Annotated in this window: 53 protein-coding genes, 4 tRNA genes and 2 pseudogenes (1 of these 59 only partly in view); 15 read left to right on the top strand and 44 right to left on the bottom strand. The window is 65.0% G+C overall.

The window, feature by feature from the left end; translation table 11 throughout:
• From RhoFasB10_RS14530 to RhoFasB10_RS14405, 26 genes and pseudogenes are all read right to left on the bottom strand, one after another.
• Positions 1 to 1945 (bottom strand): annotated as a pseudogene (locus RhoFasB10_RS14530) (hypothetical protein); the annotation flags it as partial.
• A complete protein-coding gene (locus RhoFasB10_RS14525) occupies positions 1932 to 2207 on the bottom strand; it encodes a hypothetical protein (protein ID WP_167676961.1) in 276 nt (91 codons plus the stop codon). The pseudogene RhoFasB10_RS14530 and the gene RhoFasB10_RS14525, both read right to left, overlap by 14 nt.
• Positions 2207 to 2617, bottom strand: coding sequence for a hypothetical protein (locus RhoFasB10_RS14520; protein WP_167676959.1), 411 nt, complete (start codon positions 2615 to 2617; stop codon positions 2207 to 2209). The genes RhoFasB10_RS14525 and RhoFasB10_RS14520 overlap by 1 nt, the downstream gene beginning before the upstream one ends.
• A complete protein-coding gene (locus RhoFasB10_RS14515) occupies positions 2617 to 2991 on the bottom strand; it encodes a hypothetical protein (RefSeq protein ID WP_167676957.1) in 375 nt (124 codons plus the stop codon). Before RhoFasB10_RS14515 ends, RhoFasB10_RS14520 begins: the two co-directional genes overlap by 1 nt.
• A complete protein-coding gene (locus RhoFasB10_RS26650) occupies positions 2988 to 3119 on the bottom strand; it encodes a hypothetical protein (RefSeq protein ID WP_277345870.1) in 132 nt (43 codons plus the stop codon). Before RhoFasB10_RS26650 ends, RhoFasB10_RS14515 begins: the two co-directional genes overlap by 4 nt.
• Entirely contained in the window at positions 3116 to 3850 is a 735-nt protein-coding gene (locus tag RhoFasB10_RS26340) for a peptidoglycan-binding protein (RefSeq protein ID WP_240931102.1), read from the bottom strand. Before RhoFasB10_RS26340 ends, RhoFasB10_RS26650 begins: the two co-directional genes overlap by 4 nt.
• Before the next feature lie 136 nt (positions 3851 to 3986).
• The gene (locus RhoFasB10_RS14505) at positions 3987 to 4298 is read right to left on the bottom strand and encodes a hypothetical protein (RefSeq protein WP_167676955.1); all 312 of its coding nucleotides are present in this window, start codon (positions 4296 to 4298) and stop codon (positions 3987 to 3989) included.
• Entirely contained in the window at positions 4295 to 4696 is a 402-nt protein-coding gene (locus RhoFasB10_RS14500; RefSeq protein WP_167676953.1) for a hypothetical protein, read from the bottom strand. Before RhoFasB10_RS14500 ends, RhoFasB10_RS14505 begins: the two co-directional genes overlap by 4 nt.
• A 3-nt stretch (positions 4697 to 4699) precedes the next feature.
• Complete coding sequence (locus RhoFasB10_RS14495) at positions 4700 to 5110, bottom strand: hypothetical protein (protein WP_167676951.1); 411 nt, start codon at positions 5108 to 5110, stop codon at positions 4700 to 4702.
• Positions 5111 to 5112: 2 nt separating this feature from the next.
• Positions 5113 to 5499, bottom strand: a complete 387-nt coding sequence (locus RhoFasB10_RS14490; protein WP_167676950.1) for a hypothetical protein — start codon at positions 5497 to 5499, stop codon at positions 5113 to 5115.
• Positions 5496 to 5840 (bottom strand): hypothetical protein, encoded by a 345-nt coding sequence (locus tag RhoFasB10_RS14485; RefSeq protein WP_167676948.1) that lies wholly within the window; start codon positions 5838 to 5840, stop codon positions 5496 to 5498. Before RhoFasB10_RS14485 ends, RhoFasB10_RS14490 begins: the two co-directional genes overlap by 4 nt.
• A complete protein-coding gene (locus RhoFasB10_RS14480; RefSeq protein ID WP_167676946.1) occupies positions 5840 to 7696 on the bottom strand; it encodes an HK97 family phage prohead protease in 1857 nt (618 codons plus the stop codon). The genes RhoFasB10_RS14485 and RhoFasB10_RS14480 overlap by 1 nt, the downstream gene beginning before the upstream one ends.
• Complete coding sequence (locus RhoFasB10_RS14475) at positions 7693 to 8100, bottom strand: hypothetical protein (RefSeq protein WP_167676944.1); 408 nt, start codon at positions 8098 to 8100, stop codon at positions 7693 to 7695. The genes RhoFasB10_RS14480 and RhoFasB10_RS14475 overlap by 4 nt, the downstream gene beginning before the upstream one ends.
• Positions 8097 to 9308, bottom strand: a complete 1212-nt coding sequence (locus RhoFasB10_RS14470) for a phage portal protein (protein WP_167676942.1) — start codon at positions 9306 to 9308, stop codon at positions 8097 to 8099. Before RhoFasB10_RS14470 ends, RhoFasB10_RS14475 begins: the two co-directional genes overlap by 4 nt.
• A 47-nt stretch (positions 9309 to 9355) precedes the next feature.
• Positions 9356 to 10855: a terminase large subunit gene (locus tag RhoFasB10_RS14465; protein ID WP_167676941.1), complete on the bottom strand. Its 1500-nt coding sequence runs from the start codon at positions 10853 to 10855 to the stop codon at positions 9356 to 9358.
• A complete protein-coding gene (locus RhoFasB10_RS14460; RefSeq protein WP_167676939.1) occupies positions 10852 to 11136 on the bottom strand; it encodes a hypothetical protein in 285 nt (94 codons plus the stop codon). Before RhoFasB10_RS14460 ends, RhoFasB10_RS14465 begins: the two co-directional genes overlap by 4 nt.
• A gap of 291 nt (positions 11137 to 11427) precedes the next feature.
• Positions 11428 to 11685: an HNH endonuclease gene (locus RhoFasB10_RS14455; RefSeq protein ID WP_167676937.1), complete on the bottom strand. Its 258-nt coding sequence runs from the start codon at positions 11683 to 11685 to the stop codon at positions 11428 to 11430.
• Between the two features lie 413 nt (positions 11686 to 12098).
• Positions 12099 to 12332, bottom strand: coding sequence for a hypothetical protein (locus RhoFasB10_RS14445; RefSeq protein ID WP_167676933.1), 234 nt, complete (start codon positions 12330 to 12332; stop codon positions 12099 to 12101).
• Positions 12332 to 12811, bottom strand: a complete 480-nt coding sequence (locus RhoFasB10_RS14440; protein WP_167676931.1) for a hypothetical protein — start codon at positions 12809 to 12811, stop codon at positions 12332 to 12334. The genes RhoFasB10_RS14445 and RhoFasB10_RS14440 overlap by 1 nt, the downstream gene beginning before the upstream one ends.
• Positions 12811 to 12966 carry a hypothetical protein gene (locus RhoFasB10_RS14435; protein WP_167676929.1) on the bottom strand — a complete coding sequence of 52 codons (156 nt, stop codon included), beginning with the start codon at positions 12964 to 12966 and terminating at the stop codon, positions 12811 to 12813. Before RhoFasB10_RS14435 ends, RhoFasB10_RS14440 begins: the two co-directional genes overlap by 1 nt.
• Before the next feature lie 462 nt (positions 12967 to 13428).
• Positions 13429 to 13599, bottom strand: a complete 171-nt coding sequence (locus RhoFasB10_RS14430; protein WP_167676927.1) for a hypothetical protein — start codon at positions 13597 to 13599, stop codon at positions 13429 to 13431.
• Positions 13596 to 13790, bottom strand: a complete 195-nt coding sequence (locus tag RhoFasB10_RS14425; protein ID WP_167676925.1) for a hypothetical protein — start codon at positions 13788 to 13790, stop codon at positions 13596 to 13598. Before RhoFasB10_RS14425 ends, RhoFasB10_RS14430 begins: the two co-directional genes overlap by 4 nt.
• Positions 13790 to 13969 carry a hypothetical protein gene (locus RhoFasB10_RS14420; protein ID WP_167676923.1) on the bottom strand — a complete coding sequence of 60 codons (180 nt, stop codon included), beginning with the start codon at positions 13967 to 13969 and terminating at the stop codon, positions 13790 to 13792. Before RhoFasB10_RS14420 ends, RhoFasB10_RS14425 begins: the two co-directional genes overlap by 1 nt.
• A complete protein-coding gene (locus RhoFasB10_RS14415; protein WP_167676921.1) occupies positions 13966 to 14121 on the bottom strand; it encodes a hypothetical protein in 156 nt (51 codons plus the stop codon). Before RhoFasB10_RS14415 ends, RhoFasB10_RS14420 begins: the two co-directional genes overlap by 4 nt.
• A complete protein-coding gene (locus RhoFasB10_RS14410) occupies positions 14121 to 14399 on the bottom strand; it encodes a hypothetical protein (RefSeq protein WP_167676919.1) in 279 nt (92 codons plus the stop codon). The genes RhoFasB10_RS14415 and RhoFasB10_RS14410 overlap by 1 nt, the downstream gene beginning before the upstream one ends.
• On the bottom strand, positions 14396 to 14656 hold the full coding sequence (locus RhoFasB10_RS14405; protein WP_167676917.1) for a helix-turn-helix domain-containing protein: 261 nt from the start codon (positions 14654 to 14656) through the stop codon (positions 14396 to 14398). Before RhoFasB10_RS14405 ends, RhoFasB10_RS14410 begins: the two co-directional genes overlap by 4 nt.
• Here RhoFasB10_RS14405 and RhoFasB10_RS26800 point away from each other — a divergent pair.
• A pseudogene (locus tag RhoFasB10_RS26800) lies at positions 14582 to 14836 on the top strand (helix-turn-helix transcriptional regulator); the annotation flags it as partial. The gene RhoFasB10_RS14405 and the pseudogene RhoFasB10_RS26800 overlap by 75 nt on opposite strands.
• Before the next feature lie 86 nt (positions 14837 to 14922).
• Here RhoFasB10_RS26800 and RhoFasB10_RS14395 read toward each other — a convergent pair.
• Positions 14923 to 14998 (bottom strand) — tRNA-Lys (locus RhoFasB10_RS14395).
• Positions 14999 to 15056: 58 nt separating this feature from the next.
• A complete protein-coding gene (locus tag RhoFasB10_RS14390; protein WP_206030934.1) occupies positions 15057 to 16310 on the bottom strand; it encodes a lipase family protein in 1254 nt (417 codons plus the stop codon).
• 806 nt (positions 16311 to 17116) lie between these two features.
• Here RhoFasB10_RS14390 and RhoFasB10_RS14385 point away from each other — a divergent pair.
• The 6 genes from RhoFasB10_RS14385 (at position 17117) to RhoFasB10_RS26150 (ending at position 19343) form a co-directional block, all read left to right on the top strand.
• Complete coding sequence (locus tag RhoFasB10_RS14385) at positions 17117 to 17785, top strand: TetR/AcrR family transcriptional regulator (protein WP_068424835.1); 669 nt, start codon at positions 17117 to 17119, stop codon at positions 17783 to 17785.
• 79 nt (positions 17786 to 17864) lie between these two features.
• Positions 17865 to 17937: transfer RNA gene (locus RhoFasB10_RS14380), tRNA-Glu, on the top strand.
• 129 nt (positions 17938 to 18066) lie between these two features.
• Positions 18067 to 18140 (top strand) — tRNA-Asp (locus RhoFasB10_RS14375).
• Between the two features lie 90 nt (positions 18141 to 18230).
• A tRNA-Phe gene (locus RhoFasB10_RS14370) sits at positions 18231 to 18307 on the top strand.
• A gap of 90 nt (positions 18308 to 18397) precedes the next feature.
• Positions 18398 to 18952 (top strand): DUF6584 family protein, encoded by a 555-nt coding sequence (locus tag RhoFasB10_RS14365; RefSeq protein ID WP_068424832.1) that lies wholly within the window; start codon positions 18398 to 18400, stop codon positions 18950 to 18952.
• Positions 18953 to 19040: 88 nt separating this feature from the next.
• The gene (locus RhoFasB10_RS26150; RefSeq protein ID WP_206030933.1) at positions 19041 to 19343 is read left to right on the top strand and encodes a hypothetical protein; all 303 of its coding nucleotides are present in this window, start codon (positions 19041 to 19043) and stop codon (positions 19341 to 19343) included.
• Here RhoFasB10_RS26150 and RhoFasB10_RS14355 read toward each other — a convergent pair.
• The 3 genes from RhoFasB10_RS14355 to RhoFasB10_RS14345 form a co-directional block, all read right to left on the bottom strand.
• Positions 19314 to 19610, bottom strand: coding sequence for an ANTAR domain-containing protein (locus RhoFasB10_RS14355; RefSeq protein ID WP_167676915.1), 297 nt, complete (start codon positions 19608 to 19610; stop codon positions 19314 to 19316). The two genes, RhoFasB10_RS26150 and RhoFasB10_RS14355, sit on opposite strands and share 30 nt — an antisense overlap.
• 118 nt (positions 19611 to 19728) lie before the next feature.
• Entirely contained in the window at positions 19729 to 20316 is a 588-nt protein-coding gene (locus tag RhoFasB10_RS14350; protein ID WP_114330297.1) for an XRE family transcriptional regulator, read from the bottom strand.
• A 44-nt stretch (positions 20317 to 20360) separates the two neighbouring features.
• Entirely contained in the window at positions 20361 to 20768 is a 408-nt protein-coding gene (locus tag RhoFasB10_RS14345; protein WP_167676913.1) for a hypothetical protein, read from the bottom strand.
• A gap of 82 nt (positions 20769 to 20850) precedes the next feature.
• Here RhoFasB10_RS14345 and RhoFasB10_RS14340 point away from each other — a divergent pair, with 82 nt between their 5' ends.
• Positions 20851 to 21954 carry a hypothetical protein gene (locus RhoFasB10_RS14340; protein WP_167676911.1) on the top strand — a complete coding sequence of 368 codons (1104 nt, stop codon included), beginning with the start codon at positions 20851 to 20853 and terminating at the stop codon, positions 21952 to 21954.
• Here the strand turns inward: RhoFasB10_RS14340 and RhoFasB10_RS14335 are convergent.
• From RhoFasB10_RS14335 to RhoFasB10_RS14320, 4 genes are read right to left on the bottom strand one after another with little or no spacing between them, the layout of a single operon-like run.
• A complete protein-coding gene (locus tag RhoFasB10_RS14335; RefSeq protein WP_167676909.1) occupies positions 21941 to 22846 on the bottom strand; it encodes a pseudouridine synthase in 906 nt (301 codons plus the stop codon). The two genes, RhoFasB10_RS14340 and RhoFasB10_RS14335, sit on opposite strands and share 14 nt — an antisense overlap.
• Positions 22847 to 22865: 19 nt before the next feature.
• Positions 22866 to 24065 (bottom strand): lipase family protein, encoded by a 1200-nt coding sequence (locus RhoFasB10_RS14330; RefSeq protein WP_068424821.1) that lies wholly within the window; start codon positions 24063 to 24065, stop codon positions 22866 to 22868.
• A gap of 30 nt (positions 24066 to 24095) precedes the next feature.
• Positions 24096 to 25559, bottom strand: coding sequence for a DHA2 family efflux MFS transporter permease subunit (locus RhoFasB10_RS14325; protein WP_346764400.1), 1464 nt, complete (start codon positions 25557 to 25559; stop codon positions 24096 to 24098).
• A 5-nt stretch (positions 25560 to 25564) separates the two neighbouring features.
• Positions 25565 to 26992 (bottom strand): condensation domain-containing protein, encoded by a 1428-nt coding sequence (locus tag RhoFasB10_RS14320; protein ID WP_167676907.1) that lies wholly within the window; start codon positions 26990 to 26992, stop codon positions 25565 to 25567.
• Positions 26993 to 27228: 236 nt separating this feature from the next.
• On the opposite strand from RhoFasB10_RS14320, the gene RhoFasB10_RS14315 reads away from it, so the two are divergent.
• Genes RhoFasB10_RS14315 through RhoFasB10_RS14305 form a run of 3 tightly spaced genes read left to right on the top strand, consistent with a single transcriptional unit; the run spans position 27229 to position 30070 of the window.
• On the top strand, positions 27229 to 28239 hold the full coding sequence (locus tag RhoFasB10_RS14315; RefSeq protein ID WP_167676905.1) for an alpha/beta hydrolase family protein: 1011 nt from the start codon (positions 27229 to 27231) through the stop codon (positions 28237 to 28239).
• Positions 28236 to 29153: a glucosyl-3-phosphoglycerate synthase gene (locus RhoFasB10_RS14310; protein ID WP_346764399.1), complete on the top strand. Its 918-nt coding sequence runs from the start codon at positions 28236 to 28238 to the stop codon at positions 29151 to 29153. Before RhoFasB10_RS14315 ends, RhoFasB10_RS14310 begins: the two co-directional genes overlap by 4 nt.
• A 26-nt stretch (positions 29154 to 29179) precedes the next feature.
• Positions 29180 to 30070 (top strand): oxidoreductase, encoded by an 891-nt coding sequence (locus RhoFasB10_RS14305; protein WP_167676902.1) that lies wholly within the window; start codon positions 29180 to 29182, stop codon positions 30068 to 30070.
• Positions 30071 to 30092: 22 nt separating this feature from the next.
• On the opposite strand, the gene RhoFasB10_RS14300 is transcribed toward RhoFasB10_RS14305, so the two are convergent.
• The 4 genes from RhoFasB10_RS14300 to RhoFasB10_RS14285 all read right to left on the bottom strand — a co-directional run bounded on the left by RhoFasB10_RS14300 (position 30093) and on the right by RhoFasB10_RS14285 (position 33088).
• Positions 30093 to 31088: an NADP-dependent oxidoreductase gene (locus RhoFasB10_RS14300; RefSeq protein WP_068424809.1), complete on the bottom strand. Its 996-nt coding sequence runs from the start codon at positions 31086 to 31088 to the stop codon at positions 30093 to 30095.
• A gap of 11 nt (positions 31089 to 31099) precedes the next feature.
• Entirely contained in the window at positions 31100 to 31522 is a 423-nt protein-coding gene (locus tag RhoFasB10_RS14295) for an organic hydroperoxide resistance protein (protein ID WP_068424806.1), read from the bottom strand.
• Positions 31523 to 31531: 9 nt separating this feature from the next.
• Positions 31532 to 31969, bottom strand: a complete 438-nt coding sequence (locus tag RhoFasB10_RS14290) for a MarR family transcriptional regulator (protein ID WP_068424803.1) — start codon at positions 31967 to 31969, stop codon at positions 31532 to 31534.
• Positions 31970 to 32074: 105 nt separating this feature from the next.
• Positions 32075 to 33088: an iron-siderophore ABC transporter substrate-binding protein gene (locus RhoFasB10_RS14285; protein WP_068424798.1), complete on the bottom strand. Its 1014-nt coding sequence runs from the start codon at positions 33086 to 33088 to the stop codon at positions 32075 to 32077.
• A gap of 334 nt (positions 33089 to 33422) precedes the next feature.
• Between RhoFasB10_RS14285 and RhoFasB10_RS14280 the strand changes: the two genes are divergently transcribed.
• The gene (locus RhoFasB10_RS14280) at positions 33423 to 34505 is read left to right on the top strand and encodes a 3-deoxy-7-phosphoheptulonate synthase (RefSeq protein ID WP_068424795.1); all 1083 of its coding nucleotides are present in this window, start codon (positions 33423 to 33425) and stop codon (positions 34503 to 34505) included.
• A 1-nt stretch (position 34506) separates the two neighbouring features.
• On the opposite strand, the gene RhoFasB10_RS14275 is transcribed toward RhoFasB10_RS14280, so the two are convergent.
• Positions 34507 to 35130 (bottom strand): alpha-ketoglutarate-dependent dioxygenase AlkB, encoded by a 624-nt coding sequence (locus RhoFasB10_RS14275; protein ID WP_167676900.1) that lies wholly within the window; start codon positions 35128 to 35130, stop codon positions 34507 to 34509.
• An 82-nt stretch (positions 35131 to 35212) separates the two neighbouring features.
• Between RhoFasB10_RS14275 and RhoFasB10_RS14270 the strand changes: the two genes are divergently transcribed.
• Positions 35213 to 35638, top strand: a complete 426-nt coding sequence (locus RhoFasB10_RS14270; protein WP_068424792.1) for a VOC family protein — start codon at positions 35213 to 35215, stop codon at positions 35636 to 35638.
• Here RhoFasB10_RS14270 and RhoFasB10_RS14265 read toward each other — a convergent pair.
• On the bottom strand, positions 35635 to 36651 hold the full coding sequence (locus RhoFasB10_RS14265) for an AraC family transcriptional regulator (RefSeq protein ID WP_068424789.1): 1017 nt from the start codon (positions 36649 to 36651) through the stop codon (positions 35635 to 35637). The two genes, RhoFasB10_RS14270 and RhoFasB10_RS14265, sit on opposite strands and share 4 nt — an antisense overlap.
• A 4-nt stretch (positions 36652 to 36655) precedes the next feature.
• Entirely contained in the window at positions 36656 to 37828 is a 1173-nt protein-coding gene (locus tag RhoFasB10_RS14260; protein WP_068424786.1) for a pyridoxal phosphate-dependent aminotransferase, read from the bottom strand.
• Positions 37829 to 37945: 117 nt separating this feature from the next.
• Here RhoFasB10_RS14260 and RhoFasB10_RS14255 point away from each other — a divergent pair, with 117 nt between their 5' ends.
• The gene (locus tag RhoFasB10_RS14255) at positions 37946 to 38533 is read left to right on the top strand and encodes a carboxymuconolactone decarboxylase family protein (RefSeq protein ID WP_068424783.1); all 588 of its coding nucleotides are present in this window, start codon (positions 37946 to 37948) and stop codon (positions 38531 to 38533) included.
• Here the strand turns inward: RhoFasB10_RS14255 and RhoFasB10_RS14250 are convergent.
• The gene (locus RhoFasB10_RS14250; protein ID WP_068424780.1) at positions 38460 to 39407 is read right to left on the bottom strand and encodes a sigma-70 family RNA polymerase sigma factor; all 948 of its coding nucleotides are present in this window, start codon (positions 39405 to 39407) and stop codon (positions 38460 to 38462) included. The two genes, RhoFasB10_RS14255 and RhoFasB10_RS14250, sit on opposite strands and share 74 nt — an antisense overlap.
• A gap of 43 nt (positions 39408 to 39450) precedes the next feature.
• Here RhoFasB10_RS14250 and RhoFasB10_RS14245 point away from each other — a divergent pair, with 43 nt between their 5' ends.
• Positions 39451 to 40437 (top strand): LLM class F420-dependent oxidoreductase, encoded by a 987-nt coding sequence (locus RhoFasB10_RS14245; protein WP_167676898.1) that lies wholly within the window; start codon positions 39451 to 39453, stop codon positions 40435 to 40437.
• On the opposite strand, the gene RhoFasB10_RS14240 is transcribed toward RhoFasB10_RS14245, so the two are convergent.
• A protein-coding gene (locus RhoFasB10_RS14240; RefSeq protein WP_174551400.1) for a DUF3239 domain-containing protein crosses the window boundary here: on the bottom strand, positions 40438 to 40514 show its 3' portion. The gene runs 589 nt beyond the window's last position; only the last 77 of its 666 coding nucleotides appear in the window; its start codon lies off the right edge, out of view; the stop codon is at positions 40438 to 40440.

Here is a 40514-nt window from a genome sequence, read left to right as displayed (position 1 = left end):
TTTCTCCAGTGGTGACCGGGACCTCGACGGGAGCCGGGGGCAGCACGTCGATCGACAACGGAGCCGGTGGCGGGATGGCCGGCACCTGGCCGTCGAACTGCAGCCCGAACGGGACTGGCGCGAGCGCTGGTGGTTCCGGCGGTGTCGTGAACTCGCCCAGCAGGGGGACGGGCAGCGGCTCTGGCGGTGGCGGCGGGTCCTGGAACTCACCGATCAGCGGCAGCGGCGGGAGGTCGGACGGCAGGGTCGGGGTGACCGGGACCTCCAGGCCGCCACCGGATGCGGCGGCACCCAGAGCGCCGGCGATTGTCTCGGCGATGCCGTTCGCGCTGCCCTCTGCCGGCACCACGTCGATCGGTACCTCGATCGGCTTGCCGGACCACTCGATCAGACCCAGGTCGTCGAGCGCCTGGTTGATGCTGTCCGACCAGTTCTTCGGCAGGATGCCGTCGCCGAAGAAGTCGTCGGTCTGCTGACTGGCGCGCTCCATGAACCCGCGCAGCGCTTCGTCGGCCGACGAGAACGCGGACACGATGCCGGCGGATGCGTTGGTCAGCTCGGTCAGTCCGGACGTAAGCCCTTCGAGGTTCGTCGCCAGGTTGTCGGTGTCGATCGACGACATGAAGTTACCGAACGAGTTCGCCATATCGGTCAGCCCTTGGGTGACACCGGACCAGTCGGTGCTACCCAGGTTGTCCATGAATTGGCCTATGCCATTTGTGAATCCGTCGAGCGCGCCGGAGTCGAGGTAGGACATCAGCGAGTTGAACTTCTCGCCTATGTTCACCAGGGCGTCGCCGGCTCCGGAGATGATGCCAGGCAGCATTCCGAACACGCGCTGCGCGCCCTGGACGATCGCGGGGTCACCGAGCTTGCCGGCGAAGTCACCGATACTGCGGATGATGTTCGGCATCTCGTTGGTCAGGTTGCGGATGTGCGGCACCGCGCCGTTAAACATCTGCTCCAGGGCGGGGCCGACCTCGGCGGCGATGGCCGGCATCTTGCCCGACAGTTCGTTGATGAGGTCACCGACGCCGGCGGTGATCCGTTCGAGGTTCGGCCGTATCTGGTGGAAGGCGGCACCGAGCGCGGTCGCCAGTCCGACGAGAGGTTCCTGCAGTGGCTTCGAGATTTCCTTCATGGTCGACACGACGTCGTCGGCCATGAACTTGAAGTGCTCCTTCACCTTGTCCGACGCGGCTGCAGCCATGATGGGCAGCGCGGCGACGGCGGAGCCGAAGCCGATCGACATCGCGCCGGCGGCAGCGGTGACTGCACCGAGCGCGGCAGCGGTACCGAAGATGCCGGCACCGACCGCGCCGGACGCCAGGGTGGCGACCGGCGGGGCAAGCGCGAGTAGCTTCGGCAGGAGGCTTGAGGCCGCACCGCCCATCTTCGAGAGACCGCCGGCTGCACCGCCGGCACCACCGAGTCCAGCGCCGGCACTTCCCAGTCCGGCGAGTGCTGCGCGGAGCGCGAGGATGCGGGCGGCAGCACCGGCGGTGTCCAGGTCGAGATTGATCGACACCGAGCGGGGCACTGCCGCGATGAACGCAGCCAGCTCTGCAGCGGCGACACGGGTGTCGAGGTCGAGTGCGATGCGGGCGTTTCCACGCGCGGAGTCGAACGCGGCGAGGCCGGCGGCAGCACCGGCGCTGTCCAGCTCGACGTCGATGCGGACGGTACGGTCGCGCAGTGCGGCGAGCTGCGCGCGGAACTCGGTCAGCTCACTGCTGTCTACGGCGGCACGCACGCGGGTGACCGTGTTGCGGACGCCGTTCATACGGTCCTGCAGACGGTTCAGCGCCCGGTCATCGACGTCGACCTTGACCTCGACGCGCTGATTCCGAAGGGACTGCAGCTCGGACTTGACGCGGCGGATCGCGCTCGTCAGGTTCGAGTCGTGACCCTTGAAATAGATGTCGACGGTGTTACTCGCTGGCATCGGTCAGGTCCTCCTGTAGCTCGCGAGGCAGGGGCAGCGGTTGAATCCCGTTGTCTGCCAGCTGTCCTCGGATACGCGCGATGTAGTAGCGGGCCGCTATCTTCCACTCGTCCAGTCGGGCGACTTGGCGGTTGAGTGTTCCGTTCGACTGCACGAGCGCGACGACGTTGTCTGTCTGGACGCGGTTGCGGGCGACGACGACAGTGGAGACTGCGGTGGCGATAGCTCCGATGGCTGCGACGACGATCGCGATGGTGTCCATTACTTCACTCCGAGTGCGGCCCAGAGGCGGATCGCGCCGATGTTGGCGGCGACGACGATGAACAGCGAGATGATGCCGACGAGGATCGGGGTAGGGGGCACGGATCGGAGCGGGGCGATGATGAGACAGAGTCCGTAGAACGCCCACGCGCCGATGATGAGTCCGTGTCCGGTGATGACTGCGCGCCGGCGCAGAGCGCAGACGAGAGCGGCGATGCCGGTCACGCCGAACAGGAACGGCCAGACGGGGAAGAAGTGCTCGACCACGACGACGAGCGTTTCCTGACCCGGCGGTAGCGGCCGGCGGACCAGTATCTCGGGGCCGGCGTAGAGCGCACCGACGACGATTGAGCCGCCGGCCAGCAGGACCGACAGCATCTGTGCAGCCGCGAGGACTGCCTTCTCGTTCATCAGCGGCCGATCTTGCGCTGCCCGAACGCCAGTAGCGCCATGATCGCGGCGACGACTGCGCCGGTGCCGACGCCTTTCCAGTCGCCTAGGTCGAATACCTGGAAGTCGTCGTCGCTGACGGCGTCGGCGGCGAAGCCGAGCACGGACGCCAGGATGATTGCGACGACGCCCTGCACGGTGGTGCGCTTGGCGGCGGTGCCGGCGGGCACGGGTTCGGTCGCCGGCGGAATCTCGATCGAGTCGAGCGGTTCGTCTCGCTTGAGTGCGCGGGTGAAGATCGGGATCAGCTGCTTGAACCGTTCGTCCATCTCGGGGCCGACGCGCTTCATGATCTCCTCGCGCACGAGGTCGAGCGGAAGCTTGGGTGCGGTCATGACTTCTCTTCCATGAGTTGGGCCTCGGACGGCAGCTCGGTCCGAAGTAGGTAGCTCGATGCGGCGGTGATGCCGGCTACCACGCCGAGCACCACCGCCGTCGCGAGGGTCTGCAGCCCGTACTTCACAGGCCGAGCCTTGCGTGAGTCTCGGGGCCGGCCACGCCGTCGACCAGTAGGCCGGCGCGCTGCTGGAACTCGCGCACCACAGCCTCGGTCGCTGGCCCGTAGTCGCCGTCCACGACGAGCTTGGAGTAGCGCGGGTAGTCGCGGTTCAGTCGCTCCTGCAGCCGGCGCACGGCGTCGCCTCGGGAGCCGCGCATTAGCAACGTGGAGCCGCCACCGACGCCGGGGTTGGGCACGACGACGGGGGCGGGTGTGGGAGCGGTGTTGCCGAACAGCCCGAACAGCCCACCGCGCAGCTCGTTCGCGAAGCCGACATAGGCGTCCATCGGCTTGCCCTTGGCAACCTGGTAGTGCATCTCGTCCACCGGGTTTCCGCCCCAGCAGTCGCGTCCCCAGTCGATGAGTCCGCGGAACTTGCGCTGCAGGTCCTTCACCTGGTCGACGCGGCCGCGCGGCATCGTGTACTTGCGGAACGGGTACTTGTTCCAGTTCAGATCGACGGCGGTGCCGGACAGGTGATTCGAGTTCCAGACACTGTTGGTCGGGGTCCACCCGCCCTCGTCGGATGCGCCACCGGACAGCGGTTCGATGTCGCGGTTGTACATGCCGGCGAACGCGGCGAGCACGAAACCGCAGTCGTGCCAGTGCAGCGGCAGGACGATGTTGGTTCCGACGATCGTGCGGCGGGTCGGGTTGCTGATCTGCGCCCAGCCGTTCTCGGTGGTGACGGTCATTTCTTCCTCCGTTTGGCTCGCTTGTTGGCGACGCCGACGAACGCGTTGCGCTCGCGCACTGTCAGCGCGTAGTAGACGTCGGGCGGCTGGCCGGTCAGCATGCAGAACTCGGCCAGCCGATCAGCCTCGTAGTCCGCTAGCTCGCGGGCGCGTCTTTTGGGTCGGAGTCCGGTTCGTTGGCGCCGAGCGCGTCAGCGACCTGCTTGGTGGTGTGCTCCTCGAGGTGACGCTCGAAGCCCTCCAGCGCGTCAGGTCCCCAGCTGCGCAGCTGCTCGACCGGGAGCCGGCGAACGTAGTCGATCGCGAACAGCAGCTGGTAGTAATCGTCCGGCTCGTGGATCGGGCAGCCGGTCAGCGACTGGACCCGCTTCACCTGCAGCCCGGTCAGGTTGTCGATGGTGTCGCCGAGCGTGCTCTTAGTCTTGCCCTTGGCGGCGCGAGTGGTCATAGTCCAGCCTCTTCTTTCCGTTTCATCAGCTCACGCCGCACACGTTGCACGGCGAATGTTGTTGTCTTAGCGAGGGTTCGGTAAAGCCAGGGGTTCGGGGTCTGACCGTCCCAGCGGGTACCGAAGTGGTTCATGCGGACGTAGATGCCGCCGCCGTGACTGTTGTACGAGCCGTTGCCGGCCTTCACATGCGACTGCAGATTCGACGCCTTGCCCTTCAGCGACGAGCGGGTCCGACCGCCGTAGCGCGGGGCATGGAACCTGCCCATGATCAGGGCCCGGTCGGTGATCTGCTCGAACGCCGGCTTGAGTCGCCGGGAGCTGGCCTGGAATTTGGTCAGCTTCCCGGCGATCTCGGTGGTGCCATCGACGTCGACGTCGATGCGAAAGCCGGCCATCGGCTACGCGACGACGCGCTCGGGGACGCCGTCGATCTCCCACTCGATCTCGGTCTCGTGGGCCTCGTTGGCCTCGCCGCCGACACCGGGCTTGCGGCTGATCTTGACGTCACCTCGGAAGTGCGGCTGATCCTCGGACGGTGCTGCGTTGCCGTACGGCTTGATGACGAACGGGACGACCTGTCCGGAGTTCTCCCATGCCTTCGTCCAGAGGCTGTCCGACGCGTAGTCGTTGTACATGGTGCCGCGCAGGAACCACTGCGACGTGTCGCCGCTGGCTGCGTTGGCGAAGGTGATGAAGTCGCTGTCCTCGCCGTCGTCCGGTTCTGCGCGGACCTCGTGCAGGTAGCTGTTGTATTCCTCGGCGTCGATCGTGATCGACAGGTTCTCGCCCTTGGTTCCCTTGAATGGCATTGCTACACATCCTCTTTCAGGTTGATGGCTGCGGACAACGCGATTTGCGCGCCGATTGTGGGGTTGTCGTTCTCGGTGCCGATGAGCGGGTACTGCACCTCGTCGATCGACCAGTTGTAGGCACGGAGCGCGAGCACCGAGTCGGTGACCATCTGCTCGACCTTCGCGCGCATGACGTCGCCGGTGCCTCGGCCGGCGATGAGCTGGACGCCGTAGTGGATGACGAACGGCTCGCCCATCGTGGTCGGGCCGTCGTCGGTTATGAACGGATCGGCCGGCACCACGATGGCGACCGGGCCGACGACCTGCTTCTGCTCCCAGCCCTGGACGCGGAGGCCGGCACCTTCGAGTGCGGTGGTGATTTCGGCGGCGGCCTGCGTGATGTTCATATGAAGCTCACGTACCTGCGGACCTCGCGCATGACGACGTTGAGCGGGTCGCGGGACGAGCGAGCCTGGACGACGTTCTCGAACCGGTCAGTGTAGGTGCTCGGTCCCTTCTGGTCGTCGAACATCTCAGCACCGACCTTCAGGTACCAGCGCTTCATCACCGAGTCGGGGATGGGCCGGTACGGGTCCTGACAGAAGTCGTCCAGCAGCTCGACGGCTGCCGCCAGTTCCCGTTCCAGAGCTTCCTCGTTACTGCCGGGGGCGTCGCCGGCACCGACGTAGTTGCGGAACTCCTCGATCGAGGGCACCGCGCCGGGGTGGGTCGGTATCGGCGTGGTCATTACGCGCCCCAGGTGACCTTGACGATGCCCTTGGGCTGCTCGCTGTAGATGGCCTGGTAGCCGTACACCGAGAAGTCCTTCGTCAGGTTGATGACATTCTCGTCCTGCAGGCGGAACGGCGCGCCGGCGGACTCCTGCGTGGTGATCGCTTCCTTGGCGCACACCGCGAACGTGTTCGGAGCCAGACGCGGCCCGACGACGATCGGCAGCCCGGCGATCGCGCCACCGAGTTCCTGCGAGCGCACGTTCACCGAGCCGAACGTGTTCTGGCCGTCGTTGTTGATGTCGAACAGTGGCCGGCCAGTCGAGTCGACGATGGCCGCGTACGCCTTGAACACGTCGCGGCTGACGAGGATGAAGTCAGCCAGTGCGCCACCGGGCGTGTTGTCCTCGATCATGGCCTTGGCGTCGATCGTGATGTCGATCAGCTCGGGTGCCGAGTCTGGCATCGTCGCGCCGGCGTTGATGCCCTGCACCTGATTCTCACCGACGACAGTGGAGGAGAGCGAGGTGAAGAAGTTGCGGACCTGCAGCTCGGAGCTGCGAGCGTACGAGATGATCTGGTACTTGAGGGCCGCACCGAGGTGGTCGATCGTGGCGCGCTCGATCAGCTGCCGCGAGAGCGAGGTGTAGGCACCGAACGTCTCGACCTCAGCCGTGCGCGTGCCGACCTTGATCTCGGTGTAGGCGAGGTCGTCGCCCTCGTTCTCCTGCTTCTGGACGGTGCCGGTCTCGCCCTTGACGACCGGGTACTCGATCGTCATGCCCTTCGACGGCAGCGGCTCCTGCGTGAACAGTCCCTTCAGCGGCCGGCGCTCGTCCATGAGCTTCAGCGCCTTCTGCATCCAGGCCGGCTGCAGCTCGGTGTCCGCGAGGGTCTGGCCCTCGTAGGCGCGGGTCTCGACCGACTCGACTGCGGCGCGGAACTCGTCGGCCGCGTCGGTCTCGCCGGCGTAGAGAGCCTTGAGCCATTCGCCGGCGGTCTGGTACTTGAACGTGCGGGTCAGCGTGGTTCCGCTGCCGCCGTCTTCGAGCACACCGACGCGACGCAGCAGCGTCTCGTTGTCGGCGCGCAGCTGCGTGACCTCGGGGTCGGCGGCGATAAGCTTGGCGATTTCTTCGGGGTCCATTCTTGTTTCCTCTTCTGTAGCAGCGCTTCTCACGCTTTCGATGACCGCGCCCTTGTAGGCGGGGGTTTCTACGATGGACACCTCGCGCAGTGTCGCTTTGGTGCGGACGAGCACGCCGTCGCGCGACTCGTGGGTACCGGGCAGGAACCCGACGGAGAAGTACTTGAGCACGCCGTCGCGTGCGAGTTCGAGCACCTCGTCACCGCGCGCAGTGTTGGCGATGCGGCACTCGACGTAATAGCCGTCGTCGCGGTTCTCGCCGGCGATGACGGTTCCGACTGGCAGCTCGCCTCGCGTCTGCCAGCCGTGGTTCGCGTGGACGGTCGCCGGCGCGTTGTCGTCGAACGCACCGCGTAGGAACGACTCCATGTAGGTGCCGTTCTTCGTCCGGATTTCGGTGGCCTGCCCGAACGGAACTGCGATACCGGAGATGACGCGGCTCAGTTCGTCCACCACTCCAATTGCGGCAGTGCGGATTTCGACATCGGCTACGGGTGCGGATCGAGTCTCGATCGACCGGGCGTCGATGACGGCCTGGCGCACGAAGCAGTCCTTCGCCTCCAGCAGCTTCCGCAGTCCGGTCGTCATCTCGGGTCCGGAGTCAAGCGTGTGCGCCATCTGGTAGGCGAGCACCGATAGCGGCGCTGACACGGCCTGCAGGTGTGGCGGCAAGTGGGCGTGCTCGAACAGGTCGAGCAAGTGCTGTGTCGCGGGGTGGTGGCTCATGCTGTCCTCTTCGATGGGTTGCGGCGGTACCAGCGGCGGATTTGGTCGGCGGTCCAGGGCGGGCGCTTGTCGCGGTCGGCGCGCAGCAGGCACTCGTTCTGGCCGGGGTCGACGACGTGTAGCTCTGCGCCGGCGCGTGAGTACTGCGCGAGCATCGAGCGGTCGGGGTCGGTGTCGATGATCCAGGCGTGCTCGACGGTGCCCATGAGTACCTGCGTGATCGCGGCGCGGCGCGCGGACTGGACGACGCGGCGCATGGCGAGCGGGGTGTCGTGGGCGGTGACCGATCCGAAAGCCGATGCGAGAGCGTCGAAGTCGATGATCAGATCACCGGGGCGGGCGGACTCCTGGACGAACGTCGACTTGCCGGCGCACGGCGGTCCGATGACGACGTGGACGGTCATGCCTCGATCTCCTTCGGCTGCTGTTCGTCGACGCGCTCGCTCGGGACTTTGACCGGGTCGGGCTTGGTCTCGGACTCGGGCAGCGGTGCGTAGCCGTCGCGGGCGCGCAGCTCGTTGACGGTGCGGGTCTTGTTCGTGATGTTGGCGCTGTCGACCTCGGCCTTGGTCTTGGAGTCCATGCGCAGCAGGCCGGTCTCGTCCAGCTCGACCTTCAGTCCGCGCGGGATCACGTCGGTCAGGCCGCGTTCGATCGCGTTCATGTACTTCGCCAGGGTCGCGACGAGGAACTGCAGCGTCGATTGTTCGAGGTTCTGGTAGGTGCGCGACTCGGTGCCGCCGGGAACCATCAGGTCGAATGCCGGCGTGCCGAGTACTCGGACGATCTTGCGGTCGATCGCGTCGGACACCTCGAGCATCTGCGCCTCGGCGGGCTTCAGGTGCATGGGGTCGAGCTTCAGTCCGGACGACAGGATCACCGTCTGGCCTTGGTGCGACTTGACGAAGGTGTTCCACCGCTCCTGCAGTTCGGCCTGCTGTGCGCCGTTGAGGTGCTGGTCGGTGTTCAGGGTGGCCGGCGGCACACCGGAGTCGAACCAATCCTGCTGAAACTTCGCCAGCAGCAGGGCAGCTCGGAGGTCGGTCTGCGCGTGGTGCAGCGGCCCGAATCCGCGAGGCTCGCCTGTGATGGCGGTGTGCTTCTTGTGGACGACGCGGGCGCGTGGAATCTCTTTGCCCATGTGCGCGTATCGAACTCGACCCCAGGTGCCATCCGGCAGGCGGTCGCGTACAACGGTCATCTCGATCGGCGACGTCGGAATGAGGTTCACCGTCTGCGGATCACCGACGCGCAGCCAGAAGAACTCGCCGTGCATGATCAGATCGTTGACGCTCGACTGGATGAACTCTTCGTAGTCCATGTCGAGGTTCGGCTTGTCGACGATCGAGGGGAAGCTGCGGCCGCGCGAGAGCATGGGTCCGTTGATGCGTCGGACCGTGGCCGGCATGGACGTCATCATGGTGTTGATCTCGTCCACGGACCGCGAGAACGCGGACACCTTCATCGCCTCGCGCCACGACACAACGCCGAAATCCTCACGGGGAGGCGGCATTACACCGGCGAGCGGGGAGTCACCGCCGGCGGAGTCGACCGAACCGCCTCGTGTCTCCACGAGGTCTCCGAACCCGAAGAATCTCTTGATGGCGTTCATTGGTGGGAGACGCTAATCCCACTCGTGTGATTCTCATGTCCGGGTTTTCAGAAGGGCAAGCTCAGCGGTATCGCCGCCGGCTGCTGTTGCTCGGCCTGGAACGCGCCCATGACCATCGCGTAGACGGCGTCGATGTCGCCCAGGGACTTGTTCATGTCGATGACTACGCCCTGGCCGGCGGACACGGTGACGACGCGCGGTATCTGCTGTTCCATCTCCAGGTCGCCGGCGTGCCGGAGCCGGCCATCCTTGATCATCGAGTGGACGGTAGCGGTGGCGTTCGCGATGTCGCCGCGCGTCATGTACTCGGACGGCAGGTGATGTTCCTCACGCAGCGTCCACGCGGTCTTACGCATGGTCTCGGAGTCGGTGACGAACTTCTCGACGTTGACGCGGCGGTTCAGCTCGACCAGTTTGCGCTCCAGCAGCTCGGTGTTGCCGTAGGTGATCGTTCCGATCAGCTCGGTGTAGACGGAATCGTTGTACTTCACCGACGCGACGATGGACACGTAGTCCCACGAGCGCCGGGAACGGGCGTACGAGACAACGATCGGCTGCCGGCGGGCCGCGTCGGGGATCGGCCCGAACTTGGTCGACGTGAACACAGGCAGCGGCATCCAAATGTTCTCGACGGACACCATCTCGTTCCGGCGGTAGCGCCGATACTCGCTCTCCTGCATGCCTTTTCCGTTGCGCAGCTCGGACTCCAAGTCGAGCCGGCCGGACGCGATGGCAGGGTTTGCCTGGATCAGCGCCTCAGGGTCGTACAGGTCGAGCGACGGGTCAGCAACCCAGAAGAAGAACCCGAACCGTGGGTTGTGATCCTCGGCTTTCGCCACTGCCGCCTCGCCGGTCTTGTACAGCAGCTTCAGCAGCTCGGAGTTGTCGTCGCCGGACGTCGTCAGTCCGAGCACGAGGGCCTTCGGCTGCGCCGACGCACCGAGCACGAGGGCGTTCCACGCGCCCGGTTTGAGGATGTGCAGCTCGTCCAGCAGCATAAGGCATCCCGAAAAGCCTTGCAGCCCTTTGCCATCCCCAGCAGCCTTGACGACATAGTTCGCCGGCTTCTTCGCGTTCTTGCTGGTGATGCCGGATCGGTCGGTGGTCTTGAAACGGGACTCCAGCGCCGGCACGTTGTCGACGCAGTAGCGGGTCTTTCGGTACAGGTTCTTCGCCTGCTCGACGGTCGACGCCAGCGAGATGACGTCCGGAGCGCGCTCGACCATCAGGATCAGCCCATACAGCGCGAACACGGCACCGAGCACCGTCTTGCCGTTCTGTCGGCCCATCGACACGACGGCCTGCTGGTAGACGAGCTTGCCAGCGAGCGCCGGGTCCTCGTAGTCGCGCGGATACTTCTGCAGGATCTCGCGGATCAGCCACTTCTGCCAGTCGTCCAGCCCGAACTCGTCGGACTGCTCGAACACGAACACAGCTTCGGCCAGCTTGATCAGCCGGTTGCCCTCGGTGTAGTCGGGATTCTCGATCGGCTGCGTGTAGCGGGTGGGCATCCATACGGGCGCATCGACCGACGTCGCGGCGATCATTCGTCCTTCAGCAGCTCAGCGAGCACCTGGTCGAGCGCATCACCCTTCTCCTCGCCCTCCTGCGCGGGCTTGTGCTTGTGCAGCTCGACGAACTGCATGCGGTACTCCATCGTCAGGCCGGCCGGCAGACCGCGCGCCGAGTTCGACGCCTTGTCCAGCTGGCGCGCGATATAGAACAGCGCAGTGACCAGGGGAGTCTCGTCGTCGCCCATCCACTCGTCGTTTGCGTTACAGTATTGGTCCACCGCGGCCTCGAATGTCGCGTTCCGGATCACAGCCACTCGGGCCACCTCATTCCATGCATAGATCGGTCGGTTCATGCATACTCTCACAGCAGACCATGCATCATCCATGCATGATCATGCAGCCGCCATTCATCCCACCATGCGATACTCGACCTCCCGCACCCCTGGGGGGTGCAAATTTTCGGAGCCCCTCAGTGTCAAACGTCCCCTTGGCAGAAACCGACCGCCTGCATACCCATGCATGAACCGCATGATCATGCATAGCCATGCATGACGCAGTGTATGACCATGCATGACTGTGAATGGATGACTATGCATGCTCATGCATCACGCACCGACACCGAAGTAGTCTGCGTGGAACCACGTCTTGCGGCCAGCCTCCACCTTCGCGCCCTTGCGCCTGTTGCACGGTAGGCACAGCAGCTGCAGGTTGGTCTCGCTGTCGTCGTGACTGATCACCCACGGGATGATGTGGTCGACCTCGCAGCTCTGATCACCACCGCACTTCTGGCACACGTACCCAGCACGCGCAGCCACCCGCTCGCGTACGTCCTTCGGTATCGGCTGGCGCTTCAGTTCAGCCACGTGCCCTCCTCGTCAGCAGCAGGCGCGCGTCGACCACGTGCTCTGCGTTGTGGTGCTCGGGTATGGGCACGCCAGCCCACACCATGCCGAGAGCGTGATGCTTGAGTGCGAGATGCGCGCACTGCGCCAGGATTGGGCAGCCAGCACACAGCAGCTCAGCTGCCTCGCGCTTCGTACGCCACTGTCCACCAGGCACATTCGCATACTCGTACTCATCAGCACGCCCTCGACACCGACTCACCGAACACTCACTGCCTCGCCTTGGCGTCGCAGCTCTGACACGCAACTCGCATAAGCGAGAGCCGATTCGAACGTCTTGAAGCGGCGGCTATCGGGCGAGCCATAGGCGAACTGCACACGCCAGGGATGATCAGGCGCGTGCAGGTGCGGCCGACGACGTACGAGGAGTTCCCTCATGGCTCGATCACCGGCTCGTCGTCGGTGGCCGGCGGCACGTCCACGATCGGCTCGTCCGTCGTCGGTGGCACGTACTCGGGGATCTCGGTCGGCTCGACATAGCCCACCTCACCCAGCTCGTTACCGTCAGCGTCCTCGAACCGAACACGGATCATTGACGCGGACTCGTCGAACCACGCCGACACGAACCGATCAGGACGACCCAGAACCGGGGTCAGCTGGCCGGCCATCAGACGAGGTCCGTATCACCGGTGATGACCGCGGAAGTCACCGCGCCGCAGAACATGCACTTGCCGTCGAGCACGTGGGCGTGCATGCAGTCCAGCCAGGCAGTGCCGGCGAGGCTGTTGTGCATGCCGTCGTGCCCTTTGTCGAGCTGGCACCAGGACGTGGCTCCTGGTCCGATGTGGGTCGCGCTGCAGCGGGCAGGCTGGCCGTCCACGAACTCGCCGTTGTTCACTTCGACTGCGAGCATGTCCGCGCCGTCCTGGGCGACGACGTTCAGCAGCTCCTCGGTCGCAGCCTCCAGCGACTTACGCGCCGCCGTGATCGAGCCGATGGCCGACGTGACTGCCCACCGGTGAGGATCGGTCAGATCGAGTCGATCGAGTAGATGCCGGCCAGCGCCCTCCAGCACGATGGCCGGCCCGACCATATCGGCCGCTTGGAACGCAGCAGCGTCCAACAGTGTCGCTAGGTCTTTCTCCATCAGAACAGTGCTCCTTCTTCGGGTTGGGTTGCGTCGGTAGGCATGTGATCCGAACCGACGAGGACACAGCCGCCGTGCGATCGAGCGGACGACGACAGATAGAGCGCGCCCTCGGGCAGCGTGACGACTGCATGGGCACGGAGACGGTGACTCATCACCACCATGTCTCGGGTCTGCGCCTTGTTCGATACGACGAACGATGCGGAAGGCGGTGGGGGAGCATGGTTTACCTGAACCAAGATTCCGATCTCGGCTAGAGCGTCGGTGGTCGCTTTGATGATCGGAGCCGACCGACTGTAGAGAGTTACAACAGGGTTGCGGGACATATCGATCCTTCCTATGAGTGCGGGGTCACCGAAACGAGTAGATGGAATTGGGGCCAAAGCTTGGGACCTCCCAAGCGCCTCCCAAATTTCCGAACCCCGTTTGTCCGCGCCAACGCCTCTGGCCTCGCGTCCGTTGGGACGCAAGGCTTTCCGAGTTATTACCCACGTCGCGATGATCAGTCGCGGGTGGGTCCCAGCAGCTAGGTCTGCCAAGCTTCGTAAGGGTTCACATGCCTAGAGCAGTCGGTTTACGTCGGACCCGCCAGATAGCGACGTACAGCAGTAGGACGGTCAGGGTTGGGCCTCACCGTCCTCGTCGATCAGCATCGGGACTGCAAGGTGGTTGACGATCGCTCGACACTCCCGGCAGATGTTCGGGTTGGGGATGATGCGGTTCTGGTCGAACGGGCGCTCGCAGACGTCGCACACGATGCGCTTCAGCCGGTCGCCGTGGTCTCTCATTCGAACCCCGTGGCAGCGGTCTGCCAGTAGTTCGCTCGGTCGAGCTCGTGGGCCTGGAGGACGGTGTTGCCTTCGGCGTACGCCAGCTCTGCGCGGGTGTACGCGGCCACCGCGAGCGTCAAGCACTCACGGGACGACAGGGCGAGGACCCTGATGGCGTCCCGGTCCTGGGAGTCAAACGGCCACGCCATCAGACGGCCTCGACGCGGTACAGCTTCATCTCGGACTCACCGAGCTGGTGCGCGTGGGCGAGGGCTTCATCTGCCTCTTCGCGGGTCTCGTAGACGACGCCGATCCAGTCAATGACGACGCGGCCGGCCACATGCTCTTCCCCAAGCACGTAGCCGACCGCGAGATTCTGTTCGCTCACCAGACACCGCCGGCAGCGAGATATGCGCGCAGCAGGACGTACACCGCTGCGAATGACAGGGCGAACGGCAGCACGTACGAGCAGATCGCGAGAGTGATGAAACGCCACGGCCACTGTGGACGCTTGGTCGGCGTCACATACCGCCCGGCCATCAGTTGCGCCGTCCGCTGACAGGGTTGGTCTGGTCCTTCGCTGCGAGCCGTTCGAGGATCGCGTCGAATCGACTCGCGAGGCCTGGCTCGTCGTTCCGTTTCAGCAGAAGCGCTGCGAACACGCAGGCGTCGCGGACAAAGGTGATTCCTGTCTCGAACTCGGTCACGTCGTCCGGGACGTCCTCAGCTTGCAAGCCCATGCCGACGCGGGTGACCGTGAAGTCGTACTTGCGCAGTATGTCGGCACCGTCGATGGGACCGCCCTGGAACGTACTCATGCATCCGCCTTCTGCTTCGCGAGAGATTCGATCTCGTCGCGGTCGAATAGGTGCGCGCCAGTTACGCCAGGCATCTTGTGTGCGGTGAGTTGGCCGGCTGCGGCGCGGCGGTTCACGGTGGCTTTGCTCACACCGAGGAGCCGAGCGGCTTCGGCTGCGCCAATTACATCCATGTGATCCACATGCAGAGCATGAGTCATCTGGATCATTTGTGCAACCTGCGGGCGGTTTGTTTCCTGTTGCGCCAGTTGACGCATACGCCTAATATCAGCTCTATGACCAGAGCACACGAGGTGGGGTTGATCCCGGAGTGGACTGCTGCGGACAAGTTCCGCAAGGCGCGTGAGCACGCAAAACTCAGCCAGAGCGAGCTGGCTGAGGCGATGGGGGTTGGTCGGGCAACGATCGCGCGCGCAGAGCAGGGCACGTCGGTGCCTCGCCGGCCAGTGATCCTGGCGTGGGCGATGGCGACGGGCGTCGATCTCGGCTGGCTGCTAGGCGAAACGCCTGGCCCAGACGGTAGTGGTGCCCCCAGTAGGACTCGAACCTACGACCTGCGGATTAAAAGTCCGTAGCTCTACCAACTGAGCTATAGGGGCGCGGATCGAAAGTGTAGTGGTGCACACTCCAGGACTCACGAGGCACCCCCTCGGCCTGTCATCGTCCGAAGCTGCTGCACCCTTCCGGCGCAGGCTTGCCCGCGAGGCGGTCGTCGATCCAGGCGTGAGAGCCGGGCAACCCGGAGATCGCGACGACGAGGTGTTCGCCGACGTACTCCTCGAGTCTGACGTTCGCGCCGTTCGCGCACCATTCGTCGTAGAGCGTCTCGGCTCCTTGTCGAGGGATCCAGAATTCCTGCTGTCCCTGGTAGATGAAGACGGGCGCCGACGGAGCGAGGTCTCCGCCCATCCGGTTGTCCGCGATGATCCGCTCCGCGATGGGTGTGCGGTCCACGTTCGGGACGTCCGAGAGCGCTTGCACCGGAATGGGTGCCACCAGACCGGGGGGTGCCAACAGATAGATGCACATGTCCTTGGCGATCTGCGCCAACCTGAGGCCGTTGGCGTTCATGAGTTGGAACATCTCCGGGTACTCCCGTGCCACGCCCATCGTGGCCGAGAGGAACAGCGTCGATGCGCCGTTGTTTCCGTTCATGGAGCCGAGGAGTATCCGGTAGTCGACAGGAGCACCGCCGAACGCAGTGCCGACCAGGTTGACGTCGGGCGCGTAATCGGGAGCGAGCTGCGCGGCCCAACCCGACGCGATGGCGCCGCCCGAGTAGCCGGTGATCGCGATCGGAGATTCGTGTGGCAGTCCCAGTCCGGGCAGATTCACCATGGCGCGCAACGCGTCCAGGACGGCGTGTCCTGCCATGCGGCCCGCGGCGTACGCCTGCCGCGGTCCCTGATGATCGGTGACGACGACTGCATAGTTCTTGGCCAGAAACAGTTGCACCGCAGCAATTTCCGGCGCAATTCCGCGCGGCATGGTCCACGACGGGGCGCACGTGTTTCCGAGTGAATCGATGGCCATGTTGTACGCGACCACCGGACGCGTACCGGATCCGGTCCAGGGAGCAGTGGGAACGACGACGGTGGTGGCCGCAGCGACCGGCCGGTCGTGGGAGTCGCTGGTGCGGAACAGGATCTGAGTCGATCGCGTCGGTGTGACCAGCGGTCCGACGGTGACGTCGCGAGTGTCGAGAACCGTTCCTGGAGCGGAGCTTTCGTATCCGGGCGGCGGGTCGAACCACGGCTCGCCCAGCGGGGTGGCTGCAGCCAGGCTCGGGTCCTGCGCCGGAGACACGAAGTCCGCTATCGGGTCTGCGTCGACCGCCCACGGCGTCGCTGCGACGAGTACGCACGCGAGAATGGTTACTGCTGAGCGAGTTGCGAGTCTTCCCATGATCATGCCGTCACCTGAATTCGTAGTCGTCGTCGACCCGATGTGCTCTACGCCACATTAATTACCGACCGATGCCCGGCGTGTTGGAACTGCCTGCGTCGATTTCGAACCGTTACAGAACCGGTTGCTTTCGAATGTATTCGGACGCAGTGTATTAACTGGAAAATCGGGTTAAAAGATTCCAAAGTGGTTGTGTCGCAACAGGTTACGCGAACACGTAAATGTCGAAAAGTAACTGCGAAACACGTTCTCGGATAATGTGATTCGTAGTTCAACTATCGATTTCTCGATACCGTACGACCGTGAAATGTTCGGGTTTTCGATCCCGTCGATTCGGCGTGAAGCACTATCGGGCCGGATGCCTGTTTTCGGCATCGGCTAATTCGATCGCGTGGGACCCGAAAGTCGATTCTCGTCGATGTGCGATCGCGTGTGCCGAGGCCGTCGTCGGCGCGATCGGGCAGACGAAACGATCCGACGGTTATGTATGAAAACCGGGTAAGGTGGGTGGTGTCGTAGACCGCCGGAAGAAGCCCGGCGGCTCGGGAGGATGACACACTCCCGAGAGGTGTCGTAACGGGGTGTGCTGAAAAAGTCGGCGACTCGAGTGCGCACCCCCTGCAGCGCACTCGAGCCGAAGAGACCATACCACTCGGATTGTTTGTAATGGTCCGCGGATTTGTCCGTTTTTCGGTTTCTCGAGGAGTTCCAAGGTGGAGGACGGTCTTTTCGCGCTGCAGTGAAGTAGTCTCGAAATTGCGGTAAGCCGCTGATAGAGCGGGTCGCGTGGGTTTGGAAGGCACGGAAAACCAATGGCACAACAAGAGCGCGCACGGAGAACCCGGGCGGCGATCGTCGAGGCTGCGGCATCGGAGTTCGCGCGTCGTGGGTATGCGGCAGCGTCGGTCAACACCATCCTGGAGGGCTCCAACGCCACCAAGGGTGCGATGTACTTCCACTTCCAGTCGAAAGAGGACCTGGCAAGGGCTGTACTGAGCGCCGCTCTCGACAAGTATGTCGCGATCACCGAACGCTGGAGAGGGTCGACGCTGCACCCGTTCGACGTGCTTCACGGAATCATCGACGACCTGGCCCGCAGCTTCCAGTCGGACGTGATCGTTCGCGCCGAATTCCGGCTCATCGTCGAGCCCGAGTTCTACAGCGAGGTGCAGTCCGGAGGCGGGAAGGTGTGGGGTCTCGCCGGCCTCGAGCAGGCCCGTCGCGCCCAGGAGTTGGGTGACCTCTCGGACGAGTTCACGCCGGAGAAGTTCGTACGCGTGTTGTCCGCATCGTTGGCCGGTCAGCGCTACATGGCCGATCTCGTGTCCGACAGCCGGGACCTACGCGCGATGTTCGAGGAATCGCTCGAGGTGATCCTGTTCGCGATGGCAACCCCTCAGTGGTTGGACGCCTGGCGCACCCGCGGCTGGTCCGAAAACACCGTCTCGAGCGCTGAAAACGCCTCTGACCTGCCGGTTTGAGTTTTCCGCGAAAAGTGTCCTAAGCTATCCCAGCTCCCAACGGAACGCCGTTGAGGGTAGCGCCGGAGCAATCCGGCGGGCCCCCTTCGTCTAGCGGCCTAGGACGCCGCCCTTTCAAGGCGGTAGCGCGGGTTCGAATCCCGTAGGGGGTACGGTAGGACACGGTCGGAATTGACAAACCGGCCAGCAGTACAGCAGTCTCTTGCAGGCCGCCGCGGTTCGAAGCAGAAAAAACTTCTGCTAAGGTTTGCGGCAGTGAATTTCGACAGAAATTCGAGCAAGGCCCTGTGGCGCAGTTGGTTAGCGCGCCGCCCTGTCACGGCGGAGGTCGCGGGTTCGAGTCCCGTCAGGGTCGCAAAATCAGTGCGAAAGCACTGAGTTGCGATGCAAGTCAGCGTCACCAGTAGTGCAGAGTTACGAGTGGGCATTCTTACCGGTGCCGCCCGGCCAGGTAGCTCAGTTGGTACGAGCGTCCGCCTGAAAAGCGGAAGGTCGCCGGTTCGATCCCGGCCCTGGCCACCACAATCTTCGCGCGCACGCGCACATCACGGCTGTCGATTCCGATTCGGAACCCGGCCTTCTCTTGCCCCCGAACATCGCTACGCTGATTCGGTGGATGTCATCGATCAAGCACAGGCCGACCTCGCCCGAGGCGACTACACGTCGGCCCGCGATCGGCTCTATTCGGCGCTGAGAACTGCCCCGGCGTCGCAACCCGTTCTGGAGCTTCTCGCCTACACTCACCTCCTCATGGGAGATCGCGTCGGCGCAGGAGCCGCGTGGTTCCTGACGTCCAAGGAAGACGACGACCCCACCGCGTCGGCTGCATTCGCTGCGTTGGAGGCTCGGCATCGTTCGCCGATCTCGCTGGCGCAGGTTCTGCCGATCAACGCGCCGTCCGACTACTACCCGGCTCAGGCAAAGATGCGTCTCGATCGTCTGTCGGCCGCCGTCGCGAGCAACGGGCAGGTCTGGGTGCCGCCGCGCGACACGATCTATTTCGACGAGTACGGCGTCGACGCCGACGACTTCGTCGACGACGCATTCCCTATGTCCGCCGGTGGGGCGTCGGGGCGGCCTCTCAGGCAGCGAATCCTGGCGACGCTCGTCATCGTCGCTATCGCGGCGACATCGGCGTCGGTCGTGCTGGCTCTCGTGTTCTCGTAGGTCGTGCGGGCACGCATTGTGTTGCCGCGTATCGTGTTCCGCGGAGTCATCCACGATTGAACCGAAATCCCGATAGACACGAATCCGTGTGCCACCGAAGGACGATCTCATCGACCCCCATCGACGCGACGACAATTACGACGTCAATCTCGCACAAGCGCGTGTATTCGCTGCCGGATTGGCCGAGCACATCGAGAAGTGCACGACCTCGATAGAGGTCGCTCAGGCGCGGGCGTTCCGCGCGCGTGCCGACAAGGCCGAGGCACGCGCGCGGGAACTCGAGGCGCAGGCGAGTGTGCTCCGGAAGGAGCTGTACGAGATGTACCGTCAGATCGACAACATGACGGCACGTTTTCCGGAACTACGCGGAGACACTGTCTTCCGACGCTGAGCGCGGGGCAAGATGGGCGCCCCAGCGTGCGAGGGCCACTCGGCGGGTCTCGGTGTCGCCGCGGTCCCCACCCTCTGCCAACGTGATCACCGCGCGCGCCAGCTCGAACAGGCTCACCCGATTGTCACGGGCGGTGGAGAACAAATCGTCGACCGCGGCAGAGACGCTACCTCCCTGCACACCGACGAGCACACCCGTCGCGATATCGACATCGGTGCGTGAAGCGGGTCCCCGAGACGTCGTTGTGTCGGGACTTCTGTCTGTCATGAACATTCCTCGAGATGCGTAGTGATCGTGATGCGTGGGGATCGAGCTGAGAGCTATTTCACTGTTCGTGAGAGCGCTCACTCTGCCACACGCCACCGACGAGAAAGTAGCCGATGCGCTAAGACTCGGATGGTTTCGCGCGAACGTGCATCCGTTCCCCCTGCGGTCCGAACAGACTGAGGATTTCGACGGGTCTTCCGTCTGCTGCGCCGAACCAATGCGGAACGCGGGTGTCGAACTCGGCGGCCTCGCCGGGCTTCATGACGATGTCGTGTTCACCGAGCACGAGACGGAGCGAACCGTTGAGAACGTACAACCATTCGTACCCCTCGTGGACGCGCGGGGACGGTTCGTGTCGGTCCGGGTCCACGACGATCTTGTAGGCCTGCATGCCGCCGGGCCGACGCGTCAGCGGTTGGATCGTCACGTTCTCGCGGCGAACCGGGGTGCCTGTGACCCGCGGGTCTTCGACAGGTGGTTCGCTGATCAACTCGTCGAGCGGAATCTGATGCGCACGAGCGATCGGCAACAGCAGTTCGAGGCTGGGCTTGCGGTCGCCGGATTCGAGTCTGGACAACGTGCTCAGCGAAATTCCCGTTGTCTCCGCGAGAGCGGCGAGCGTCGTACCGCGTTCGCTGCGGAGCCGACGTAAGCGCGGGCCGACGCCTGCGATGACGTCGTCGATCTCTCGTTCCGGCGTGCTCATACGACTATTGCAGTTTCAGCAAAGAAATTTGTCAAGCCGTTCGCTCAGCTGCAGGCCAGCTTCGCCTGATCGTAGATGCGCTGCGCCTGCTCGGTCGAGGGGCGGACGTCACCGGACGCCGCCTCGACTTCGAGTTCGGAGACGACGGTCGACTCGTCGGTTCCGCTCGCGATCTCGGCGCACGTGCTGTTCAGCAGGGCCTTGATCGCGTTGTCGTCACGGCTGTCGGCAAGAGCGCCGAACTGTGTGCGGAAGGCCACGACGAACGCCTCGACCTTCGCGTCGTCGAACAGATTTCCCGCCTGCTCGCCGAGGCTGGCGGCCACGCTGCTGGCCGAGCCTGCCGCGTTGTCGAGGGTCTGATTCGCGTCGGACTGATCCTCGGAACTGCAACCCGCCACGACGAGCGCGAGCGACAGGCCGGACGTGAGGGCGAGTGTTCGGAACTTCATGGGTGTGATCGTAGCTTTCGCCACAGTCGACGAGTCGGTCGAAACGCGTCGTCCGGTGGACCGGGCCGCTCATACTGGTTCGATGGCAACCGGGGTTGCGTCGTCGACCGCGCGGGTCGGCCGGTCACCGATACTGCGCAACGCGTACGGGAGTGCGACCACCGAGGCGTTCATGATCATCGCGATCGCGACGATTCTGGTGACGCGCCTGTACCTGGAACTGACCGGCTACCCGCAGGTCGGTGGTGGCACCCTGCACATCGCGCACGCGCTGTGGGGCGGCGCCGCGATGATGTTGGCTCTGCTGATCGGCTGGCTCTTCATCGGGTTCGGGGTGCGCGCGTTCGCCGTGGTGCTGGGTGGAATCGGGTTCGGACTGTTCCTCGACGAGGTCGGCAAGTTCGTCACGAAGAACAACGACTACTTCTACGGCCCGTCGGCCGAGATCATGTACGTGCTCGTGGTCGTCGTCCTCGTCGGCAACCGCATCGTGCGGGACGCGCGCAGGCCGTCGCGCGAGGAGACGCTCGCCAACGCGGCTCTCATTGCGGCGGAGGGGGTGGCGCACGGCTTGCCGGAACATCGTCGCGAGTGGGCTCTGCGCATGGTTGCGCGTGCCGAAGCGGAAGGAGCCGACGCCGAGACCGTCAGCGGTCTGCGGCTGTTGCTCGGGAACTGCAGTCCGGGAAGTGCCCGGCTCTACACGATGCGACGCTTCGCGCCGCGCCTGATTCCCGCCTTCTTCAAGAGCCCGCGCTGGGTGCCCGTCGTCGCGTGGGGGTTGACGCTGGCGTCGTTCGCAGGCGTCGTCTTCGGCATCGTGCAGTTGGTGGTCGGGGACTTCCACTTCGACTCCGAGGACACGACGCTCGACATCGACAGGATGGGAATCTCGAGCGGAATTCTGTTCCTGTCGTCCTGCACGACGTTTGCTCTGTCGTTGCCGTCGGCCGTGGCGTTGCGAAACAAGAAGTTGTGGCCGCTGCGAATGTTGCGGATCGCCGCGCTGATCTTCACGATGCTCAATGCGCTCGTCGATTTCGCCCAGGAAGGGTTCGCGGCCCTCGGCAACGTTGCGATCGGATTGTTCACGATGGCGGTGTTGTCGCACCGAATCGCCGTCAGGACCGCGGAAATAGCCGAGAACAACTTCTCGCACGGCGACGTGTTGTCTATGCCCGAGTAGGGAGCTGCAACGAGCGGGTACTTGTGAACGCCCGACGTTCACGGGTGAACGGGTCGACGAACTCGATGGACCGTGCGAGCAGTTGCAGAGGCGCGGAGTAGTCGTCGTCGGCCACGTCGTAGAACTCCGGGTAGAAGTTGTCGCCGAGGATCGGGATGCCGAGCGAGCTCATGTGAAGTCGAAGTTGGTGTGTACGACCGGTTCTCGGCCGTAACGAGTACAGTGCGTGCACGCCGTCGTGCCGGACGATGTCTGCGTGGGTTTCCGCATTGGGCTCGCCCGGGACCTCCTCGGCGCGAAGAACGCCGCGCTCCTTGATCATTCGGCTTCGCACAGTCCGCGGGAACGTCAGACCGGGATCGAACCGTGCGACGGCGTGATACTCCTTCTCGACGGCGCGGTGCGCGAACAGTTCCTGATAGGCGCGTCGAACCTCCGGCCGTGCGGTGAATACGAGTACACCCGACGTCAGTCGATCCAGCCGATGCGCCGGACTGAGGTCGGGCAGGTCGAGCTGACGTCGGAGCACGACGAGCGCGGACCGCGTGACGTACGCGCCCCGTGGCGTCGTCGCGAGGAAATGAGGTTTGTCGACGACGACGAGATTCTCGTCCCGATGAAGAATGTCGATCGGAAACGGGACGACGGGTTCGTCCGGCTCGTCCCGGTAGAGGTAGATGTCGGCGCGGGGAACGAGCGGCGTGTCGACTCCGATCGGTACACCTGCCGCATCCACCACCTCGCGAGCAGCCACCTTCTCCCGCAACCGATCGGCATCCTGTGGGAACCTGCCGACGAGATAGTCGAGAACGGTGGAGGCCGAGGCGTCGTCGGGCATCCTGATACGGGTAGGTCCGAGGCCGTTGCGGATGGGAAGGGGAGCGCGGGCCATGGCGCTCACCCTATCCGCCTCAGCAGTTGGTGGGTGCGGGCTCACCCCGGAAGCGTGCGTCGAGCCACAGGTAGGCCTCGGGGAGACCGACGACCGTCGCCGAGAAATGTTCGGCAGCAGGGTATCCGCGGAACTGAACGGTCGCACCTGCCGCACAGTATCGACCGACCATGTCGCGGACGGGCTGGAACGGCGCGATGAAATCGTTCACACCCTGCCAGACGAACAACGGCGCAGTCGGGACGCCCTCGTGGAACGTCACGCTGTTCTCACGCAGTACTTCCTGTGCACTCGGCGTGTCCGCGAGAGACGCGGCCGTCGTCAGATCTCGCGCGCTGTGGAACGCGCCGTCGATCAGGATGGATCGTCTGCATTCGTTGAACATCTTGTTGCGCAATGCCATTCCCCGGTCGTTCAGGTTCTCGGTGATCGGGAACCGCTCGGGGTATTCGCGTTCGAGACCGAGCGCGACGGCCATCGCCATACCGAAGCCGGGGTGTGGCTGCGGACTGTAGGCGAGGTTCTGCGCGATCTGTGCGAGATCCGACGGGATTCCGCCCTCGGCGATGCCCGCGATCTTCAATTCCGGTGCGTAACCAGGGGCGATCGCGGCGGCGAACGACGTCGCCAAGCCGCCGCCCGAGTACCCGAGCAGGCCGACTGGCGAATCGGCGAGCGGAAGCTGCTGGAATCGCTGCACCGCGCGCACTCCGTCGAGGGTGATCTGACCGGCCATCCTCGCCGCGCCGTACGCCGCGTTCGGCCCGAGGTAGTCGGGTACCGCAACGGCCCATCCGCGGGCGACCATGCCCAGGTAGACGGCGGGTGCCTCGATCAGTTCGTCGGAGAATAGGCCGTGCGACGGTGCACACTTCGTCCCCAGTGCGTTGACGATCGCCTGATACGAGACGAGGGGCGTTCCTTCCCCTCGGCCGCGCGGCATGAGGACCGTCGTCACGGCGGCGATCGGGTCGCCGGCGGAGTTCGTCGACCGGTACTTGATCTGCCAGATGTCGGTGTTCGGGTATCGCGGACTGTCGGCGCGTCGGGAATCCAGAACGTCGCCCGGGGCCGCGTCGCCGATCGTGGGTGGCGCGGCGTAGAACGCGTCGGGATCGGGGGCCAGTGCAACGGGGTCGGCTGCCGCGGAGGATGCCCCGGCGAGGAGGCCGCACACGGCGGCGACGGCGACGAAGACTGCGGTGAGACGAGTACGCACGGTGGTCCTTCTTCTCGGTGGTGACATGGATCAGGCGGAGACGGGAACTGCGGGAGGGCTTTCGACCTTCTTCGGCAGAGCGAGGGCGAGAAGGGCCGAGGCCGCGACGACTGCCGTCAACACGAAGAAGACGTGGCGCTGCGCGACGACGTACGGCTGGGCGGACGCCCAGCCGACACTGTCGGGCGGCACCGACGGCGTCAGATCGGACAACTGGTGGAAGAAGAGCAGACCGACCAACGCCAGTCCGACGGCCTGTCCGACCTGCTGCACGGTCGGGATGATCCCCGACGCGGAACCGACCGTGGAGCTGTCGGTGCCGGAGACGATCGTCGTCTGCAGCGGCGCGACGAAGACGCCGATGCCCGCGCCGCCGACGAACAACGGAAGAGCAAGAGCGGCGACACTTTTCGCCGTCGACTCGTGGTAGGACAGTGCGGCGAAGCACAGCAGCGACACACCGAACAGCACGAAACCGAGCGGCAGCATGCGAGTTCCCATGCGTGCGAACAGTTTCGGCGAAAGAACGGAGAACACGGCCGCGCCGAGCGCGAACGGGACCGTCACGACGCCGGTACGCACGGGGGACAGTTCGAGGCCGAATTGCAGACTCAGCGACACGGTGAAGAAGAAGCCGGTGAACGATCCGAACATCAGGATCGACAGCGCACACCCGATCGCGAACGTTCGACGACGGAACAGCTCGAGTCGAAGCATCGGCTCGTGATCCATTCGGGACCAGCGTTTCTCGTGTACGACGAACAGTGCGCAGAAGGCCATGGATGCGACGACCGAGAGCACTGTCGGCAGCGACCAGCCGTGCCGGTAGCTGTGCGTCAACGGATAGACGAGCAGCACCAGGCCCAGCGTGGAGAGGACGACTCCGCGCAGATCCAACCGCGGCAACGTGGCCGGCCTCGCGTCGGACAGGCTCGACGCGGCGAGCGCCAGGGCCGTCAGACCGATCGGCGCGTTGACGAAGAACACCGTGCGCCAACCCCATTGAAGAAGGTCGAGCGACACCAGAACTCCGCCGATCGACGGCCCGAGAACGGCTGCACCGCCCGCCGTCGCGCCGTACATCGCGAACACGACGCTGTGACGCTCGCGTGGAAACGACGACGCGATCACCGCGACGGTCTGGCCGGACACCAGACCGCCCGCGATGCCCTGGATCACGCGCGCCGCGACGAGTAGCTCCGGTGACCCGGCCAACCCGCACAGGATCGACGCCGCGACGAAACCTGCCATCCCGCAGACGAACACGGTTCGGCGACCGACCAGTCCACCGAGCCACGCGCCGGTCAGCAACGTGCACGCGAACGCGAGCGTGTACGACGACACGATCAATGCCTGCGCGCTGGCATCGGCCCCGATGTCGTCGGCGATGGACGGTAGGGCGACATTGACGATCGTGACGTCGATCATCAGCATGAACACCGCCATCAGGCATGCGCACAGCCTGCGGTACGCGATGTGACGAGTCGACGTCACGACGATTACGCGGTCCTTCCCGACACCGCGTCGGCGAACGAATAGTCACCGGTGCGAGCCACGGACAGGAAGACGTCGCCGATGGCCGCGAAGTAGCGATCGATGGACCGACGCGCGACGTCGGTGCCGGGAAACATGAACGTCGCGCCGGTGTGGTTCTCGAATCGATTGATCCACATGTAGACCTCGTCGGAGCTGCCCTGGTTGCCGAACAGGCCGCCGTTGACGCTGGACACGATGTCGGCGCCGGGAAGTTTGCGCACGTCGACGTAGGAGATCATCGGTGCGGACCAGCCCGGTTGCGTCGTGATGCCGCTGTCGGGCGTGACCAGCTCGAGTACGCGGTGGTAGGAGACGTCGGACAGCAGCTTGCCGGACTCGAAGGCGCGCTGCGCAACTCCCGCGAGATGGGAGAAGGTCAACGTTCCGGACACGGTGAAATGCACGGGGATGAGGCTGGAGAACCAGCCGATGGCGCCGAACTCGCCGGGCGTCGTGCGGGTGCTCTTCGGGGTCAGGCCCAGGTAGTTCTTCTTGCCGACCAACTCGTACTCGGCGATCGCTGCGGCGGCGAAGATCCCGCCGGTGATCTTGGCGCCTGCACGCTCGCAGGCCTCGTCGAAGGCATCCGCGAGTTCCTTGTCGAACAGCGGGAAGTCCCTCACTTCCGAGCGTGTGTACTTCTCGGCGTGCGCGTCGAGCGGTAGCGCGAAGGTCGGGAGGTCGCCGCCGTTCTCGCGGACCAGGTCGATCCACGTGCGAACCTCGTGCGACCGGGACGTCAGCTGGGCACTCGCCTCGCGTTCGCGGGTGCAGTACTCGAGGTAACTGCCCAGGCACGGCTGCACGTTCAGGGTGCCTGCGGCGGCCTCGGTGTAGAGCGTGCGGAGTTCGAAGAACGTCAGTGCCTGCGAGATCCCGTCGGTGTTCAGATGATCGACCGCGGCATAGACGGTGAACGTGTCCCCGTGATCGATGACGCCGAACGAGAAGCAATCCCAGCTCGTCGGGCCAGGAGTGGTGTCCTGGACGTGCTGCCGCAGGGCTTCCTGGTCGTCGAACTCACCGACGTCGGTCGGCGCGAGCTCGATGAACTCGGGATCGGTGACGTGGCGCACCACACCGTGTTCGTCGGTGTGGAACCAGCTCGCGAACGTGTCGTGCTTACGCAGGAAGCCGTTGACGGCCTGCGTCATCGCATCCGCGTTCAGCGGTTCGAAGATGTCGAACGTGACCAGGCACAAACGGGAGAAACGAAAGCCCGAGTCACGGTTTCGGTACGCGGACTTCAGATACTCCTCCTGGATGTGCGACGGCGGCACCGGGTGCGGCGGCGCGGCGTGCACGCGAGCGATGCATTCGGGGGTCGGCTTCCACGTCGTCACGTGTCCGGGTACGGGGTTCCAATCACCGATGAGTCCGAAGCTGACCACGCGACATCCTTCTTTCCGTATGCGATGTGCAGACACCGTGCGCGGCAGAACGCCCGCACGCCGTCCATGATGGCGCCGAGACTTCGTCGCGGGCACGTGTTCGGCCTTGTGAATGGCCCCAAACATGAGCGCGCCTTGTGAAGGGGCCCAAAGGATCGCGTCGCCCCGCACCGACATCTGACAGACTTGTCGTCCGGCGACGGTCCTGTTGCCGAGTCCGACATAGCATTTCGCAAATGCCGTATCGCACTGTCGCGTCGTCGTTCGTTGCCGTGGCCGCGGCATGTATCTGTGCGTTCGCGCACGGAATGCCCTCCACCGCAGCACCTTCCGACGTCGCGTACGTGGTCGACGCCGCATCCGTCTCCGACCGCACCACGTCGCTGCAGGTCTACTCGCCGTCGATGGACCGCCCCGTCGACCTCACCGTGTTCCGTGCCGCGAACCCCGACATCCCCGCTCCCACGCTGTATCTCCTCAACGGCGCGGCAGGTGGATACGGCGGCAGCAGCTGGTTCGACCGCACCGACATACCGGCGTTCTTCGGTGACAAGCAGGTCAACGTCGTCGTGCCCACCGGTGGGGCCGCGAGCTACTACACCGACTGGCAACACGACGACCCTGTCCTCGGACGCAACAAGTGGTCGACGTTCCTCGCCGAGGAACTGCCACCCGTCGTCGACGCCGAATTCTCCGGTAACGGGATCAACGCCATCGCCGGCATCTCGATGGCGGGAACGTCGGTGTTGCAGCTGGCGATCGAACATCCAGGGCTTTATCGGGGGGCCGCGTCGTACAGCGGGTGTGCGATGACGTCGGACCCGCTCGGCCGGGCGTACGTGAAGTCGGTCGTCGAGATGCGCGGCCGCGGAAACACTCTCAACATGTGGGGGCCGGATTCGGATCCTTCGTGGGTGGAACACGACGCGTTCGTGCACGCCGAGAAGCTTCGTGGCACGGCCCTGTACGTCTCGAGCGGGTCGGGACTGCCGGGACCGCTCGACACGATCGACGGCCCGGACATCGCAGGCAATCCGGCCAAGCTCGCCGAGCAACTCGCCGTCGGCGCGCTCATCGAGAGGGCGACCGACGTGTGCTCGCGGCAGTTGCAGACGAGGCTCGAGTCGCTCGCTATCCCGGCGACCTACAACCTGCGCGATTCCGGAACGCACTCGTGGGGCTATTGGCAACAGGACATGCACGACTCGTGGCCGTTGCTCGCGTCGGCGATGGGGGTGTCGCAGTGAGCCCGGGGGTGCTCCGGCATTCGTGGCGGACGCCGGACTGGTCCGTGGCCGAGCTCGTCGACGCCAAGTTCGACCGGACCGTGTCGGTCGTACTGCCCGCTCTGAACGAGGAGGCGACGGTGGGCGGCGTCGTCGAATCGATCGTGCCGTTGGTCGGAACCCTCGTCGACGAGCTGGTCGTCGTCGATTCGGGATCGGTCGACGCCACCGCGGCGGAGGCGCGACGCGCGGGCGCGCGGGTCGTCACGCGAGAGGAAGCGTTCCCCGGGCTCGCTCCGCGCCCAGGCAAGGGCGAGGTGCTGTGGCGATCGCTCGCGGCGACGACGGGTGACGTCGTCGTGTTCGTCGACTCCGACCTCGTCGATCCCAGCCCCCGATTCGTGCCGTCGCTCCTCGGGCCGTTGCTCCTCGGAAGTCGTGTGCAGCTCGTCAAGGGGTTCTATCGACGGCCGCTGCATGTCGACGGCGTCGCGACCGAGCAGGGCGGCGGCCGCGTCACCGAACTGGTGGCTCGGCCCCTTCTGACCGCGTTGCGCCCCGAACTCGCCGGCGTGTTGCAGCCCTTGGGCGGTGAATACGCGGCGACGCGTGAGCTGCTCGCAGCGATACCGTTCGCGCCGGGCTACGGCGTCGAGATCGGCATTCTGCTCGACACGTACGACAGACTCGGCGTCGACGCGATAGGCCAGGTCGACCCCGGTGTGCGAGAGCACCGCAATCGTCCGTCGTCCGAACTCGCGATGATGAGCCGTCAGATCATGGCCACGATGTTCGGCCGGCTCGGAATCCCCGACTCGACGCAGGAACACAGGGTGTTCGGCCTCGGCGACGACCCGTTCCACGCGGTCACCTCGCCGCTGATGACGGACGACCGGCCGCCGATGAATCACGCGTCCGCAATCGCATCACGCTGATGCTTGGTGGGCCTTAGGCTCGGGCGATGACCTCCGACCCCGCCTGGACTGCGTCCGACATTCCCGATCTGACCGGGCGGCGCTTCATCGTCACCGGGGCGAACAGCGGATTGGGTGAAGTGACCGCGCGGGCGCTCGGAAAGGCGGGCGCCGACGTCGTACTCGCCTGTCGAGACACGAACAAAGGCGACGCCGTCGCGCGGAGCATCGGACCGCGGGCGCACGTGCGTCGACTGGATCTGGCCGACCTCGAGTCCGTGCGGGAGTTCGCGCACACGGTCGACACCGTCGACGTTCTGATCAACAATGCGGGCGTGATGGCAGTGCCGAACCGACGAACCGTCGACGGCTTCGAGATGCAGTTCGGCACCAACCATCTCGGCCATTTCGCGTTGACGGGTCTGCTGCTGCCCCGCATCACCGATCGCGTCGTGACGATGTCGAGCGGTCTGCACCAGATCGGCCGAATTCACCTGGACGATCCGAACTACGACCGACGGCCCTACCGGCGGTGGGGAGCGTACGGACAATCCAAACTGGCGAATCTGATGTTCGCATTGGAACTCGACCGGCGCCTGGCTGCAAGCGGATCATCGGTGAAATCGCTTGCGGCTCACCCGGGTTACGCGCGGACGAATTTGCAGTCGCACACCGAAACGGTCTACGACAAGGTCATGGGCATCGGAAACCTGTTCGCACAGAGTGCGGAGAGGGGTGCGCTCCCGGAGCTCTACGCCGCGACGTCGGCCGAGGTGACGAGCGGGTTGTACATCGGCCCGGACGGGCCGTTCGAACTGCGTGGGTATCCGACGATCGTGGGATACGCTGCGCGAGTACGTGATCGAGCCGTCGCGGCCGGGCTGTGGGAGAAATCGGAGGCGCTGACCGGCGTCACCTATCGGTGGCGCGACGAGTGACCGCCGCGCCACCGGTTTCACATCAGATGGTGACGACCATCTTTCCGGTGTTCTCACCGCGGAGAAGTCCGATGAACGCCTTCGGCGCATTCTCGAGACCGTCGACGACGGTCTCGTCCCACTGGACGGAGCCGTCGGCGAGCCACGTCGCCATCTTCTCGGCGAACTCACCCGACAGCTGGCGGTAGGAACCGACGATGAATCCCTTCAGCGTCAATTCCTTGCCGATCGCGAGCGCGAGGTTGCGCGGAGCGGGTGTCGGCTCCGTCGCGTTGTACTGAGAGATCGCTCCGCACAACGCGAATCGCGCGTACGTGTTGGCCGACGCGATGGCCGCTTCCAGATGATCGCCGCCGACGTTGTCGAAGTAGACGTCGATGCCGTCCGGAGCTGACTGCGCGAGTTGCTCTTTCACGGACCCGTCGTGATAGTCGAACGCGGCGTCGAAGCCGAGTTCCTGGAGGCGTCGCACCTTCTCGGGTGAACCGGCGCTGCCGATGACGCGGCCCGCGCCCAGTGCTTTCGCGATCTGTCCGACGAGCGAACCGACCGCTCCGGCTGCGCCGGACACGAATACGGTATCGCCTTCCTTGAACTGTGCGACGGCGGTGAGTCCCGCGTACGCGGTCAGACCGGTCAGGCCGAGTGCGCCGAGGTAGGCCGACGCCTTCGCCTTGTCCAGATCGATTTTCTTCGCCGAGGACGCGTCGACGATCGCGACGTCGCGCCAGCCCTTGCCGTGCGAGACGGCGTCGCCGACAGCAAAAGCGTCGGAACGGGTTTCGACGACCTCACCGACCGCGCCGCCGTCGAGAGGCGCATCCAACTGGAACGGCGGGACGTAGGACTTGACGTCGTTCATGCGGCCGCGCATGTACGGATCGACCGACATGACGGTGTTGCGCACGAGGATCTGACCGTCCTCGAGCGCCGGTAGTTCGGTGGTGACAGTGCGGAAGTTGTCCGGCACCGGCTCGCCCTTGGGGCGGGACGCGAGATGAATCTCGGTGGCCTGCATGGAAATACCTCCTAGTCCTCGGTCACCGTGACGGTGACGTCGATGTTGCCGCGGGTGGCGTTGGAGTACGGGCACACCTGATGTGCCTTGTCGGCCAGCGCCTGTGCCTCGTCGCGGCTGAGATTCGGCAGCGTCACCTCGAGAGTGACCTCGAGCTGGAAGCCGCCTGCGTCGTTCGGGCCGATGCCGACGCGCGCGCCGACGGCCGAATCCGTGACGTCGGCCTTGTCCTGACGCGCGACCAACTGCAGCGCCGAGTGGAAGCACGCCGCGTATCCGGCCGCGAACAGCTGCTCCGGGTTGGTGCCCTGGCCGCTGCCACCCATGGCCTCCGGGATCGCGAGGTCGAGGTCGAGCCGCCCGTCGGAGGTGCGTGCGTGACCGTTGCGGCCTTCACCGGTGGCCAGAGCTTCTGCGGTGTAGATGGTCTTCATCTTCGGTGGTTACCCTTCCGTGTCGTGAAGCGCGTCGGTCAGCTTGACCAGCGCGTCTCGGAGATGTTCGAGGTCGGCGACGGTCATACCCGTCTTGCCTGCGAGCTGTTTGGGGATGTCGACGGCGTGGGCACGCAAGGCGCGGCCGGACTCCGTCAGATGGATCTCGACGCGACGCTCGTCCGTGGTGAGGCGTCGCCGTTCGACGAATCCGAGAGCTTCGAGCCGCTTGAGCAGCGGTGAGAGTGTGCCGGTGTCGAGATCGAGTTCGGTGCAGATCTCGCGGACGCCTCGGCCGTCCTTCTCCCACAGCACCAACAGCACGAGGTACTGCGGATACGTGACGCCCATGCGCTCGAGCATCGGGCGATACACCGCGGTGGTAGCCCGCGATGCGGAGTACAACGCGAAGCACACCTGGCGATCGAGTGCGAGTTCGTTGGTCACGTCCTGAACGGTAGTGCACGTTTATGTTGTGCGCAACCTATATGCGGCTGCGCCGCCCGTGCGCGAATAGTTGGAGCGGAGACCAACTATCCGCGCACGGGTGCGTCAGCGCAGCGATTCCTCGAGACCGTCGAGCACGAGCGTCGCCGCGGTGGGTCCCGCGTTGAGGTACCACGGATCGTCCTCGACCGAAACGATGTGGCCTTCGGTCGACGCGCTCATTCCGGTCCACAGTGGGTTGGTCGTGTACTGGTCCGCCCGTGAGCCGGCGTCGGACGTCTGACTCCCGACGAAAACCCGATCTGCGTCGGCCGATTGGATCTCTTCCTCGCTGAAGTCCTGAGACGTCTTGTCGAACTGCTGGCTCTCCGGACGCGCGAGATTCGCGTCCCATGCGATGTAGCCGACGAACGACGCCACGCCGAACACACGAGCGCGGTCGGCGGTGAACCGCACGAACGACACCGTGGGCGACCCTTGAACGGAGTTGCCGAAGTCGTGTGCGCGCGTGGTGAATTCGTCGAGGAACGACTGTGCCTGCTGGGTTCGGCCGAGTGCGTCGGCGAGAAGGAGGAAGTCCTGCTTCCAGTTAACGCCGGTGCCCTCGGTGAGCACAGTCGGCGCAATGGCCGACAGGGTCTCGTAATTCTCCTCGGACCCAGCTTCGTTCGCGAGGATCAGGTCGGGCTGCAGGGCCGCGATGGCTTCGAGGTCAGGAGACTGGCGATGTCCGACGTCGACGAAATCGGCCATCTGTGAGGCGTATTGGGGAAATTCGCGCGCGAGGTAGTCCGGAACCAGCGCGGCGCCGTCGCCGTATGCGACACCGGTCGGTACGACACCCAACGTGAGGACGGAGTCGAGTTGGCCTGTCGCTATGACGACGATGCGCTTCGGCTCCGAGGGGATCTCGGTGCTTCCACCGAAGTGGCCGACCGTGCGCGGGAAGACGCCGTCGTCGACGCCGGGGGAGCCCATACCGTCCGGGACGCCGGTGGGACCGGGTGCGATGGTGGTGGTAGGTGCCGAGCTGCTGGTGGCGGCTGGTTCTGTGCTGCCGCAGGCGGCCACGAGGGTGACGGTGGCGGCGAGGGCCAGGAGTAGTGGTGCGCGTTTCACGGTGCCTCTTCGTGCGGAGATCGGGTGCAAGGTGAGGTAACGCTACCCTTCGGCTTCGTACGTGCGCGCGAATGTATAGCCGGCTGTACATTCGCGCGCACGACATCGGATGCCCTGAAAGCCCCCATGACGCGGTTGTCGACGGAAGCCGTCGGGGGTCGTGCTACGGTCTGTTCCATGCAGCGCGCATATTTTTGGTTTAGCAGGCCGGCCCCGGGTGGGTCAGCCAGCGACGCCATGCGCTGAGATTCCCACCCCACGAGCCGGATGCAGACCGGCTCGACGTGTGCGTGGAGCTCCCCGAGAGTCGGTCTGAGAAACAGAAAGATTTCTCATGACTATCGACATCACCCCCGCTGGTACCGACCTCGACGAACAGCGGACCATCAGCATCAGCCCATTGGTCGCGCCGTCGTTGTTGCGCCGCGAACATGCAGCGGACGACGCGGTGTCGGCGACGGTTCGCCGTGGTCGCGACGGCGTCGTCGACATCCTCGACGGCCGCGACGACCGGCTGATCGTCGTCGTCGGACCGTGCTCGGTGCACGACACCACGGCCGCGATGGACTACGCCCGCAGGCTGGCGGAGAAGGCCACCGAGCTCGGCGACCGCCTGCACATCGTCATGCGGGTTTACTTCGAGAAGCCGCGTACGACGCTGGGCTGGAAGGGCCTCATCAACGACCCGCACCTCGACGGTTCGTTCGACATCAACGAGGGTCTGCGCGTCGGCCGTCAGCTTCTGGTGGACATCTCGGCGCTCGGACTGCCCGTGGGCTGCGAATTCCTCGACCCGATCACGCCGCAGTACATCGCGGACCTGGTCAGCTACGGCGCCATCGGTGCCCGCACCGCCGCGAGTCAGGTGCACCGCCAGCTCTGCAGCGCGCTGTCGATGCCGGTCGGCATCAAGAACTCCACCGAGGGCGACATCCAGGTCGCGGTCGACGGAACCCGCGCGGCCGCGTCGAGCCACGTCTTCCCGGGAACCGACCTCGACGGCCAGGCCGCTCTGATCCGCACGACGGGTAACCCGGACTGCCACGTCATCCTGCGCGGCGGCACCGACGGACCGAACTACGACGCGGAATCGGTCGCCGAGACCGTCACTCGCCTGCGGAAGTCGAACCTGCCGGAGCGTGTCGTCATCGACGCCAGCCACGGCAACAGCCGCAAGGATCACAACAAGCAGGTCGACGTGGTCACCGACGTCGCGCGACGCCTCGGCGAGGGAGAGCACGGCATCGTCGGCGTCATGCTCGAAAGCTTCCTCGTTGCGGGCCGTCAGGATCTGACGCTCGGGCACAAGGAGGAACTGACGTACGGACAGTCCATCACCGACGCGTGCCTCGACTGGGACACCACGGCAACACAATTGGACGCTCTCGCCGACGCAGTGACGCGCAGGCGCGGCTAGTTCAGCGCACCCCGCGCGGCCGGAACTGCACGCTGACGCGTGGGCCGGTCGCGCGGGTGCTCTTGGGTACCGCGTGCTCCCACGTGCGTTGGCACGAGCCGCCCATGACGATCAGATCGCCGTGTCCGAGAGTGAATTTCAGCGACGTGCCGCCGCCGCGCGGCCGCAGCATCAACTGCCGCGTCGCGCCGAGGGAGAGGATGGCGACCATCGTGTCCTCGGTGGCGCTACGGCCGATGTCGTCCCCGTGCCAGGCGACGCTGTCGGATCCGTCTCGGTAGTAACACAATCCGGCGGTCGCGAACGGTTCGCCGAGTTCGCTGCGGTACTGCGCGTCCAGCGCACTCTTCGCCTCCATCAACGCAGGATCCGGCCAACGTTCGTGCTCGCCGTAGAACCGCACGAGCCTGGGAACGTCGACCACCCGTTCGTACATCTGGCGTCGTTCGGCCCGCCAGTCGACCCCGGCGATTAGCCTGTCGAACAGGTCGATCGAACCGGCCCACCCGGGACGGACGTCGACCCAGGCGCCGCGGGTCAGTGTTCGCCGGGTCACCGACGACCCGAGTGGGCCGAAATCGGTGTCGGTGTCGGTGAACAGTGAGCCCTGCAGTTCCACGCTCATGTCGGCCACCCTAGCGCGATTCGAACGTATGTTCCAGTGAAAACTCGGCGCATGTGTCCGATCGGTTGTCTATGGTGTCCGCATGGCATACGACGTACAGGTCACGATCGATTGCGCACAGCCTCATGAGCAGGCGAAATGGTGGGCGGAAACGCTGGGGTGGCAGGTCGAGCCCACCGACGGGAACTTCATTCGAGGGCTGGTCGAGAAGGGGCACGCCCGAGAGGAGGACACCGTCGTCTTCGAAGGAAACCTGGTGTGGAAGATCGGGGCCGCGATCGCGAACCCCGACAACCCCGACGGTCCGCGGATACTGTTCCAATCCGTTCCGGAGCCGAAGACGGTCAAGAATCGCCAGCACCTCGACGTGCGCGTCGGTGACGACCGCGAAGCCGTCGCGGAGAAGCTCGGCGCACGGGGCGCGCGGATTCTCCATCGTGGTTCGCAGGGACCGTTCGACTGGATCACGATGGCCGACCCCGAGGGCAACGAGTTCTGCTTGACCTAGCGATACGAACCCGGTGTCTGGCCCGTCCATCGTTTGAACGCGCGACGGAACGCCGACGGCTCGGAGAAGCCGAGCCTGCTCGAGATGTCGTCGACGGAGTCACCACGGCTCAGGCCCGACACCGCCGCGTCGCGCAGAACTTCCTCGCGAATCTGGTTGACCGACGTGCCTTCCTGCCGCAGGAGGCGTCGGAGATGCGCGGTGCTGACGGACAGCATCTCCGCGATGTCGTCCGTCCCCGGGGCCTGCCCGTGCAATCCGAGCTCGAGGGCCCTGCGGACCTGCGACGACGCGGTGCTGTCGTAGTCACGAGCAGTGAACAGCAGGGTCGGTGATTCGCGAAGGTACTCCGCCAGCGTCTCCTCGGTCTGGACGATCGGTGCCCGCATCGCAGAGTTGTCGAATTCGAGCGCCGCCGCGGGCGCGCCGAACGTCACGCGGGTGCCGAACATACGGTCGTACAACTTGCCGGTCGCCGGATCGCTCATCTCGTACGGCAATTCGACGGCATGGAGCTTCACACGTCCACCGATGAGCCAGGCTGCGAAGCGATGGACGAGCACCATGCGGAAGTCGGTGAGCAGTTGGCCTGCAGCGGCCCTGGCCGCTACCGGGAGGTGGCTGTTGTCCGCCGGGGGAATCGTGAGCCGCGTCGACGTCTCGCCCCGGGTGATTCCCATGGGCGGCATGCCCGAGAGCACACGCGTCGTCTCGGCCATGCGTACGAGAGCCGTCGACAGGTCGGGACAGTGGATGAGCGTCAGGCAGATGACGCGAAAACTGCCGCGGCGCATCGGAGTACTGGCCAGTCCGAACAATTCGTCGTCCGTGATCTGCCATGCCGCCTGCGTGAACAAGGTGACCTGTTCGGCGGTCAGTCTGCCGTTCGGGTCGTCGAGCGTGTCGTGCCCGATGCCTGCGATCGACATCGGATAGGCGAGGTCGACGCCCCCGCTCTCGGCCAGCGACACGGCTTTGGCGACGAAGCCGGCCGGGATTGTGCGGGCGCTCATCGGGTCACAGGTTCAGCAGTCTGTCGGCTGCCTCGGCGAGAACCTCGTCCTTCTTGCAGAAGGCGAAGCGCACCAACGTCTTCCACGGTTCCGGATGATCGACGAACGCCGACACGGGTACGGCGGCGACGCCGATCCGATCGGGGAGCGTGCGGCAGAACGCGATGGCGTCGGTCTCTCCGATTCCGGCGACGTCGGCGCAGACGAAATACGTTCCGCTACTGGACTTCACGTCGAAGCCGGCTTTGGTCAACGCCGACGACAACACGTCACGCTTCGACTGTAGGTCGACGCGCAGGTTCTCCACCCACGCGGATTCGTGGTTCAGTGCGTGCGCCACCGCAGGTTGGAACGGTGTGCCGCCGACGAAGGTCAAGAACTGCTTGGCGGCGCGCACCGCGTCGATCAGCACCCGCGGGCCGAGTGCCCAACCCGTCTTCCACCCCGTGGCGTTGAAAGTCTTCGCCGCACTCGACACGGTGACGGTGCGCTCGAACATTCCGGGCAGCGACGCAAGGGGCAGGTGGCTGTGTCCGTCGAACGTCAACCGTTCGTACACCTCGTCGGTCAGCACGAGAAGATCGTGCTCACAAGCGATTTCGGCAATCCGCGTCAGTTCCTCGTGGCTCAGCACGGTCCCGGTCGGGTTGTGCGGAGTGTTGACGATCAGCAGTTTCGTGTTCGGTCCGATCGCACGCTCGAGCGCATCCAGATCCAGTGCGAAGCCGCTCCCGTCGGCAACGAGCGGCACGGTCGTCCGGCGAGCCCCGGCGAGAGCCACGGCTGCAGCGTACGAGTCGTAGTACGGCTCGATCAGCACCACCTCCTCGCCCGGCTCCACCAGACCCAGAACGGTCGCGGCGATGCCCTCCGTCGCGCCGACCGTCACGAGCACCTCGCTCGCCGGGTCGTAGTCGACGTCCAAGCGCCGCTTCCGGTCCGCAGCGATGGCCTCACGCAGAACCGGCAGCCCAGGACCGGGCGAGTACTGATTCAAGCCGTCGGCGATCGCCCGTTCCGCCGTCGCCAGCATCGACGCGGGCCCGTCGGTATCGGGAAAACCCTGGCCGAGATTGACGGCGTTCTTCTCGAGAGCCAGCGCCGTCATCTCGGCGAAAATCGTGGATCCGAACGGGCGTAGGCGTTCGACGGTCCGGCTCGAATGCTCCGCGCTCATCACAGCAGCTTATCCGTGTCATTCCTGCAGGCTCCACTCCCGGCCCCTCCGGCGTCACATTTTCGTCGCCCGACTCGTCCGAGGCTATGTATGCAGCAACCACCCACAGGAGAAGTCATGACCAGAATTCCACCCGTCATCCCACAGGACGCGTCGCTGCCGGTGCGGCTGACGTACAAGGCTGCGGCACGAATGTTCGGCGAGGTTCCCGAGCCGTTCGCGGTGTTCGCGCACCATCCGAAACTGTTCTTCGCATCTGCGGTCAGCGAACTGGCCGCCGACAAGGCGTCGAATACGCTTCCGGTGAGCGTGCGCGAGCTGGCCGTCTATCGCACCGCGTGGACGCTCGGATGTTCGTGGTGCGTCGACTTCGGCGTCATGATCCAGCGTCTCGACGGTCTCGACGTCGACCGTCTACGCGAGATCGGCGAGTACGAGACGTCGTCGAAGTACACCGACGACGAGCGCGCTGCGATCGCCTATGCCGACGCGATGACGTCGACGCCGATCGACGTCACGGACGAGATGGTGGCCGATCTGGAACGACGCTTCGGCCGGGCAGGAGTCGTCGAACTGACCTATCAGATCGGCCTCGAGAACATGAGGGCGCGGATCAACAGCTCGCTCGGCATCACCGAGCAGGGTTTCGGCTCGGGGGACGCGTGTCGGGTTCCGTGGAAGGAAGCGACCGAGTCACACCTTTGAGCTTGGCCGGATTCGCGAAGTCGTACGACGCCCACACCAGACCGTCCCGGACCGTGAATCCGCCTGCTCTGGCCGGGAATCCGCGCTCGCCGGACACGCCGTGCGAGTAGTACCCGAGCTGACCGTTGACCGACGCCGGAACCATCGACAGCAGTGTGTCGGGGCCGTACTTCGCGATCAAGCCGAGGAAGAAGCGCGCGCACTTGTCGGGGCCGTGCACGATCTGCACCGCGGTCCGCGTCGTGCCACCGCTGTCGCCGATCGTGCGACAGTCCGGATGCAGCGCAGCGACGACGCGATCGAGGTCGCCCGTCGCCAAGGCCGTCATGAATCGGGTGACAGCGATGTCGTGCTCGGCGTCGGGGACGGGGACCGGCGCGTGGTCGACCTGCTTGCGGGCGCGCGACGCCAACTGCCGGGCAGCGGCCGGTGTCACGTCCAGAACCGACGCGATGGCGTCGAACGGGACGGAGAAGCCGTCGTGCAGAACGAACGCGACCCGCTGCGCGGGCGAGAGCGTGTCGAGCACGACGAGGGCCGCGAGCCGCGTGTCCTCCGTTCTGACGACGACGTCGAGCGGGTCGTCGCCTGGTGCGCTTGCAGTAGACACGATCGGTTCGGGAAGCCATTGTCCGACATAGCTTTCGCGTCGAGATGCGGCCGACTTCAGTCGATCGAGACAGATACGGCCGACGACGGTGGTGAGCCAGGCACGAAGATCGTCGATGGAGTCCGATTCGGCCGAGGACAACCTGATCCAGCTCTCCTGCACCGCGTCCTCGGCGTCGACGACGCTTCCGGTCACGCGGTAGCCGACCGCCAACAGGTGGTTTCGATGCGTCTGAAAGCGTTCGACGAGCGAGCTGGTGCTCATGGACGAGCAGTCTATTACCGAGCTGCTCGGTACGATTCGAAGCATGCGATTCGGACTGTTCATTCCTCAAGGCTGGCGACTCGATCTCGTCGACATCGATCCTTCGAACCAGTGGGAGGTGATGCGCACCCTGGCGACGGCTGCCGACTCCGGCCCGTGGGAGTCGCTGTGGGTCTACGACCACTTCCACACGGTCCCCGAGCCCACCGAGGAGGCGACGCACGAGGCGTGGACACTGATGTCCGCGTTCGCGGCGTCGACGTCGCGTATCCGGCTCGGTCAGATGTGCACCGCCATGGCCTACCGCAACCCTGCTTACCTTGCGAAAGTCGCCGCTACCGTGGATCTCGTGTCCGGTGGACGCGTCGAGATGGGAATCGGCGCAGGGTGGTACGAGCACGAGTGGCGTGCGTACGGGTACGGCTTTCCGAAGGCGGGTGATCGCCTCGGGGCGCTCGACGAGGGTGTGCAGATCTTCAAGCAGGCTTGGGAGACGGGCTCGGCGACGCTCGACGGTACGTACTACCAGGTCGACGGCGCGCGTGTATGGCCGAAGCCGTTGCAGGACGGCGGAATTCCGCTGTGGATTGCAGGCGGCGGTGAGAAGGTGACGCTGAAGATCGCGGCGAAGTACGCGAACTACACCAACTTCGACGGCACCCTCGAAGGATTCACGCGCAAGTCCGAGCTGCTCGAAGGCCACTGCCGCACGCTCGGCCGCGACTTCGACGCCATCGTTCGCTCGGCCAACTACAACGTCGCGATCGGTTCCAGCGAGGCCGAGGTGCAGGATCGGCTGAAGCAGCTCGAGGAGCGTCTTGCCAAGCACGTGGGTGCGGAGAAGGCGGACGCTGCCCTCGGCGCGTTCCGCGGATTGCCCGGCGTAGGAACGCCCGAGCAGATCGTCGAGAACCTCACCGCGTTGAAGGAGAAGGGCCTCGGCTACGGCATCTTCTACTTCCCCGAAGCGGCCTACGACCGCTCCAGCATCGAACTCTTCGAGCGCGAGGTCATTCCAGCACTGAGCTGATCAGAGGTCGTCGGGAAGGTCGTGCGGGTCGACGAGCAACTGCTGGTTGTCGGCCTCACGCACCTTCGCCGACAGAC

This window comes from Rhodococcus sp. B10 (assembly GCF_011770055.1).
GTDB classification, from domain to species: domain Bacteria; phylum Actinomycetota; class Actinomycetes; order Mycobacteriales; family Mycobacteriaceae; genus Rhodococcoides; species Rhodococcoides kyotonensis_B.
The sequence above is the reverse complement of the archived record's forward strand: the minus strand, read 5'-3'. Positions and strand labels throughout refer to the sequence as shown.

What these genes read in the sequence shown, in the direction of transcription:
- RhoFasB10_RS14525 (WP_167676961.1), bottom strand. Translation starts at nt 2,207, where the DNA reads ATGGACACCATCGCGATCGTCGTCGCAGCCATCGGAGCTATCGCCACC.
- RhoFasB10_RS14520 (WP_167676959.1), bottom strand. Translation starts at nt 2,617, where the DNA reads ATGAACGAGAAGGCAGTCCTCGCGGCTGCACAGATGCTGTCGGTCCTG.
- RhoFasB10_RS14515 (WP_167676957.1), bottom strand. Translation starts at nt 2,991, where the DNA reads ATGACCGCACCCAAGCTTCCGCTCGACCTCGTGCGCGAGGAGATCATG.
- RhoFasB10_RS26340 (WP_240931102.1), bottom strand. Translation starts at nt 3,850, where the DNA reads ATGACCGTCACCACCGAGAACGGCTGGGCGCAGATCAGCAACCCGACC.
- RhoFasB10_RS14505 (WP_167676955.1), bottom strand. Translation starts at nt 4,298, where the DNA reads ATGACCACTCGCGCCGCCAAGGGCAAGACTAAGAGCACGCTCGGCGAC.
- RhoFasB10_RS14500 (WP_167676953.1), bottom strand. Translation starts at nt 4,696, where the DNA reads ATGGCCGGCTTTCGCATCGACGTCGACGTCGATGGCACCACCGAGATC.
- RhoFasB10_RS14495 (WP_167676951.1), bottom strand. Translation starts at nt 5,110, where the DNA reads ATGCCATTCAAGGGAACCAAGGGCGAGAACCTGTCGATCACGATCGAC.
- RhoFasB10_RS14490 (WP_167676950.1), bottom strand. Translation starts at nt 5,499, where the DNA reads ATGAACATCACGCAGGCCGCCGCCGAAATCACCACCGCACTCGAAGGT.
- RhoFasB10_RS14485 (WP_167676948.1), bottom strand. Translation starts at nt 5,840, where the DNA reads ATGACCACGCCGATACCGACCCACCCCGGCGCGGTGCCCTCGATCGAG.
- RhoFasB10_RS14480 (WP_167676946.1), bottom strand. Translation starts at nt 7,696, where the DNA reads ATGAGCCACCACCCCGCGACACAGCACTTGCTCGACCTGTTCGAGCAC.
- RhoFasB10_RS14475 (WP_167676944.1), bottom strand. Translation starts at nt 8,100, where the DNA reads ATGACCGTCCACGTCGTCATCGGACCGCCGTGCGCCGGCAAGTCGACG.
- RhoFasB10_RS14470 (WP_167676942.1), bottom strand. Translation starts at nt 9,308, where the DNA reads ATGAACGCCATCAAGAGATTCTTCGGGTTCGGAGACCTCGTGGAGACA.
- RhoFasB10_RS14465 (WP_167676941.1), bottom strand. Translation starts at nt 10,855, where the DNA reads ATGATCGCCGCGACGTCGGTCGATGCGCCCGTATGGATGCCCACCCGC.
- RhoFasB10_RS14445 (WP_167676933.1), bottom strand. Translation starts at nt 12,332, where the DNA reads ATGGCCGGCCAGCTGACCCCGGTTCTGGGTCGTCCTGATCGGTTCGTG.
- RhoFasB10_RS14440 (WP_167676931.1), bottom strand. Translation starts at nt 12,811, where the DNA reads ATGGAGAAAGACCTAGCGACACTGTTGGACGCTGCTGCGTTCCAAGCG.
- RhoFasB10_RS14435 (WP_167676929.1), bottom strand. Translation starts at nt 12,966, where the DNA reads ATGAGTCACCGTCTCCGTGCCCATGCAGTCGTCACGCTGCCCGAGGGC.
- RhoFasB10_RS14430 (WP_167676927.1), bottom strand. Translation starts at nt 13,599, where the DNA reads ATGAGAGACCACGGCGACCGGCTGAAGCGCATCGTGTGCGACGTCTGC.
- RhoFasB10_RS14425 (WP_167676925.1), bottom strand. Translation starts at nt 13,790, where the DNA reads ATGGCGTGGCCGTTTGACTCCCAGGACCGGGACGCCATCAGGGTCCTC.
- RhoFasB10_RS14415 (WP_167676921.1), bottom strand. Translation starts at nt 14,121, where the DNA reads ATGGCCGGGCGGTATGTGACGCCGACCAAGCGTCCACAGTGGCCGTGG.
- RhoFasB10_RS14410 (WP_167676919.1), bottom strand. Translation starts at nt 14,399, where the DNA reads ATGAGTACGTTCCAGGGCGGTCCCATCGACGGTGCCGACATACTGCGC.
- RhoFasB10_RS14405 (WP_167676917.1), bottom strand. Translation starts at nt 14,656, where the DNA reads ATGCGTCAACTGGCGCAACAGGAAACAAACCGCCCGCAGGTTGCACAA.
- RhoFasB10_RS14390 (WP_206030934.1), bottom strand. Translation starts at nt 16,310, where the DNA reads ATGATCATGGGAAGACTCGCAACTCGCTCAGCAGTAACCATTCTCGCG.
- RhoFasB10_RS14385 (WP_068424835.1), top strand. Translation starts at nt 17,117, where the DNA reads ATGGCACAACAAGAGCGCGCACGGAGAACCCGGGCGGCGATCGTCGAG.
- RhoFasB10_RS14355 (WP_167676915.1), bottom strand. Translation starts at nt 19,610, where the DNA reads ATGACAGACAGAAGTCCCGACACAACGACGTCTCGGGGACCCGCTTCA.
- RhoFasB10_RS14350 (WP_114330297.1), bottom strand. Translation starts at nt 20,316, where the DNA reads ATGAGCACGCCGGAACGAGAGATCGACGACGTCATCGCAGGCGTCGGC.
- RhoFasB10_RS14345 (WP_167676913.1), bottom strand. Translation starts at nt 20,768, where the DNA reads ATGAAGTTCCGAACACTCGCCCTCACGTCCGGCCTGTCGCTCGCGCTC.
- RhoFasB10_RS14340 (WP_167676911.1), top strand. Translation starts at nt 20,851, where the DNA reads ATGGCAACCGGGGTTGCGTCGTCGACCGCGCGGGTCGGCCGGTCACCG.
- RhoFasB10_RS14335 (WP_167676909.1), bottom strand. Translation starts at nt 22,846, where the DNA reads ATGGCCCGCGCTCCCCTTCCCATCCGCAACGGCCTCGGACCTACCCGT.
- RhoFasB10_RS14315 (WP_167676905.1), top strand. Translation starts at nt 27,229, where the DNA reads ATGCCGTATCGCACTGTCGCGTCGTCGTTCGTTGCCGTGGCCGCGGCA.
- RhoFasB10_RS14305 (WP_167676902.1), top strand. Translation starts at nt 29,180, where the DNA reads ATGACCTCCGACCCCGCCTGGACTGCGTCCGACATTCCCGATCTGACC.
- RhoFasB10_RS14300 (WP_068424809.1), bottom strand. Translation starts at nt 31,088, where the DNA reads ATGCAGGCCACCGAGATTCATCTCGCGTCCCGCCCCAAGGGCGAGCCG.
- RhoFasB10_RS14295 (WP_068424806.1), bottom strand. Translation starts at nt 31,522, where the DNA reads ATGAAGACCATCTACACCGCAGAAGCTCTGGCCACCGGTGAAGGCCGC.
- RhoFasB10_RS14280 (WP_068424795.1), top strand. Translation starts at nt 33,423, where the DNA reads ATGACTATCGACATCACCCCCGCTGGTACCGACCTCGACGAACAGCGG.
- RhoFasB10_RS14275 (WP_167676900.1), bottom strand. Translation starts at nt 35,130, where the DNA reads ATGAGCGTGGAACTGCAGGGCTCACTGTTCACCGACACCGACACCGAT.
- RhoFasB10_RS14270 (WP_068424792.1), top strand. Translation starts at nt 35,213, where the DNA reads ATGGCATACGACGTACAGGTCACGATCGATTGCGCACAGCCTCATGAG.
- RhoFasB10_RS14265 (WP_068424789.1), bottom strand. Translation starts at nt 36,651, where the DNA reads ATGAGCGCCCGCACAATCCCGGCCGGCTTCGTCGCCAAAGCCGTGTCG.
- RhoFasB10_RS14260 (WP_068424786.1), bottom strand. Translation starts at nt 37,828, where the DNA reads ATGAGCGCGGAGCATTCGAGCCGGACCGTCGAACGCCTACGCCCGTTC.
- RhoFasB10_RS14255 (WP_068424783.1), top strand. Translation starts at nt 37,946, where the DNA reads ATGACCAGAATTCCACCCGTCATCCCACAGGACGCGTCGCTGCCGGTG.
- RhoFasB10_RS14250 (WP_068424780.1), bottom strand. Translation starts at nt 39,407, where the DNA reads ATGAGCACCAGCTCGCTCGTCGAACGCTTTCAGACGCATCGAAACCAC.
- RhoFasB10_RS14245 (WP_167676898.1), top strand. Translation starts at nt 39,451, where the DNA reads ATGCGATTCGGACTGTTCATTCCTCAAGGCTGGCGACTCGATCTCGTC.